At 37.2% G+C, this 57,671-nt stretch carries 57 protein-coding genes (2 of these 57 running past the window's edge); 36 read left to right on the top strand and 21 right to left on the bottom strand.

All coding sequences use genetic code 11. From position 1 onward, the window contains the following. A protein-coding gene (locus EPR_RS05020) for an NAD(P)H-dependent glycerol-3-phosphate dehydrogenase (RefSeq protein ID WP_200762168.1) crosses the window boundary here: on the top strand, positions 1-258 show its final stretch. It extends 630 nt beyond the left edge of the window; the window shows 258 of its 888 coding nt (coding positions 631-888); its start codon lies beyond the left edge, outside the window; it ends in the stop codon at positions 256-258. An 11-nt stretch (positions 259-269) separates the two neighbouring features. Then, positions 270-1,079, top strand: coding sequence for an HDOD domain-containing protein (locus EPR_RS05015; protein ID WP_200762167.1), 810 nt, complete (start codon positions 270-272; stop codon positions 1,077-1,079). Here EPR_RS05015 and EPR_RS05010 read toward each other — a convergent pair. Further along, the gene (locus tag EPR_RS05010) at positions 1,063-2,016 is read right to left on the bottom strand and encodes an NAD(P)-binding domain-containing protein (protein ID WP_200762166.1); all 954 of its coding nucleotides are present in this window, start codon (positions 2,014-2,016) and stop codon (positions 1,063-1,065) included. The genes EPR_RS05015 and EPR_RS05010 overlap by 17 nt on opposite strands. 116 nt (positions 2,017-2,132) lie before the next feature. Here EPR_RS05010 and EPR_RS05005 point away from each other — a divergent pair, with 116 nt between their 5' ends. Genes EPR_RS05005 through EPR_RS04990 form a run of 4 tightly spaced genes read left to right on the top strand, consistent with a single transcriptional unit; the run spans position 2,133 to position 4,953 of the window. Further along, the gene (locus EPR_RS05005) at positions 2,133-3,395 is read left to right on the top strand and encodes a glutamate-5-semialdehyde dehydrogenase (RefSeq protein ID WP_234697079.1); all 1,263 of its coding nucleotides are present in this window, start codon (positions 2,133-2,135) and stop codon (positions 3,393-3,395) included. A gap of 10 nt (positions 3,396-3,405) precedes the next feature. Next, the gene (locus EPR_RS05000) at positions 3,406-3,603 is read left to right on the top strand and encodes a tautomerase family protein (RefSeq protein ID WP_200762164.1); all 198 of its coding nucleotides are present in this window, start codon (positions 3,406-3,408) and stop codon (positions 3,601-3,603) included. Further along, the gene (locus EPR_RS04995; protein WP_200762163.1) at positions 3,596-4,198 is read left to right on the top strand and encodes an ATP-binding cassette domain-containing protein; all 603 of its coding nucleotides are present in this window, start codon (positions 3,596-3,598) and stop codon (positions 4,196-4,198) included. The genes EPR_RS05000 and EPR_RS04995 overlap by 8 nt, the downstream gene beginning before the upstream one ends. Then, positions 4,195-4,953: a TIGR01458 family HAD-type hydrolase gene (locus EPR_RS04990; RefSeq protein WP_200762162.1), complete on the top strand. Its 759-nt coding sequence runs from the start codon at positions 4,195-4,197 to the stop codon at positions 4,951-4,953. The genes EPR_RS04995 and EPR_RS04990 overlap by 4 nt, the downstream gene beginning before the upstream one ends. A 12-nt stretch (positions 4,954-4,965) precedes the next feature. Here EPR_RS04990 and EPR_RS04985 read toward each other — a convergent pair whose 3' ends face one another. After that, positions 4,966-6,108: a multiheme c-type cytochrome gene (locus tag EPR_RS04985; RefSeq protein WP_200762161.1), complete on the bottom strand. Its 1,143-nt coding sequence runs from the start codon at positions 6,106-6,108 to the stop codon at positions 4,966-4,968. Between the two features lie 88 nt (positions 6,109-6,196). Between EPR_RS04985 and EPR_RS04980 the strand changes: the two genes are divergently transcribed. After that, positions 6,197-6,391, top strand: a complete 195-nt coding sequence (locus tag EPR_RS04980) for a YwbE family protein (protein WP_200762160.1) — start codon at positions 6,197-6,199, stop codon at positions 6,389-6,391. A gap of 122 nt (positions 6,392-6,513) precedes the next feature. Next, positions 6,514-6,978, top strand: a complete 465-nt coding sequence (locus EPR_RS04975) for a phosphate-starvation-inducible PsiE family protein (protein WP_200762159.1) — start codon at positions 6,514-6,516, stop codon at positions 6,976-6,978. Between the two features lie 26 nt (positions 6,979-7,004). Here EPR_RS04975 and EPR_RS04970 read toward each other — a convergent pair whose 3' ends face one another. The 6 genes from EPR_RS04970 to EPR_RS04945 are packed head-to-tail and all read right to left on the bottom strand — an operon-like array spanning position 7,005 to position 11,818. Further along, the gene (locus EPR_RS04970; RefSeq protein WP_200762158.1) at positions 7,005-7,703 is read right to left on the bottom strand and encodes a lysophospholipid acyltransferase family protein; all 699 of its coding nucleotides are present in this window, start codon (positions 7,701-7,703) and stop codon (positions 7,005-7,007) included. After that, entirely contained in the window at positions 7,681-8,781 is a 1,101-nt protein-coding gene (locus tag EPR_RS04965; RefSeq protein ID WP_200762157.1) for a hypothetical protein, read from the bottom strand. Before EPR_RS04965 ends, EPR_RS04970 begins: the two co-directional genes overlap by 23 nt. Then, positions 8,771-9,442, bottom strand: a complete 672-nt coding sequence (gene purQ / locus EPR_RS04960; RefSeq protein WP_200762156.1) for a phosphoribosylformylglycinamidine synthase subunit PurQ — start codon at positions 9,440-9,442, stop codon at positions 8,771-8,773. The genes EPR_RS04965 and purQ overlap by 11 nt, the downstream gene beginning before the upstream one ends. Beyond that, positions 9,439-9,681, bottom strand: coding sequence for a phosphoribosylformylglycinamidine synthase subunit PurS (purS, locus tag EPR_RS04955; RefSeq protein ID WP_200762155.1), 243 nt, complete (start codon positions 9,679-9,681; stop codon positions 9,439-9,441). Before purS ends, purQ begins: the two co-directional genes overlap by 4 nt. A 49-nt stretch (positions 9,682-9,730) precedes the next feature. Beyond that, a complete protein-coding gene (gene purC, locus EPR_RS04950) occupies positions 9,731-10,441 on the bottom strand; it encodes a phosphoribosylaminoimidazolesuccinocarboxamide synthase (protein ID WP_200762154.1) in 711 nt (236 codons plus the stop codon). A gap of 9 nt (positions 10,442-10,450) precedes the next feature. Beyond that, positions 10,451-11,818 carry a S41 family peptidase gene (locus EPR_RS04945; protein WP_234697078.1) on the bottom strand — a complete coding sequence of 456 codons (1,368 nt, stop codon included), beginning with the start codon at positions 11,816-11,818 and terminating at the stop codon, positions 10,451-10,453. A gap of 189 nt (positions 11,819-12,007) precedes the next feature. On the opposite strand from EPR_RS04945, the gene EPR_RS09300 reads away from it, so the two are divergent. From EPR_RS09300 to EPR_RS04880, 13 genes are all read left to right on the top strand, one after another. Further along, positions 12,008-14,593, top strand: a complete 2,586-nt coding sequence (locus EPR_RS09300) for an ATP-dependent Clp protease ATP-binding subunit (protein ID WP_200762153.1) — start codon at positions 12,008-12,010, stop codon at positions 14,591-14,593. Between the two features lie 159 nt (positions 14,594-14,752). Continuing rightward, a complete protein-coding gene (locus tag EPR_RS04935) occupies positions 14,753-16,168 on the top strand; it encodes an acetyl-CoA carboxylase subunit A (protein WP_200762152.1) in 1,416 nt (471 codons plus the stop codon). 66 nt (positions 16,169-16,234) lie between these two features. Beyond that, positions 16,235-16,369, top strand: a complete 135-nt coding sequence (rpmH, locus tag EPR_RS04930) for a 50S ribosomal protein L34 (protein WP_200762151.1) — start codon at positions 16,235-16,237, stop codon at positions 16,367-16,369. Further along, positions 16,357-16,698, top strand: coding sequence for a ribonuclease P protein component (rnpA, locus tag EPR_RS04925; protein ID WP_200764167.1), 342 nt, complete (start codon positions 16,357-16,359; stop codon positions 16,696-16,698). The genes rpmH and rnpA overlap by 13 nt, the downstream gene beginning before the upstream one ends. Then, positions 16,695-17,054, top strand: coding sequence for a membrane protein insertion efficiency factor YidD (gene yidD, locus EPR_RS04920; protein WP_200762150.1), 360 nt, complete (start codon positions 16,695-16,697; stop codon positions 17,052-17,054). Before rnpA ends, yidD begins: the two co-directional genes overlap by 4 nt. A 4-nt stretch (positions 17,055-17,058) precedes the next feature. Then, complete coding sequence (gene yidC, locus EPR_RS04915; RefSeq protein ID WP_200764166.1) at positions 17,059-18,645, top strand: membrane protein insertase YidC; 1,587 nt, start codon at positions 17,059-17,061, stop codon at positions 18,643-18,645. Then, positions 18,638-19,555 carry a Jag N-terminal domain-containing protein gene (locus EPR_RS04910; RefSeq protein ID WP_200762149.1) on the top strand — a complete coding sequence of 306 codons (918 nt, stop codon included), beginning with the start codon at positions 18,638-18,640 and terminating at the stop codon, positions 19,553-19,555. Before yidC ends, EPR_RS04910 begins: the two co-directional genes overlap by 8 nt. Next, the gene (gene mnmE, locus EPR_RS04905) at positions 19,542-20,891 is read left to right on the top strand and encodes a tRNA uridine-5-carboxymethylaminomethyl(34) synthesis GTPase MnmE (RefSeq protein ID WP_200762148.1); all 1,350 of its coding nucleotides are present in this window, start codon (positions 19,542-19,544) and stop codon (positions 20,889-20,891) included. The genes EPR_RS04910 and mnmE overlap by 14 nt, the downstream gene beginning before the upstream one ends. Before the next feature lie 42 nt (positions 20,892-20,933). Beyond that, the gene (gene ruvX / locus EPR_RS04900; protein WP_234697076.1) at positions 20,934-21,329 is read left to right on the top strand and encodes a Holliday junction resolvase RuvX; all 396 of its coding nucleotides are present in this window, start codon (positions 20,934-20,936) and stop codon (positions 21,327-21,329) included. Then, positions 21,326-21,685, top strand: a complete 360-nt coding sequence (locus tag EPR_RS04895; RefSeq protein ID WP_200762147.1) for a hypothetical protein — start codon at positions 21,326-21,328, stop codon at positions 21,683-21,685. The genes ruvX and EPR_RS04895 overlap by 4 nt, the downstream gene beginning before the upstream one ends. A gap of 16 nt (positions 21,686-21,701) precedes the next feature. After that, the gene (metE, locus tag EPR_RS04890) at positions 21,702-23,972 is read left to right on the top strand and encodes a 5-methyltetrahydropteroyltriglutamate--homocysteine S-methyltransferase (protein WP_200762146.1); all 2,271 of its coding nucleotides are present in this window, start codon (positions 21,702-21,704) and stop codon (positions 23,970-23,972) included. Positions 23,973-24,070: 98 nt separating this feature from the next. After that, on the top strand, positions 24,071-24,277 hold the full coding sequence (locus tag EPR_RS04885; RefSeq protein WP_200762145.1) for a dodecin family protein: 207 nt from the start codon (positions 24,071-24,073) through the stop codon (positions 24,275-24,277). 138 nt (positions 24,278-24,415) lie between these two features. Continuing rightward, the gene (locus EPR_RS04880) at positions 24,416-24,691 is read left to right on the top strand and encodes a hypothetical protein (RefSeq protein WP_200762144.1); all 276 of its coding nucleotides are present in this window, start codon (positions 24,416-24,418) and stop codon (positions 24,689-24,691) included. 15 nt (positions 24,692-24,706) lie between these two features. On the opposite strand, the gene EPR_RS04875 is transcribed toward EPR_RS04880, so the two are convergent. Both EPR_RS04875 and ppsA read right to left on the bottom strand, forming a co-directional pair. Further along, entirely contained in the window at positions 24,707-25,234 is a 528-nt protein-coding gene (locus tag EPR_RS04875) for a peptidylprolyl isomerase (RefSeq protein WP_275944504.1), read from the bottom strand. A gap of 37 nt (positions 25,235-25,271) precedes the next feature. Next, positions 25,272-27,695 carry a pyruvate, water dikinase gene (gene ppsA, locus EPR_RS04870; protein ID WP_200762143.1) on the bottom strand — a complete coding sequence of 808 codons (2,424 nt, stop codon included), beginning with the start codon at positions 27,693-27,695 and terminating at the stop codon, positions 25,272-25,274. 115 nt (positions 27,696-27,810) lie between these two features. Here ppsA and purL point away from each other — a divergent pair, with 115 nt between their 5' ends. Continuing rightward, positions 27,811-30,018: a phosphoribosylformylglycinamidine synthase subunit PurL gene (gene purL / locus EPR_RS04865; RefSeq protein ID WP_200762142.1), complete on the top strand. Its 2,208-nt coding sequence runs from the start codon at positions 27,811-27,813 to the stop codon at positions 30,016-30,018. A 34-nt stretch (positions 30,019-30,052) separates the two neighbouring features. On the opposite strand, the gene acs is transcribed toward purL, so the two are convergent. Both acs and EPR_RS04855 read right to left on the bottom strand, forming a co-directional pair. Further along, a complete protein-coding gene (gene acs / locus EPR_RS04860; protein ID WP_200762141.1) occupies positions 30,053-32,002 on the bottom strand; it encodes an acetate--CoA ligase in 1,950 nt (649 codons plus the stop codon). A gap of 21 nt (positions 32,003-32,023) precedes the next feature. Further along, on the bottom strand, positions 32,024-32,983 hold the full coding sequence (locus EPR_RS04855) for a 6-phosphofructokinase (protein ID WP_200762140.1): 960 nt from the start codon (positions 32,981-32,983) through the stop codon (positions 32,024-32,026). Positions 32,984-33,088: 105 nt separating this feature from the next. Here EPR_RS04855 and purH point away from each other — a divergent pair, with 105 nt between their 5' ends. Continuing rightward, entirely contained in the window at positions 33,089-34,621 is a 1,533-nt protein-coding gene (gene purH / locus EPR_RS04850; RefSeq protein WP_200764163.1) for a bifunctional phosphoribosylaminoimidazolecarboxamide formyltransferase/IMP cyclohydrolase, read from the top strand. A gap of 63 nt (positions 34,622-34,684) precedes the next feature. Here the strand turns inward: purH and EPR_RS04845 are convergent, their stop codons facing one another. Beyond that, entirely contained in the window at positions 34,685-35,635 is a 951-nt protein-coding gene (locus tag EPR_RS04845; protein ID WP_200762139.1) for a GGDEF domain-containing protein, read from the bottom strand. A gap of 451 nt (positions 35,636-36,086) precedes the next feature. On the opposite strand from EPR_RS04845, the gene EPR_RS04840 reads away from it, so the two are divergent. The 6 genes from EPR_RS04840 to EPR_RS04815 all read left to right on the top strand — a co-directional run bounded on the left by EPR_RS04840 (position 36,087) and on the right by EPR_RS04815 (position 43,258). Beyond that, positions 36,087-37,721 carry a nitrite/sulfite reductase gene (locus EPR_RS04840; protein WP_200762138.1) on the top strand — a complete coding sequence of 545 codons (1,635 nt, stop codon included), beginning with the start codon at positions 36,087-36,089 and terminating at the stop codon, positions 37,719-37,721. 83 nt (positions 37,722-37,804) lie between these two features. Then, entirely contained in the window at positions 37,805-39,622 is a 1,818-nt protein-coding gene (gene htpG / locus EPR_RS04835; RefSeq protein ID WP_200762137.1) for a molecular chaperone HtpG, read from the top strand. Between the two features lie 91 nt (positions 39,623-39,713). Beyond that, positions 39,714-41,468 (top strand): oxygen-binding di-iron domain-containing protein, encoded by a 1,755-nt coding sequence (locus EPR_RS04830; RefSeq protein WP_200762136.1) that lies wholly within the window; start codon positions 39,714-39,716, stop codon positions 41,466-41,468. A gap of 39 nt (positions 41,469-41,507) precedes the next feature. Continuing rightward, positions 41,508-41,867, top strand: a complete 360-nt coding sequence (locus EPR_RS04825; protein ID WP_200762135.1) for a gamma-glutamylcyclotransferase family protein — start codon at positions 41,508-41,510, stop codon at positions 41,865-41,867. 129 nt (positions 41,868-41,996) lie between these two features. Continuing rightward, positions 41,997-42,881 carry a DnaJ C-terminal domain-containing protein gene (locus tag EPR_RS04820; RefSeq protein WP_200762134.1) on the top strand — a complete coding sequence of 295 codons (885 nt, stop codon included), beginning with the start codon at positions 41,997-41,999 and terminating at the stop codon, positions 42,879-42,881. After that, positions 42,881-43,258 carry a heat shock protein transcriptional repressor HspR gene (locus tag EPR_RS04815; protein ID WP_200762133.1) on the top strand — a complete coding sequence of 126 codons (378 nt, stop codon included), beginning with the start codon at positions 42,881-42,883 and terminating at the stop codon, positions 43,256-43,258. Before EPR_RS04820 ends, EPR_RS04815 begins: the two co-directional genes overlap by 1 nt. A gap of 8 nt (positions 43,259-43,266) precedes the next feature. On the opposite strand, the gene murA is transcribed toward EPR_RS04815, so the two are convergent. Further along, entirely contained in the window at positions 43,267-44,529 is a 1,263-nt protein-coding gene (murA, locus tag EPR_RS04810) for a UDP-N-acetylglucosamine 1-carboxyvinyltransferase (protein WP_200762132.1), read from the bottom strand. 93 nt (positions 44,530-44,622) lie between these two features. On the opposite strand from murA, the gene EPR_RS04805 reads away from it, so the two are divergent. From EPR_RS04805 to EPR_RS04795, 3 genes are read left to right on the top strand one after another with little or no spacing between them, the layout of a single operon-like run. Then, on the top strand, positions 44,623-45,063 hold the full coding sequence (locus EPR_RS04805) for a hypothetical protein (RefSeq protein ID WP_200762131.1): 441 nt from the start codon (positions 44,623-44,625) through the stop codon (positions 45,061-45,063). Beyond that, entirely contained in the window at positions 45,053-45,610 is a 558-nt protein-coding gene (locus EPR_RS04800; RefSeq protein ID WP_200762130.1) for a class I SAM-dependent methyltransferase, read from the top strand. Before EPR_RS04805 ends, EPR_RS04800 begins: the two co-directional genes overlap by 11 nt. Next, positions 45,601-46,584, top strand: coding sequence for a ribonuclease Z (locus EPR_RS04795; RefSeq protein ID WP_200762129.1), 984 nt, complete (start codon positions 45,601-45,603; stop codon positions 46,582-46,584). The genes EPR_RS04800 and EPR_RS04795 overlap by 10 nt, the downstream gene beginning before the upstream one ends. Here the strand turns inward: EPR_RS04795 and EPR_RS04790 are convergent. Continuing rightward, a complete protein-coding gene (locus EPR_RS04790; protein WP_234697074.1) occupies positions 46,574-47,209 on the bottom strand; it encodes a TetR/AcrR family transcriptional regulator in 636 nt (211 codons plus the stop codon). The two genes, EPR_RS04795 and EPR_RS04790, sit on opposite strands and share 11 nt — an antisense overlap. 267 nt (positions 47,210-47,476) lie before the next feature. Between EPR_RS04790 and EPR_RS04785 the strand changes: the two genes are divergently transcribed. Together EPR_RS04785 and EPR_RS04780 are read left to right on the top strand one after the other, a co-directional pair. After that, positions 47,477-48,541: a tyrosine-type recombinase/integrase gene (locus EPR_RS04785; RefSeq protein ID WP_200762128.1), complete on the top strand. Its 1,065-nt coding sequence runs from the start codon at positions 47,477-47,479 to the stop codon at positions 48,539-48,541. A 21-nt stretch (positions 48,542-48,562) separates the two neighbouring features. Beyond that, on the top strand, positions 48,563-48,859 hold the full coding sequence (locus EPR_RS04780; protein ID WP_200762127.1) for a chorismate mutase: 297 nt from the start codon (positions 48,563-48,565) through the stop codon (positions 48,857-48,859). 7 nt (positions 48,860-48,866) lie between these two features. Here the strand turns inward: EPR_RS04780 and EPR_RS04775 are convergent, their stop codons facing one another. Beyond that, entirely contained in the window at positions 48,867-50,120 is a 1,254-nt protein-coding gene (locus EPR_RS04775; RefSeq protein WP_200762126.1) for an arsenic transporter, read from the bottom strand. 133 nt (positions 50,121-50,253) lie between these two features. Here EPR_RS04775 and EPR_RS04770 point away from each other — a divergent pair, with 133 nt between their 5' ends. Both EPR_RS04770 and EPR_RS04765 read left to right on the top strand, forming a co-directional pair. Then, complete coding sequence (locus tag EPR_RS04770) at positions 50,254-50,574, top strand: ArsR/SmtB family transcription factor (protein WP_200762125.1); 321 nt, start codon at positions 50,254-50,256, stop codon at positions 50,572-50,574. Then, on the top strand, positions 50,571-50,975 hold the full coding sequence (locus EPR_RS04765; protein WP_200762124.1) for an arsenate reductase ArsC: 405 nt from the start codon (positions 50,571-50,573) through the stop codon (positions 50,973-50,975). The genes EPR_RS04770 and EPR_RS04765 overlap by 4 nt, the downstream gene beginning before the upstream one ends. 43 nt (positions 50,976-51,018) lie before the next feature. On the opposite strand, the gene EPR_RS04760 is transcribed toward EPR_RS04765, so the two are convergent. From EPR_RS04760 to EPR_RS04740, 5 genes are all read right to left on the bottom strand, one after another. After that, positions 51,019-54,081 carry an efflux RND transporter permease subunit gene (locus tag EPR_RS04760; RefSeq protein WP_200762123.1) on the bottom strand — a complete coding sequence of 1,021 codons (3,063 nt, stop codon included), beginning with the start codon at positions 54,079-54,081 and terminating at the stop codon, positions 51,019-51,021. Continuing rightward, positions 54,074-55,093, bottom strand: a complete 1,020-nt coding sequence (locus EPR_RS04755; RefSeq protein WP_200762122.1) for an efflux RND transporter periplasmic adaptor subunit — start codon at positions 55,091-55,093, stop codon at positions 54,074-54,076. The genes EPR_RS04760 and EPR_RS04755 overlap by 8 nt, the downstream gene beginning before the upstream one ends. Next, entirely contained in the window at positions 55,090-56,283 is a 1,194-nt protein-coding gene (locus EPR_RS04750; protein ID WP_200762121.1) for a TolC family protein, read from the bottom strand. The genes EPR_RS04755 and EPR_RS04750 overlap by 4 nt, the downstream gene beginning before the upstream one ends. Before the next feature lie 96 nt (positions 56,284-56,379). Beyond that, positions 56,380-56,766, bottom strand: a complete 387-nt coding sequence (locus tag EPR_RS04745) for a FixH family protein (protein ID WP_200762120.1) — start codon at positions 56,764-56,766, stop codon at positions 56,380-56,382. 63 nt (positions 56,767-56,829) lie between these two features. Then, a protein-coding gene (locus tag EPR_RS04740) for a sensor histidine kinase (RefSeq protein ID WP_200762119.1) crosses the window boundary here: on the bottom strand, positions 56,830-57,671 show its 3' portion. It continues 310 nt past the right edge of the window; 842 of the gene's 1,152 nt are visible here — the last part of the coding sequence; its start codon lies beyond the right edge, outside the window — the gene reads right to left on this strand; it ends in the stop codon at positions 56,830-56,832.

Genomic DNA, 57,671 nt, shown 5'->3' with positions numbered 1-57,671 from the left:
GGTGCGGGAGATCTTTTTTTGACGGCAAGCAGTACTCTTTCAAGAAATTATCGTGTGGGACTTGGTCTGGCACTTGGAAAAAAGATTGATGAAATTTTGGAAGAGCTGGGAGAAGTAGCAGAAGGAGTTTACACTGCTGCGGCTATAGAAAAAATTGCACGGCAAAAAGATATTTACATACCGATAGCATCGGAAGTAAAAAAAGTACTGGACGGAAAAGATCCCAGAAAGAGTCTCGAAGACCTTTTAAAAAGTTAAGAGGGCTATGTATGAGAAAATTTATTTTTGAAGAGATAGAGAATCTTCCTCCAATGCCCGAAACTGCTATAAAAATAAAAGAGCTATACAATAAAGATGAGCTCTCTTTCAAAGAGATGATAGAGGTTATCGAAGAGGATCCTCTTCTTGTTGCCGATATTTTGAAAATTGCAAATTCTCCATATTACGGCTTTGTGCATGAAGTGAAAGATATAGAAAAAGCTGTTGTTTTGCTTGGTATGGATATGGTAACGGGTTTTGCCCTTTATTGCACTCTAAACAGAGATTTTGATGTTGATTTTTCTGCATATGCAATTACATCGGATGATTTTTTAAAAAAATCTGTCATACAGAGCAAAATTGCTTATATATGGACTCATAAAGAGTCTGTTTTGCCGACAGCGGCCTTTTTAAGCGAGATAGGAAAGGTTCTTATTGCAAAGTGTGCCAAAAAAAGAGGAAAAAACATCTATGAATATATGGTAGAAAAAAATATCGAATGTGACGATGCCGAAGAGGAGATATGCAGCATAACTACTCCGGAAGTAACCGCTGCTATATTTGAGAGATGGAATTTTTCTTCCAAACTTGTAAAGATTATCAGATATTCGAAAAATCCCGAAGATGCGCCAAATGAGTATCAAAAAGATGCTGCCTCTTTAAAAGTCATAAGAGCTGTTGTTGACCTCAAAGGTGAAATAGAGCCAGACGCAAAGGAAAAAGCTCTTCCTATTCTTGAAAGATTTTCCCTTGACGTTGACTCATTTGCAAAAGCCCTAAACTGCAATATCTGTTCAGAGGGTTCTATCGATTCTCTTTGATATATTTGGCTATTCTGTATCCATGGTTTAAAGCTATTGCTATAGAACCTCCCGTATCAGTCACGATATCACCTGCAGCGAAGAGTCCAGGTATTTCGGTTTCAAAATTATCATCTACTTCGACTTTTTTACCCACGATATTAAGACCGCATTTTCTTAAGAATTCTGTGGGAGTTGTCCCTCCTATCGCATATATTACTCTATCAAAAATCTCGCTTTTATTATTGCTGAAATTGACTTTCACTTTCCCATGTTCGCTTTCCAAAGATTCTATATCTATGCCAAGTTTCAATCTAAGTTTTCCTTCATCGGCATATCTTTCCACTATTTTATCGTTTTCCGGGTTTAGTCTTGTAAATCTTGCTCTTCTGTAATTAAGCGTAACATCATTGGAATCTGCTAAAAAATAGGCATATTCCGCTGCAGAATTTCCTCCACCAACAACAAGTATTTTTTCGCCCTGAGAACAGCTGTCGAGATTGAAGTTGACTTTTTGTTTTATTGAGGGTGGGATTTTATATGTAGGTTTATTTGGTTTACCCATTTTACCTATCGAAATTACTACATTTTTTGCTTTAAACTGCCTGTTGTCCGTAGTCTCTATATCAAAAATATCGCCTTTTTTTTCAATTTTTTCTATTTCAGTATTGAATTCGGTATCAATTTTATGTTTATCAAGAAGTCTGTCAAAAAGATCAAGTGTAGTCTCTTTAGTTCCATCCATAAAGATGATATTTCCTTCACATTCAACTTTCTGTCCCATCCAGTCTTTGTCAACCCGTTTGTTATCTTTATAAAATTTCCTTATGGTCGAAGAGTGGTTATCTGCTTTTTCAATCAATAGTATATCTTTGATGCCAAATATGAAGGCTTCAATAGCTGTGCCTATTCCTGCGGGTCCTGCACCAATAATGGCAATATCATAAACTTTTTCCATAACAAACCTCTTTTATAAAAAAATATTATATATTAAATTATTATTTGGCTTAAAGTCGAATAAAAATAAAATTTTATTGGCTAAAAAGCATAATATGTGTAAAATCATGTAAAAATATGATAACTGAAGGTGGAGATATAGATATGGAAGAGTTTCTAAAAAGAGCAAAAGAGTCTGCAAGTATACTTTCAACACTCAACGGCGATATCAAAAAAAGAGTGCTTAACCAGATGGCCGATGCAATAGAGGCAAATACAAACAGAATAAAAGAGCACAATGAGATAGATATGGCAAATGCACGGGAGATGAATCTGAGCCCTGCAATGATGGACAGGCTTTTGTTGGATGACAAAAGAATTTTCTCGATGGCAAAGGCGGTAAGAGAGATTGCTGCACTCAAAGATCCCGTTGGAAGAGTTCTTGATGGCTGGGTTTTGGATAACGGACTCAAAATAGAAAAAGTATCGATTCCCATAGGCGTAATCGGTATAATATACGAATCAAGGCCCAATGTTACAAGTGATACTGCTGCTTTATGCTTTAAAAGCTCCAATGTATGCATACTCAAAGGTGGAAAAGAAGCCGCATATAGCAATAAAATAATTGCACAGATACTTCAGGAGGTTTTAGAAAAAAATTCGCTTCCAAAAGAGCTAATATCCCTGCTTCCCGACAGCAGCAGAGAGGGTGTTGCGAAACTGATAAAAATGGACAAGTATGTGGATCTTATCATCCCGAGAGGCGGGGAGGCACTTATAAGATATGTCAGTGAAAATGCAACAGTTCCTGTAGTCAAGCACGACAAGGGACTTTGCCATACATATATAGACAGTTTTGCAGATTTTGACAAGGCGATCGCTATAGCAGTCAATGCAAAAGTCCAAAGACCCGGTGTCTGCAATGCAATGGAGACTCTGCTCGTTCATAAAGATATTGCAAACGAGATACTGCCCAAACTTTTTGAGGAGTTTAAACTATACTCAACCGAGCTCAAAGGCTGCGCTCTTACAAGAGAGATTATAAATGTTGCGGAAGCTGATGAGAAGGATTTTGAAACTGAATATCTTGCAAATATTTTATCTTTGAAAGTTGTCGAAAATATAGACGAAGCCATATCTCATATACAAAAATACGGTTCGGGACACAGCGAAGCGATTGTTACGGAAAACTATTCAAATGCGGAAAAATTTATGAACTCTATTGATGCAGCCTGCGTTTATGTGAATGCTTCCACAAGATTTACCGACGGAGGAGAGTTTGGTTTCGGTGCTGAAGTGGGTATAAGCACAAACAAGCTGCATGCAAGAGGGCCTATGGGTATAAACGATCTTACAACATATAAATACAAGATATACGGACAGGGGCAGATTAGAGAATAAAGGAGAGCAGATGCCTTATATAAACATAAAAGTAGCCGGAAAGATAAGTGTCGAACAGAAAAAAGAGATAGCAAAAGATATAAGTGACTCTATCCAAAGAGTTCTGGGCAAATCAAAAAAAAGCTGTTATATAGTTTTTGACGAGGTTGAGAGAGAAAACTGGGCTGTAGGCGATATGCTGTTGAGCGAGAAAAAGAAAGATGGCTGAAACTGTTCTTGAGATAAAAGATCTTACTTTCGGTTATACACGAGATAATCTGCTATTTAAAGATTTTTCTCTTGAAGTGAAAAAAGGGGAAGTTGTAACTATTGTCGGTCCCAGCGGAGTTGGCAAAAGCACTCTTTTTGAACTTATAACAGGCTTTTTGAAGCCAATGAAAGGAAGCGTAAAAGTTGCCAGGTTTTCCCAAATATTCCAGGATCCTTATACCTCATTTCATCCTACATACTCGATCATTGAACAGATAAGAGATGTTGCCTCTTTAGACGGGCTTGAAGAGCTGGCAAAGAAAATGAATATCGATCTTGCTCTGCTTGAAAAGAGACCTCATCAGTTATCCGGCGGACAGCTTCAGAGATGTTCTATTCTTCGAGCACTTCTTATGAAGCCAGAACTTCTTCTTGCTGACGAACCCACGTCTGCTCTTGACAATATAATTCAGCTTGAAGTTATGAAATTATTAATGGGATTTCTGGATAGGGTAGGGCTGCTTATAATAACTCACGATATGGACCTTGCAAAGTGGTGTAGTGACAAAATTATCAAGATCAGCCCCAATATGCTCAAGGAGATGCCAGTATGAAAGTAAAAGGTGTTTTGCTGGATATCGCCGGTGTTTTATATGAGGGAGACAGAGAGATAAAGGGAGCGGCAGGGATACTTGAAAAACTGAAAAAGAGTTATCAGGTAAGATTGGTAACCAATACAAGCAGAAACACACCTGAGAGTGTCTACAAAAAACTTGTAAATATGGGTTTTGGAGTAAAAAGAGACGAGATATTCACAGCCCTTGATGCGGCAAGAAGAGTCGTAGCAGAAAGCGGTAAGGGTGCTTATATGGTGATGACTGACGAAGCCGAGGAGTTTTTTAAAGATATTATCAAAGAAGATATAAAATATGTAATCGTTGCGGATGCATACAATAACTTTACATATGAGCGTTTAAACAAGGCCTTCAGAAAACTACTGGAAGGTGCCGAACTCTTGGCTGTCGCGAAAAACAGATATTTTAAAGACAAAGACGGCAAACTTTCCATGGATGCCGGAGGTTTTGTCAAAGCTTTGGAATATGCAGCCGAAACAAAAGCCACAATAGTTGGCAAACCGAGCCCTCTGTTTTTCGAAAATGCTATAAAATCAATGGGATTGGGAAAGGATGAAGTAATAATGGTGGGAGACGATATAGAATCAGATATAAAGGGCGCTCAGGATATAGGTATCAAAGCTGTTTTGGTAAAAACAGGCAAATATAAACCTGAGGTTTTGGATAAAGGTATAAAGCCCGATTTTATTATAGAGGATATAACCTGTTTGCCGTCGGTTTTATATAAACTATAAAGCAGGCACATTTTAGTCGGAATTTGTATAAATTTTATTCTCAATCGTTTTTAAAACTTTAAATTTTGAAAACTCTTCCAGATTTAACTTTTTTGCTATGCCGGGATTTACTATGTAATACCCAAATTCTATTTTTATATTGTCTCCTTTTTTAGGCATATAGTTTAATGATATTTTTGTACTTTCTTTTGCATTTAAAATGGTATCTTGTAGTACTTCAGTAGCTTCCCATACTGGTGCGGGAGTTCCATTTTTGCCAAAAATTTTAGAAAACATCTTTTCATCTTCTAACACTTTTCTACCCGCATTGGTCACACTTATCTTTATGGCAGCCGCTCTTAGCGGATGAAGAAAGAGTTTATGAGGTGCCAGGTTTGTAATCTCAATTTCTATATTTTTATCTGTTTTCAAAGTCAACTCTATATATTTTTCAAGAAATTCGGGTTTGTTAAAAACACCTGCAAACCCGTGATATCTATGTGTTTTGGAATCAATATGGTTTGCAAAACTTCCACTGACTTTTGGCATATGGCATGTGATACAATTTTGTTTAGCATCTTTTGAAAATTCTGTTTTGCATACGGTAAATCCATTTTTATTCTGCTTATGAGAGTGACATCCCATACAAACCTTTGCGTTTTTATACAGGGGATTTGTGGCATCGATAGTATGATAGGGTGAGCCGCTCTGTTTTGCAAACAGTCCTTTTTTCAAAGTATATTTTTTGACACCTTTTATGTTTTCATCTTCAGCAAAAAAGTATTTTTGGTTGCTATTGATAATGTTTTCGTTCATTTTGGCGTGTTTTTTTATATCTTTTATTCTGTGGCAGTAGGCGCATGATATCGCTTCTTTTTGGCCCTGGCTATCTATTTTGGGCAAAGCGGGATCGGTACTGTTTAGATCTTTTAGCAATTTTTCGTCTGTAGGAGTATGGCATTTTGCACACTGGTATTTCTCTTTTTTTGATAAAGGATGAATGGAAAAAATCTTTTTATGAATTTTGTCTCTGAAGATTGAAGAGTTGTAGTGCATTGATTCCACATATTCTTTGTATACCAGCGGATGGCACGCTTTGCATACTTTGCTAGGTGTAAAATTTTCTCCAAAAAGGCTCAAATTCAAAAACAGAATGAGTATTAAATATTTCTTCATTTTTTCCTCTTATAATTAAATTTTTTCTGATAATACCAAAAAAGAGGGTAGTATTATATGATAATTGTCAATAAAAGGAGATAGAATTATGGACTATAAGAAAAGATCGAATATCAGACGGGGCATTAAAGTCAGGATTGTATTGAAGCAAGACCAAAAAAGCGGAAAACTGACAGAAGGTGTGGTCAAAGATATTTTGACAAATTCTCCTTTACATCCTCACGGTATAAAAGTAAGACTGACCTGTGGAAGAGTGGGACGGGTCAAAGAGATATGCATATAAAATATCTAAAATAAAAATCGGTATTTCTTGATAATATCCTGTTAATGAGGTAGAATGTGTGGTAGAGGTGAGTTCTAACGGTTTTAAGTGAGTATCTGTTTTTAATAATAAGAGGAAACCAAATGGAAAATGGAAAAGAGCATCTGGTCGAGCCTGGTCATGATTTAACTAAAAAGCATGAGGATCCTTTTATTGATTTTTTGCATCGTATAATACGATTTGCTGTAAAAGTTTTAGCTATACTTATGGTGCTTGTAATTGTTTGGGGAATAGGGGATGTTGTTTATGTTTTATATCAAAGAATAAATTCTCCGCCGTTTTTACTCCTGAGTATCAATGATATTCTTGCGACATTTGGTGCTTTTCTTGCTGTATTGATAGCTATAGAAATTTTTATAAATATTACAATGTATCTGAAAACAGACGTTATTCCGGTAAGACTTGTAGTAGCAACGGCTCTTATGGCTATTTCTCGGAAAGTAATTATTTTTGATTTTGAGAAGATTACGCCGCCGTTGATAGTTGCAACAGGAGTGGTTGTATTTGCTCTGGGAATAACTTATTGGCTTATTTCAAAAAAAATATAACAAGTTAATATAAAGTGGACAGAAGTTTATTTATCACAGTTTTTTTCACTGTCAAGTATCTTTTGCATCTCATCTCTTAAGTTTTTTAGCCAGTCTGGGTTTTCCTTTGCCTTGAAAGATGGCAGGAACTTTATTTTTACTGTACCTGGATTTAGTTCCAATTTTTTTGAATCAAAAATTTCTCTGCTGTTTATAATAACAATCGGTTGCACTCTCATATCCAACTTGTCGGCTATTACAGAAGCACCGGGTTTGAAAGGGAGAAGTCTGTCTCCTTTAGCTCTTGTACCTTCGGGAAAAATTGCCAGTACCTTATGTGAGTTTTTTACTTTTTTCTTTGTCTCTTTGAGAAGGTGTAGAATTCCTTTTTTGTCCTGACGGTCTATAGCTATATTATCGGGAAGCTTGAGCATAAGACCAAATAGTGGCATGTCAAAAAGCTCTTTTTTTGCGATCCAGCATAAATCTTTTGGATAAAAAGCTTCCATAATAATGATATCAAGCATGCTTTTGTGATTCATTACCAACATATCTGCATTTTCATCAATTTTACCTTCAGTTTTTATATCTATTCCAAGCAGTTTTAGTATGCTCTTTGAAATGAACTGTTTTATTTTTTTGTAATATTTTTTATCAAAAAGTGTAAAAAGAAGAATATTAAGAAGAACGAAAAGAATTATTATGACAGCTGCATATATTCCTCTAATTTTTGCAAATATCTTCATCTTTGACCCATCCTATTTTATTATCGGGAAGAATAATTTTTGTATAGCCGTTTTTATGGTTTAATTTTTTAACTTCTAAAGTTTTCTCATTTTTATAAAAAATGGTGCTGTTTTGTGTTGGCAATAGATATATATTGCTCATTTTTTTTATGCAGACTTTTTTAACCGGAACTGTGATATACACTCCATATGAACCGAAAACAAGGGCCAATAAGAGATAAATAATCTTTTTTTTGTAAATAAATCCCAGTAAAAAAAGTGCTGAGAGAGAAAAAGCGGTGATCATTTTTATCATCTGATGACTTGTTTTGCCCGGATTTATGTCTGATTGTGTGCTTACTCTGTCATCTTTGACCTCTATAGGAAGCAACAGGGACTTGAAACGGTTCTCATCTGTATTGAAATATACTATTTTAAATCTGTCAATTTGGCTTGGAATAATTGCATAATAGACAATATTGCTGAGTGGGAAGTTGATTTGGCGAGATTCAAACCCTTGTTTTGCGGCTTTATTAACATGAAAGTTCTCTATATTTGAGAGGTTTGCCTCAACATTCATTACCAGAAGGTTGTTTTCATCATCGTATGGAGTTGCCTTATATTTGATGATTTGCATATTTTTTGCTAAAACACCGCAGAAATCTGTAGGGGGGTTTAATTCTATTGTTTTAAGCGTAATTCCGTTTAGTCTCTCGCTCTCTATTCTGCTGTAGCCTTCGAATATCAATGTTACAGTGATATCAGGAATTCGTATCTCAGTACTTTTAGCTTTAAAATAGAGTGTCTTATATAGATATATACCTTCGGATTTTATCGGTTCATCTATAAAAACTTCTTCAATATTTTTTCCGTTTTCAAAGTCATATTCGATACTTTCATATCCGTCGCCTGCAACGACTATTTTAAGAGTTACTGGGAAAACTTCATTTTTATAGATTGTTTTGGGTATCTTTTCAAAAGAGAGATAGAGATATTTTTGATATATCTCTTCTCCTTCTGTTTGGGCGTGAACGTGAGTAAAAGAGAAAAACAAAAAGATTGATAATATCCCCAATATTTTTGAAACTCTAATTGACAAATCCTTCTATCATTTTTATTCCGTCTTCGCTACCGAGTATTTTTTCACAAGCTCTTTCTGGATGTGGCATAAGTCCAAAAACATTTTTTTCTCTGTTGCAAATACCTGCTATTGCATTGACCGAACCGTTTGGATTCTCATAATTTCCATCTTTATCACAATACTGTAACAAAACCTGTTCATTGTCATAAAGTGATTTTAAGCCATCATCGTCTATGTAGTAATTACCCTCTGCATGGGCGATAGGGATATTCAGGATATCGCCTTTTTTTAACTTGGATAGAAATCTGTTGTTGCAGTTAATAACTTTAAGATGTTGATATTTGGATATAAAATGGAGATTTTCATTTCTTTTCATAGCTCCTGGAAGCAGGTGAGACTCCAAAAGTATCTGAAATCCGTTGCAGATACCCAAAACGTAACCCCCCTTTGCAGCAAACTCTTTTACAGCCTGCATAATGGGGCTAAATCTTGCAATTGCACCGCTTCTTAAATAATCGCCGTAACTAAAACCGCCTGGGATTACAACAAGATCTGTATTTTTTGGTAATGAGACTTTCTTATGCCATACTATGCTGTTTTTGCATCCCAAAAGATTAAATGCATAATCTGTATCAAATTCGCAGTTTGTTCCGGGAAATCTGATAATTGCTACATTCATTTTACAATCTCTATCTTATAGTCTTCTATTACGGTATTTGCAAGCAGTGTCTCACACATCTCTTTTACTCTTTGGGTAGCTTTCTCTTCATCGCTTTCGTCAAGCTGCAAAACTATCTGTTTGCCGACCCTCACATCAGTTACCTCATTAAATCCGAGAGAGTGTAATGCATGATGAACCGCTTTTCCCTGAGGATCGAGAACTCCTTGTTTTAAATATATATCGACTATAGCTTTCATTTAAATCCTTTTCGATTGTGCTTAATGAAAAAATGCGTAGATTTTGCTTTTATTTCAATATTCTTCTTAAAACCTCTTCATAGGCAACTTTTACATTACCAAGATCCTGTCTGAAAACATCTTTATCAAGTTTCTCGCCTGTTTTTTTATCCCAAAATTTGCAGCTGTCAGGGCTTATCTCATCTCCTAAAATTATATTTCCGTCTTTGTCACGACCAAATTCTACTTTGAAATCCACAAGATTTAGTTCTCTTTTGTCAAAAAAAGATTTTAAAATGACATTTATCTCTCGTCCAAGTCTTTTCAGTTCTTCAAGTTCACTTTCACTTCTTGCCAAATCAAGTATAAGGGCATGTTCGTCATTTATAATTGGATCATGAAGTTCATCGTTTTTATAATAGAACTCAACAAGTGAAAAAGGAAGAACTTTTCCGTCAGGAATTCCGAGTCTTCTTGTCAATGAGCCTGTTGCGATATTTCTTACGACAACTTCAATAGGTATCATTTCTGCTCTTTTGATAAGCATCTCATTTTCGTTCAATCTTTTGACATAGTGTGTAGGTATGCCGTTTTCTTCTAGCAGTTCAAAAAGCAGACTGCTGATTTGGCAATTTAGTGCGCCCTTTCCGGCTTCGCTTCCTTTTTTTTGTGCATCGAAAGCTGTGAGATCATCTTTGAATTCGGCTATATACAGATTTTCATCATCTGTAGCATATATTCTTTTTGCTTTTCCCTCATATAATAACTCTTTTTTTTCCATTCCCTTCCTTTAATTGTTTTTAGATACGTTTTTGACTATTATCAATGCTTTTAATATATCTACGGCAGATTTGAGTTGAGCGTCTTCATAAAGAGCTTTTTCATCAATAAGATCTTTTTCTTTCTCACTCTTCTCTTTTTCATCTTTTTTGTTTTTCTCTTCTTCATTTTGCAGTTTTTCGGATGTACCCTTTTCTTCTTCTATCTTTTCTAGTTCACTTTTGAGATGTTTTTTAAGTTCTGCTTCTTTGATTGCAAATCCGTTTTCTTCTATTGGAATTTTTCCCGGATGTACAATGATGTCAGGTGTTACGCCCAATGCCTGGATAGTTCTTCCGCTTGGCAGATAGTATCTTGCTATAGTCAGTTTTACGGCTTCTTCTTTATCGATAGGAAGTATTACCTGTACGCTTCCTTTACCAAAAGTCTTTTCTCCGACTATGATCGCTCTTTTATGATCCTGGAGTGAGCCGCTTACAATTTCACTTGCACTTGCACTTCCTTCGTTCACCAATACAACGATAGGGATATTTTTGTATGTTCCGGGTTTTGTTGCGAGATACTCTCTGTTTTCATCTTTTACACGTCCCTTTTGTGAGACAATAACCCCTTCATCTACAAAAAGATCTACCAACTCTACTGCCTGATCTAGAAGTCCGCCCGGATTGTTTCTTAGATCTAATATTATCCCTTTAGTTTTATCTTCGTTCTCTTTTATAAATTTTTCTACATCACTTTTTACTTTCTTGTCAAAAGATGTAACTCTTAAGTAAAGAATATCCTCATTAAGAATATGTTTTGCATATACAGACTGTATTTTTATAATATCTCTTGTAATTTCAACAATAATTGGTTTTGGTTCATTTTTTCTTACAATAGTCAGTTTTATTTTTGTTCCCGGTTTTCCTCTCATGAGATTTACCGCTTCGTCGAGCGTCATGTCCAGAGTTGATTTGTCATTTATTTTTAGGATAATGTCTCCTGATTTCAGTCCCGCTTTATCTGCAGGAGTGCCTTCTATCGGAGCTATTACGGTAAGTGCACCGTCTCTTATTCCGACAGTGATACCAAGGCCTCCGAACTCTCCTTCCGTTTGAATTTTTAGCTCTTTGAAGTGTTTTTTGTCAAGATAGGAGGAGTGGGCGTCAAGATTACTTAAAAGTCCAGCTATTGCTTTATTTATGATCTCTTCAATAGTAAGTTCATCTACGTAATATTTTTCAACGGTACCTACGACTTTAGTAAATTTGGCAATCGAATGCAACCTTGTAGTAAGATTTGATTCTTCGCTTTTAGCAAAAAGATCAGTTTGTATAAAACCGTATCCCATTACGGAGGCAGCAATGAAACTGAGAGTTAAAATTTTCATTTTTTTCATATTTTAGACCTTGTAAAATCAGATATAAAGATGGAGTAAATTATAATTAAAATATACTAAAAATTGGCTAAACTTTTTACAAAGCGGGTTTTATGCAGAAAAACAAAGAGTTTTATAGACTAAAATAACTTGACATCAATTGACTAAAGTTGTATAATACCATTAAACTAAATTAATTAAGGAGCTGTCATGAGTATTTTTGAAAAGCTGACGCATAAGATGACTGAAACAATCGAATCAGGAATCAGCCTTGCTCTGCACAATAAAAACCCGGAAGTTGATGTGGTTCATGTTATATGGGCATTGCTGACCGATAGCAGTTCCATTCTGAATCAGGCTTTGAATAAGATGGGCATAGACAAAGCTGCAATCGAGCTTGAAGCAAAAAGCGAAGCTGATAAACTTCCTAAAGTTTCCCAAATAACAAAAGAGAGTATAAAACTTTCCAGAAATCTTGCCGAAAGTCTGCAAAAAGCCGAAGGGCTTATGGTTAAAAGCGGAGATCAGTTTCTGGCGGTAGATACCTGGATAATCGCCAACCTTGATACGGAACCGTTTAAAAATATTTTGGGCAAATATGTTGATTTGATGGATTTGAAAAAAAATCTGGAAGCTATAAGAGGTGGAAAAAAGATAGACAAACCTACCGCAGACGAAACTTTAGAAGCTTTGGAAAAATACGGTATAGATCTTACAAAAAAAGCAATAGAAGGCGAGCTTGACCCGGTAATCGGAAGAGATGAGGAGATTCACAGGGTTATGCAGATTCTGATAAGGAAAACAAAGAACAATCCTATTCTTCTTGGTGAACCGGGAGTTGGTAAAACAGCTATTGTAGAAGGTCTTGCACAAAGAATCGTAAACAAAGAAGTGCCTTTGAGCCTTCAGAATAAAAGAGTTGTTTCTCTTGATATGAGTGCACTGATAGCCGGTGCAAAATATAGAGGAGAGTTTGAGGATAGGCTCAAAGCAGTTGTAGAAGAGGTTAAAAGCAGCGGAAATATTATACTTTTTATCGATGAGATACACACTATCGTAGGAGCAGGGGCAACCGAAGGGAGTATGGATGCCGCAAACATTCTCAAACCCGCATTGGCAAGGGGCGAATTGCACACAATAGGTGCCACTACTCTTAAAGAGTATAGAAAATATTTTGAAAAAGATGCCGCTCTTCAAAGAAGATTTCAGCCTGTAAAAGTTGAAGAGCCAAGTATAAATGAGGCGCTGCAGATTTTAAGAGGTCTTAAAGAAAGACTAGAAGCCCATCATAATGTGCAGATTTTGGACAGTGCACTTGTTGCAGCGGCAAAATTGAGTGCACGATATATAACAGACAGATACCTGCCCGATAAGGCAATCGATCTTATAGACGAAGCAGCGGCTGAACTCAAAATGCAGATAGAGAGTGAGCCTTTTGAACTTAGCAAGGTTAAAAGAGAGATTGAACAGCTGTTGGTTGAAAAAGAGGCTCTTTTGATGGAAAAGAGTAAAAAAAATGAAGAGCGTCTAAAAGAGATAGAAAAAGAGATAGCTAATCTTGAAGAGAAAAAGAGACAACTTGAAGCCCAGTTTGAGAATGAAAAGAAAGTATTCAAAGATATAGCTGAAATCAAAGAAAAAATCGATGCTTTAAAAAGAGAAGCCGAGTTGGCAAAAAGAGAGGGCAATTTCAATAAAGCTGCCGAAATTGAATATGGTCAGATTCCACAGCTTGAACAAAAGCTCAAAGATCTTAATGAACAGTGGGAAAGAATGCAAGAAGCCGGAACTCTTCTCAAAAACAGCGTTGATGAAGAGATGATTGCGGCAATTGTAAGCAAATGGACAGGTATTCCTGTAACAAAAATGCTTCAGAGTGAAAAAGAGAAGATACTTCATGTTGAAGATGAACTAAGACGTGAGGTTGTGGGACAGGATGAAGCTATAAAAGCAGTTGCAAGGGCTATAAAAAGAAATAAAGCAGGTCTGAGCGAACCAAACAGACCTATAGGAAGTTTTATGTTCCTTGGACCTACAGGAGTAGGTAAAACCCAAACCGCAAAAACATTGGCGAAATTTCTTTTTGATACCGAAAAAGCTCTTATCAGAATAGATATGAGCGAATATATGGAAAAACATGCAGTATCCAGACTTGTGGGTGCCCCTCCGGGATATGTTGGATATGAAGAGGGCGGACAACTTACAGAAGCTGTTAGAAGAAAGCCTTATAGTGTAATTTTGTTTGATGAGATAGAAAAAGCGCATCCTGATGTTTTCAATATCCTGTTGCAGGTTCTAGACGATGGAAGATTGACAGATAACAAAGGTGTTACAGTTGATTTCAGGAATACAATAATTATCATGACATCAAATATCGCCAGCGATAAAATTATGGAATTCAGAGATCCGGAAGACAGGGAAAAAGCGGTTAAAGACGAACTCAAAAGATATTTCAAGCCCGAATTCCTGAACAGACTTGATGACATAGTGATTTTCAATCCGCTTGACGAAAAAGCGATAGTTAAAATTGTAGATATTATGTTTAAAGGAATTCAGGAAAAACTTAAAGAAAGAGATATAAAAGTAGAATTGACTGATCTTGCCAAAAAAATCGTCGCAAAAGCCGGATTCGACCCAGTATACGGTGCAAGACCTCTTAAGCGCGCACTATACGAGCTTGTAGAGGACAGACTTGCAGAACTTATACTTGAAGATAAAGTAAAAGAAGGCGACAGTGTAGTTTTCGATGCTGAAAACGAAGAGGTATTTGTTCTTGTAAACGGACAGAGAGTATGATAAAAGAGGGCTGATGCCCTCTTTTTGTTCCGCACCTATTTGTCATACTAAATAATATTAATCTTTCTTCTCTCTTGCTTTTCTTTCCATAAAATTTATTAAGCCCCTCTATGATAAAATTGTCTCAAACTTATTTAAATATAATAAAAGGTCGCAGCTATGTTTCATAAATTATTGATAGCCAACAGAGGTGAAATAGCCGTAAGAATTATCAGAGCATGCAATGATCTTGGTATAAAATCTGTTGCTATTTATTCTAAAGCCGACAGGGACTCACTTCATGTAAAAATGGCTGATGAAGCTTATAAAGTCAGTGATGACCCGCTTCAGGGATATCTAAATCCGCAAAAAATCATTGATATCGCGCTTGCGAGCAGAGCAGAAGCTATACATCCCGGATACGGCTTTCTTGCAGAAAATGCGGATTTTGCCAAGATGGTCGAAGAGGCCGGACTTACGTGGATAGGTCCCAAAAGCGAAGTCATAGCTAAAATGGGCGACAAGAACGAAGCAAGAAAACTAATGATAAAAAACGGTATACCGGTAGTTCCGGGAACGGAAAATATAGCCGATGTTCAAGAAGCTATACAGTTTGCCCAGAAATATGGATACCCGGTAATTGTAAAAGCTACAAGCGGCGGCGGAGGAAGAGGGCTGAGAGTTGCATATAACGAAAAGGAGCTCGTTGAAGGGGTCGATGCCTGTAGACGAGAAGCTATGGCTTTTTTCAAAGATGACAGCGTTTTTGTCGAAAAATATGTGGAAAACCCAAAACATATAGAGTTTCAGATACTGGCCGACAATTACGGAAATATAATACATCTAGGGGAAAGAGACTGCTCAATTCAAAGAAGGCATCAAAAACTTTTGGAGATTGCGCCAAGTCCTTCTATGAGTGATGATCTAAGAAAAAGAATGGGCGCGGTAGCCGTTGCTGCCGCCAAAGCAGCAAAATATACAAATGCAGGGACTGTGGAGTTTCTGGTCGACGAAGAGAAAAATTTCTACTTTATGGAAATGAACACCAGAATACAGGTTGAACACTGTATAACAGAAGAGGTTACAGGTGTTGACCTTGTTGTTCGCCAGATAAGGATTGCTGCCGGCGAAATTCTGGAACTGGATCAGACAGATATCAACTTCAGAGGTTTTTCTATAGAAGCGAGGATAAATGCCGAAGATGTTTTTAACGACTTTAAACCCAATCCCGGAAAAATAACAGCATATTATCCCGCTTTGGGGCCGAATGTAAGAGTAGACAGCGCGGTTTTCAAAGACTATACGATACCTCCACATTATGACTCGATGATAGCAAAACTTATCGTAAGGGGAGCAAGCTATGACCTTGCCGTAAGAAAACTCAGACGCGCACTGAACGAGTTTACGATAAGGGGAGTGAAAACAACTATAGAGTTTTTGAAAAATATTACCAATGATAAAGATTTTAAAAAGGGTGATTTCGATACTTCCTATCTTGAAAACAAGATAGAGTCTTTGTTGCCTGAAATCGAAAAAGACCCCAAAGATCTTGCTGCTGCCATTGCAGCGGCGATTGCTGCGAAATATGGTTTTTAGTGCCATTTAAGCAAGATTTTAGTAAACTTAGCCCTCAAATTAAAATATTAAGAAAGGATTGTTTAGATGAAAAGAACATATCAGCCTCATAATACAAGAAGAAAAAGAACACACGGTTTCAGAGCCCGAATGAAGACAAAAAACGGCAGAAAGATCATCAATGCCAGAAGAAGAAAAGGCAGAAAAAGATTGGCGGTATAAAAGAGTACGAACCGCTTAAAACAAGCGGTGAATTTAACTTTATCTATAAAAAAGGTAAAAGCTGCCATACTCGCTATTTCGTTCTCTTTTATAAAGAGAACGGAAAGAAAAAAGTCGGTTTTGTAGCGAGTAAAAAGGTTGGAAGCGCAGTAAAAAGGAATCGGGCAAAAAGAAGACTAAGAGCCCTTTTTGCCCAATATAGTGACAATCTCAAAAACGGTATGTATATACTTGTCGCCAAAAGCGCACTTTTGGAAGCAGATTTTTCAAAGCTCAGACAAAGCTTTGAAAATATCTTAAAACGAGAAAAACTTTTGGAAAAGATATGAGAAGAGTTTTCATATCTTTGATAAAAATTTATCAGAGATTTTTTTCTCTTATCTCTCCCGGAAGCTGCAGATATTATCCGACATGTTCGGAGTATGCCAAATGGGAGATAGAAACCAATAATCCTGTTTTTGCAGTTGTTGCAATTGTACTCAGGATACTTAGATGCAACCAGCTGTTTCCCGGAGGAATAGACTATCCGGTTGTATACAGAAAAATTGATAAGATTTCAAAATATAACAAAGAGATGAAAATTCTTTACTGGCTGGTTCCCAAAAAGAGGAGTAAAAACCTTTTTTTTGTGATAAAAAATTTTAAAGAATTTGAAACTAAAGATCAAAGGCAGCAACGTGTTTGAAAAAATGAGTGCTAATCAAAGAGTTGTTTTGGCTACAGTTTTATCTTTGGGGGTATTTTTGGCATATGACTATTTTTTCATGCCAAAAGAAAATCTTTCCAGTTCCAAAAACGAAACGAAAACCGAACAGACAAAACAGATAGAAGCTCCAAATCAAAATATCAGCAAAACAGTGTCTAAAAGTACGGAAAATACAAATATTTCCAATAAATCCTCTTCATCCTCAGCCAAAAAGCTTGTAGAAATTGATTCAAAACATTTTAAGATGGAAATCGATTCGTTGGGAAGAGTTTCTCAGGTTATTTTGAAAGATAAAAAATTCAAAACAGAAAACGGCGAATTTATAAAACTTTTTGATCAGAAAAAACTTCCTAAACCGTTAGAGATAAGATTTGTAGATGAGAATCTAAACAGCGAAGCTTTTAAAGTACATTACTCTGCCGATAAAAAGAGTGTTACCATAAAAGACGAGCCTGTGGAAGTTACTCTTGTTCAAAAACTCTCCGGCGAAGAGGTAAGAAAGAGGATAAAAATATATCCTGACGGTCACTATGATCTATATGTAGAACTTCAAAATAACAGCAAATACTTTATATCTCCGGGCTTTAGACCAAATGTAAGAGTTGACGGATATACTTTTCACGGCGCTCTTATAAAAGAAGCTGATGACACCATCACAATGATAGATGACGGAGATGCAAAAGGAACTGAGAGTTTTAGAAAAGCCAAAATCGCTGCTGCAGTTGATAGATATTATACGACTTTTTTCTATGATTTGAAAAACGGACTCAATGTGATTATTTCAAAAGATGAAGAAGAAAATCCCATTATTTTTGTGGAAGGTGGTAAAGATTTTAAAGCCGGTGGTTTTATAGGTCCCAAAGAGTACAATCTTCTAAAGAGTATAAATCCAGAACTTACCTCTGTTATAGAGTACGGATTTTTCACTTTCATAGCAAAACCGATTTTCAAAATACTACTTTATATCTATAATGCGGTTGGGAACTGGGGATGGGCAATTGTTGTTATTACTATTCTTATTAGAATAGTTCTTTTCCCTTTAACGTTCAAGGGAATGATCTCTATGCAAAAGCTTAAAGAACTTTCACCGAAGATAAAAGAGATTCAGCAAAAATATAAAGGCGATCCGCAGAAAATGAATGCCCATATGATGCAGCTATACAAAAAGCACGGCGCAAATCCTATGGGCGGATGTCTGCCTCTTTTGCTTCAGATCCCAGTTTTCTTTGCGATATATAGAGTTTTATTAAACGCTATAGAGCTCAAAGGTGCACCTTGGATACTCTGGATACATGATTTGTCGGTAATGGATCCATATTTCATCCTGCCGATACTGATGGGTGCAAGTATGTATATACACCAAAGAATAACACCGACCAACTTTACAGACCCGATGCAGGAGAAAATATTTAAATATCTTCCGTTGATATTTACATTCTTCTTTGTAACATTCCCTGCTGGTTTGACGCTGTATTGGTTTGTTAATAATGTACTTTCAATTATACAGCAGATCATTGTCAACAAGATGTTTGAAGCGAGGAAGAAGGTTTCAAAGGAAAGCCATGACTAAAAAAATAGAGGCACCAACTTTAAAAGAAGCGTATTCAAAAGCAGCTCAGGAATTAGGTTGCTCCATTATGGAACTTGAAGTAGAGATAATACAGAATCCTTCAAAAGGTTTTTTGGGCTTTGGCAAAAAGAATGCAATAATTCTTGCAAAATGTAAAACCGAAAAGAAAGAAGAGCAAAAGAGCGAAGAATCTCCTGTTTTGAAAAAAGAAGAGATAAAAGCCAAAACAGCAGAGGAGATTCGTAAAAGTGAACAAAAACCAAAGACTGAAAAAAGAGTGGCAGAAGTAAAAAGAGCTGCCGAGAAAATCCAAAAGCCTGCTAAAAGTCTTAAAGCCGAAGGTGAAAAACCTCTTATTGAGAAAAAAGAGATAAAGAGACAACCACCCGTGATAAAAAATGATATGTTTGAAGATTTTTACAAAGAGACAAAAACTATAAATGATATTGCGCAAGAGATAGAAGATGATATAAATTCACTATTTAAACAAGCCTGTTTTGAGATAGATAAAATCACCGTAACTCCATATGATGAAAAAACGGTTTTAATAGAATTTAACGGAAAAGATGCCGCATTGCTTATAGGAAAAGAGGGGTACAGATACAAAGCACTCTCTTATATTCTTTTTAATTGGATAAATTCAAAATATGACCTTCAAATAAGACTTGAAATCGCAGAGTTTCTAAAAACGCAGGAAGAGATGATAAGAAACTATCTCAAACCTCTTATAGAAAATATCAAAAAAGAGGGTAAAGGTCAGACAAAGCCTCTTGACGGTGTACTTGTACAGATAGCATTAAGAGAGCTTAGAAGTGAATTTCCGGAAAAATATGTGGCTATAAGAACAAACAGAAACGGAGATAAATTCATTCTTGTAAGTGAATTTAACAAAAAGAATGGACAGCAATGATACAATAGCCGCTATTGCGACTGCACACGGTATCGGATCTATAGCTATTGTAAGAGTCAGCGGCAGTAACGCACTTCCGATTGCAGAAAAATTATCGAAAAAGAGAGATTTCAAGCCTAGATTTGCTACGCTAGCCACTCTTTATGACAGTCATGATGAAATAATAGACGAAGCCATCATTATCTACTTCAAAGCCCCGCACTCTTTTACAACCGAAGATGTTGTTGAGTTTCAGTGTCACGGAGGAGTTGTCGTTGCAAATAGGATTTTAAACGAAGTGCTGAATCTCGGAGCGAGACTTGCAAATCCAGGAGAATTTTCTAAAAGAGCGTTTTTAGGCGGCAGAATAGATCTGACCGAAGCGGAAGCTATTGCAAAGATTATAGAGGCCAGAAGCGAAGATGCCGCAAAAATTCTTGCAAGGCAGCTTAAAGGTGAGCTTAAAGATTTTGTAGAAAATATAAGAGAAGATCTTATCAGAATATTGGCATATACGGAAGTAAATATCGACTATGCTGAAGAGGATCTTCCTGAAGATATGATTGAGCGTATAGAGAGTCAGTTGAAAGATATAGGCGAAAAATTAGAAAAAACAGTTGAAGCAAGCAGAAGAAGAGCAGGGCTGCTTGAAGGTTTCAAAGTCTCCATAATAGGAAAGCCCAATGCCGGCAAAAGCTCGCTTCTAAATGCATTGCTCAGTTACGAGAGAGCAATTGTAAGCGAAATTGCAGGAACTACCAGAGATACAATAGAAGAAAGTATAAAAATAGGCACGCATCTTGCACGAATAGTTGATACTGCCGGCATCAGAGAAGCCAAAGACGAAATAGAAAAAATCGGAATAGAACGAAGCATCAGAGCAATTGAAGAGTCAGATATCGTTATAGCCATGTTTGATGGCAGCAGTAAGGCTTCTAGCGAAGATATGAAAATAATTGAGCTTTTGGAAAAATACGAAGATAAAAAAGATATAATCGCAGTTATAAACAAATGTGATCTTAAGCAGAAATTTGATGAGAGATTGATAGAAAAATTTGAACCTCTAAAAATTAGTGCGAAAAAAGATATAAAACCTCTTGTTGAAAAAATGGAAAAGATACTTAGCACCTATTCTTCGACAGAAGAGATACTTTTGGTATCGAGCAGACAGATAAAAGCGGTCGAAGAGGCTTCAAAAGCGGTTTTGGATGCAATAGAACCTCTTTCGCGTCAGGAGCTGGAGATATTTGCATATCATATAAACGATGCTATAAAAGCTATTGCATCCATAACCAGACCCATGGCTTCAAGTGAGCTTCTGGACAAAATGTTCGGTGAATTTTGTCTTGGCAAATAGATCAAACCGTGTTTATACGGCCTTTTCGAGGAGATTTTAAAAGTGAAGGCAGCGGCAATCGATATAGGTCTTAAAAGGATAGGCATAGCTATATCACCTGACGGAAAGATTGTACTACCTCTAAAAGCGGTATTAAGAAAGAACAGAAAGCAGGCTGCAGCCGATGTGAGCCGAATTTTAAAAGAGTACGAAATTGATATACTGATTGTAGGAGTACCTGTTGGAGGGAGCAGCGAGGAGGAGATGAGAAAAAGAGCTCACCATTTTGCATCATTGCTTGATTTTGACGGAAAAGTCTATTATCAAGATGAGAGCTTTTCAAGCAAAGAGGCGCTGGAGCGTACACGCGGTATAATTAAACAAAAAAGAGACGGCAGGATCGATTCTCTTGCTGCACAGATTATACTTGAGAGATGGCTGGAAGAAAACAGAAAATGATTGCACGCGGATTTAAAGGAAAATATTTTTCACTTGCTGCCATTCAGGCTACGGTAAGCGAAAAGAAAATTGCTGCACTTTTTTCAAAAGCAAGAAGATATATTTATATATTGCAAAACTACTGCAAAAGCGGCGAAGAAGATATTGAAGAGCTTCTAAACGATCCGCCCGGGCTTTTTTCATTTGTCTCAAGAAAACCTTGTTATTGCAATCTTTTTTTTACCTGTAAAGCCCACCGTGCTTTAAAACTCTCTAAAATCAAAAAACCCCCTATCTGTCCCTGCAGAAAAACAAAAACAGGACTTGCACCTCCATTAAAATTTTTTCTTTTCACTTTTTCACTTGTTAAAAATTAAAATAATGGAGGAGAATATGAGATATATTCACGGTTTTCCAAGAATAGGAGAACAAAGAGAACTTAAAAAAGCGCTTGAAAACTACTGGAATAAAAATATAAACAGAGATGAGCTTCAAAAAACGGCAAAAGAGCTTAGAATAAGACACTGGAACTATCAAAAAGATGCCGGTATCGACTATATATCGAGCAATGATTTCAGTTTTTACGATCTGATGATAGATACTATTGTTATGATGGGAGCCGAACCTGCAAGATACAGAGATATCGAAGATTCCTTTGAGAGGTATTTTGCAATGGCAAGAGGAGACAGTAAGCATAAAGCTCTGGCAATGACAAAATGGCTCAATACCAACTATCACTATTTTGTGCCTGAAATTGAGCCTGGACAAAAATTCAGCCCTAATACGGAAAAAATAGTTTCTGAATATACGGAAGCAAAAGAGAACGGTATAAAGACAAAAATAAACCTGATAGGACCTGTAACTTTTTTAGATTTTGCAAGAGGTACAAAAGGGAATGATCCTTTGGACGAGCTTGAGAGTGCGGTAGAAATCTATGCAGAAATTTTAAGAACGATTTCCAGACTCGATAAAAATATAACTGTTCAGTTTGATGAACCCGCTCTTGTCAAAGACCCTTCGAAAAAGATGTTGAAAGCTTTGGAATCAGCATACTCAAAGCTATCAAATATTGCCGGAAATATCGATATATTCGTTTCTACCTATTTCGAACATGCAAACGAAGCGGTCGATGTTCTGGTAAATACTGATATAAAAGGAATAGGACTCGACTTTGTATACGGTCCTAAAAATCTTGACAGTGTGGAAAAAATCGCAAAAAGCGGGAAATTGTTGATTGCCGGAGTTGTTGACGGAAGAAATATATGGGTAAGCGATATCGACGGCAAAGTGGAGTTTTTAAATAAGTTGCCTATTGAAAAAGAGCAGGTGATAGTTTCAAGCAGTTGTTCTTTGCTTCATGTCCCCTATACTCTCAGATATGAAGAGAAGATGGATAAGAATGTAAAATCTTGGCTGAGTTTCGCTCTGGAAAAACTGGATGAGCTTCGTATTATAGACAAGCTCTACAGAGGCGAAACACTAGGTATCGACGAAGAACCGTACTTAAAAAACAGAAAAGTGAACAAAACCAGAAAAAGCTCCGTTCAAATTCACTCTTTGAGTGTCAAAGAGAGATTGGAGAGTCTTACATATACTCAAAAAGAGCGTCAAATGCCGGCGCCCCAGCGTTTGAAAATTCAGCACGAAGTTTTGAAATATCCGATTCTCCCTACAACTACTATCGGAAGTTTTCCGCAGACTGCAGAAGTTAGGAAACTCCGAAAAGATTTCAAAGAGGGCGCAATCGGTGAAAAGGAATATAAATCGAAAATCAAAGAGTTTATAGACTACTGTGTAAAAGTCCAGGAAGAGGCGGGACTTGATGTTCTTGTTCACGGAGAATTCGAACGTAACGATATGGTTGAGTATTTCGGCGAGATGCTTGAAGGTGTAACGTTTAGCCAGAACGGATGGGTTCAAAGCTATGGCAGCAGATGCGTAAAACCTCCCATCATATTCGGCGACATTAGCCGTCCCAAGCCGATGACAGTGGAGTGGATAACATATGCACAAAGCAGGACCGAAAAAATTATGAAAGGGATGCTCACAGGCCCTGTCACTATGCTCAACTGGTCATTTGTAAGGGATGATTTACCAAAAGAGACAGTTTATAAACAGATGGCTTTAGCTATTGCGGATGAAGTTGCTGACCTACAGGATGCCGGTATAAAAATTATTCAGGTGGACGAGGCCGCTTTCAAAGAGGGCTATCCGTTAAGAAGCGAAAACAGAGCTCAATATGAAAGAGTTGCAGTCGAAGCATTTAAAATCTCTACTGCTGTGGCAAAACCCGAGACCCAGATTCATACGCATATGTGTTACAGTGATTTCAATGATATTATGCCTACTATTGATGCTATGGATGCCGATGTGATAACAATAGAGACTGCCAGAAACGGCAACAGACTTCTTGAAGCTTTTAAAAACTACAACTACCAAAAAGAGGTAGGGGCGGGAGTTTATGATATTCACTCGCCTAGGATCCCTAGTGTAGAAGAGTTGGAAAAAGAGATAGCGGATAGACTATCCGTCTTTCCTGCTTCCAAACTCTGGGTAAATCCTGATTGTGGCCTTAAGACCAGAAAATGGGAAGAGGTTATCCCTTCACTTGAAAATATGGTAAAAGCAACGAGAAACATAAGAGCCAAAATCGTGACTCTTTAGATTTGACGGAGTAGCTATGCTACTCCGTCCATTATCACTTAAAGAGTTCTATTATATGATATAATGTATTTGTTACAAAAAATTAAAAGGAGGAAAAGATGTCTAATGTAGTAAAGGTGATTGAAGTCATCTCCCAGTCTGAAAAAAGTTGGGAAGATGCGGCTCAAAATGCGATAGATGAAGCATCGAAAAGTATCCATGACATTAAATCGATCTATATAAAAGATATGAGTGCAAAAGTAGAGGACAACAAGATAACACAATATAGAGTAGTGGCAAAAATATCTTTTGTAGTCAAACACTAATAGTGCTGTTCGTTTTGCTTTTTTGACTGTTTTTCTCTGTAAGATCTTTTATAACGAAACTTTTCTATTTAAGAATTAAATTTACTTTTTTTCAATAAAATAATTAAACCTTATATTCTTAAATTATGAAGAAAGTTGATGACGAACAAAAATATTGACAGAAAATTTGAGGGAAAAGAGAGAAGAGAATGCAGATATATAGCACCTGTTGTTTTTCTTTTTCTTCAGACAATTTTTCTTTATGAGATATCTTCTATTTTGAGTCTCTCATGGTACTGGAGTGAATGGAATATAATCGGCAAAACAGTTTTTATAATGGGTATGATTTACTTTTTCTATCGCTTTATAGTTGTTATTGAAAGCAGATGTTTTGAAAAGAAAGATGAGAGAGTCAAAACCATCAGAAACAGATGATTTTGACTGTATATATTATTTTATGTATGCTTTTAAAATTTTCTGATCTTCAATAGGCCTGTCCCATCTGTCAGTTTCGGCAAATTCTATTTTTCTTACCACATCCATTCCATTTTTTACATAGCCAAATATTGTATATCCGCCATTAAGCCATGGAGTCGGTTTTGTTGTTATAAAAAACTGGCTTCCATTTGTATTTGGTCCTCTGTTTGCCATTGCTACTATTCCAGGTTTGTCAAATATAACATTGGGTGCAAACTCATCTTCAAAGGGTTTGCCCCATATAGATTCTCCACCTCTACCGGTTCCTGTAGGGTCACCGCCCTGTATCATAAAGTTTTTTATAACTCTGTGAAAAATGATACCGTTATAGTAGCCGTTCTTTATATGAGTTGAGAAATTTTCAACAGCTTTCGGAGCAATATCAGGTCTTAGTTCGATTTCAATCGTACCCTGGTTTGTTTCGAGTACAGCTATAGGAAAATTTTCGGATGCATAAATCATAGAGAGGGTCATAATCAATATAGCAAAAAACTTTTTCATATAAATCCTTTTACAGCGGCCGCAAAGAAGCGACCGGTTATCTGCCCAACTTTTCTTCGATTTTCAAAATTGTAGGCCATGTTGAAAGTACGGAGTCAGGGTTCAAAGATATTGATGTTATGCCGTTTTCTACCAAAAACTCTGCAATTTCCGGATAATCAGAAGGTGCCTGCCCGCATATTCCTACATATTTACCCGCTTTTTTACATGAACTTATAGCCATCTCTAACATTCTTTTTACTGCTTCATTTCTTTCGTCAAATATATGGCTTACGAGCTCGCCGTCTCTGTCTACACCGAGAGTCAGCTGTGTAAGGTCGTTTGAACCTATGCTAAATCCGTCAAAATCTTTAAGGAATTCGTCTGCAAGTATAACATTGCTCGGAAGTTCACACATGACATAGATTTCAAGTCCGTTTTCTCCCTGAATGAGTCCTTTTTCTCTCATTATTTCAAGGACTTTTCTTCCTTCTTCAGGAGTCCTTACAAACGGTAGCATAAGTTTCATATTTGTAAGGCCCATCTCGTCTCTGACAATTTTGAGCGCTTCGCATTCCCATTCAAAAGCGGGTCTGTAAGTCTCGCTGTAGTATCTGCTTGCGCCCCTGTATCCAATCATGGGGTTTTCTTCATGTGGTTCATACTCTGCGCCGCCGACCATTCTTTTATATTCATTTGATTTAAAATCGCTGGTCCTGACGATGACTGGATCTGGATAGAAAGCTGCCGCTATCATACCGACACCTTCTGTTATCTTTTTTATAAAGAAATCTTTAGGATTTTCATATCCGCTCATAATATTTTCGATGGCCTCTTTGTCCAACACATCTTCTTTGCCGTTATACATATCCACAAGAGCAAGAGGATGGGCTTTGATATAATTGTTTATGATAAATTCCATTCTTGCAAGACCCACACCGTCACTTGGAATCTGGGCAAAAGCGAAAGCGCGCTCTGGATTACCCACATTCATATATATTTTTGTTTTAGGTTTTTCAAGAGAACTCAGGTCGATAGTTTCTACTTCAAACGGGAGTCTGCCTTCATATACATAACCTTCTTCTCCTTCGGCACAACTGACAGTTACTTCCATACCGTCTTTTAAAACTTCAGTCGCTCCGACTGCACCCACAATCGCCGGAACGCCTATTTCTCTGGCGACGATTGCAGCATGGCAGGTTCTTCCCCCTCTGTTGGTAACAACCGCTGCGGCTTTTTTCATAGCAGGTTCCCAGTCAGGATCGGTATTGTCAGTCACAAGGATTTCACCTTCCTGGAATTCGTTTATTCTTTCGAGCGATTCTATTACTCTTACTTTTCCGGCTCCTATCTTACCGCCGACCGCTTTTCCAGATACAAGCACTTTTTTATCTTTCGGATCGGCTTTTAAAATATATTTTTCAAGTACCTGGGCTTCATGTTTCATCTTTTGGCTCTGAACTGTTTCGGGTCTTGCCTGAACTATAAAAAGGTCCCCGCTTACGCCGTCTTTTGCCCACTCCATATCCATAGGTCTGTATTCACCGGCTTCTGCGGAGTAGTGTTTTTCTATAATAACTGCGTATTTTGCAAGTTCCAAAACCTCCTCATCGGTAAGAGAGAAACTTTTAAATTCCTCTTCGCTTGTAGGTACGTTATGTGTAGGATGTTCGCTTCCGGGAGCAGAGTAGACCATTTTTATATGTTTGTGTCCCAGCTGTCTTTTTAGTATCGGTTTCTTGCCTTCTTCCAAAGTGGGTTTGAATACGTAAAATTCATCAGGATTTACTGTACCTCCGACAACATTCTCGCCAAGCCCCCAGCTAGAAGTGATAAATACTGCATTTTTAAATCCGGTTTCTGTGTCGATACTGAACATTACACCGCTTGAAGCTTTGTCACTTCTTACCATTTTCTGTACACCCACAGAGAGCGCAACCTGAAAATGGTCAAATCCTCTTGAGGCTCTGTAGCTAATAGCTCTGTCGGTAAAAAGTGATGCAAAACAAGATTTGACATAGTGTATAAGCTGTGATTTTCCCTGAACATTCAGATAAGTGTCCTGCTGTCCTGCAAAAGAGGCATCAGGAAGGTCTTCTGCTGTTGCAGAACTCCTGACTGCCACATCCGCCTCTTCCATTCCATATTCCTGGCTCAGTTTTCTGTATGCTTCGAGTATCTCATCCATCAGGTCTTTTGGAAGAGGTGTTCCGAATATCATCTCTCTTATCTCTTTTGCTCTGATTCGTAAAACACCAATGTCTGTTGTATCAACATCTTGCAAAAGCTCTTTGATTTTTTCTCTAAGACCCGCACTGTCAAGCAGATACCAGTATGCATCGCTTGTAATTGCAAAACCGTTCGGTACTTTTATGCCCATAGGAACAAGTTCCTGATACATCTCACCAAGGCTGGCATTTTTTCCGCCCACAAGCGGTACATCTTTATTGCTAAGCTCTTTGAAGAATTTGATATACTTCATTGCTGAAAACTCCCATCGATTTTAGTTGGCTAATTATACTCAAACAAAAATAATTTATATCTTATTTAGCACTTTTTTTGTAAAATTCTTCAAAGATTTTTGCGAAGGGATTTTTATGGAGGATTTACAGGATATTCTGAAAGCTCATAAACTCTCACTTGAAGATTATGAACATATAAAAAAAATACTTGGAAGAGAACCCAATCTTGTAGAAATTGGAATTTTCAGTGCGATGTGGAGCGAGCACTGCAGCTATAAATCTAGTAAAAAATATCTTAGAGGCTTTCCCACTAAAGCGCCTTGGGTTATACAAGGTCCCGGTGAAAATGCAGGTGTTATAGATATCGGTGACGGAATTGCCGCGGTTTTCAAAATGGAGAGCCATAACCATCCAAGTTTTATAGAACCGTATCAGGGAGCCGCAACCGGGGTTGGAGGAATACTTAGAGACATCTTTACCATGGGAGCAAGGCCTGTTGCAAACCTGAACGCTTTGAGATTCGGAGAAGTCAAAAGAGATGATGAAATCGGAGCACATCAAAGATATCTTGTCAGAGGTGTCGTAGCCGGAATAGGTGGATATGGAAACTGTATGGGAGTTCCGACAGTAGGAGGAGAGACAACCTTTGACAAGTGCTATAACGGAAATATTCTCGTAAATGCTTTTACACTCGGTATCTGTAAAAAAGATGAAATTTTTTACGGGCGTGCCGAAGGTATAGGAAACCCTGTCATATACGTGGGGAGCAAAACAGGTCGCGACGGGCTTGGCGGAGCCGTAATGAGCTCTGACAGTTTTACCGAAGAGAGTAAATCATTAAGACCTACCGTTCAAGTGGGAGACCCTTTTACTGAAAAACTTCTTCTGGAAGCATGTCTTGAACTTTTTAAAACCGATTATGTTGTAGGTATTCAGGATATGGGTGCTGCAGGACTTACATCAAGTTCATTTGAGATGGCCGGTAGATCCGGGAGTGGTATGAAGATGTACCTGGACAAGGTGCCTATGAGAGAAGAGGGGATGACACCATATGAGCTTATGCTTTCCGAGTCACAGGAGAGAATGCTGATATGTGCCAAAAAAGGTACCGAAGATAAAGTTATAGAGATTTTCAAAAAATGGGAGCTCGATGCAGAGGTGATAGGAGAAGTTACCGATACAGGGGTAATGGAACTTTACTGGCATGGGGAAAAAGTTGCCGAAATTCCTGTTGATCCTGTCAGCGAAGAGGCGCCGGTTCTTGACAGACCGGTCAAAAGACCTGCTTATCTTGACGAAATAAAAGAGGTAAGTATCGATACTGTAAGGAGAGTTGAAAATCAGGAAGCCTTCGAAAAACTTATCCACTCTTTAGAGGTTGTTGACAAATCATGGATATATGAGCAGTATGACTCCATGGTACAGACTAACACCGTCAAAAATGCCGGTTCCAACGACGCATCTGTAATAAGAGTAAAAGAGAACAAAAAAGCTATAGCTCTCAGCAGTGACTGCAATCCGAGATATTGCTACATAGACCCGAAAGGTGGAGCTGCGGCGGCAGTGATGGAGAGCGGAAGAAACGTGGCAATGAGCGGTGCCCAGCCTTTGGCGATAACGGACTGTCTGAATTACGGAAACCCTGAAAATCCTGAGGTGATGTGGCAGTTTGCACAGGGATGCGAAGGTATAAAAGAGGCCTGCAGCGCTCTTAACACTCCTGTCGTGAGCGGGAACGTATCTTTGTATAACGAAACAAACGGAGTAAGCGTATACCCTACACCTACAATCGCAATGGTAGGAGTGAACGAATCTCAGGAAAAGGTTTTGCCTTCATCTTTTCAGGATGAGAATGATGTGGTATATCTTATAGGCGATACCGAAAAAGAGTTTGGCGGAAGTCTCTATTTCAAAGAGCTTTTTGATATTGTTGCCGGTGAACTTCCGAAAATCGATTACGAAAAAGAGCTGAAACTCTGGAAATTTGTAATCGAAGGAAACAAAAGAGGGCTTTTGAAAGCTGCAAAAGATGTGGGAGTCGGCGGTATAGCGATCAGTCTTGCAAAGATGGCGGCTGTTGGAGATAAGGGGTTTTTGGGTAACTTCTGTTTTGAAGATAGTAGATTGATATTCAGTGAAACATTTAGCCGGGCTCTCGTTGAAATTGATCCGAAAAATATGCACGCTTTAGAAGAGTTGGCAGCAGAAATAGGAATTCATGCCGTTCCACTCGGTACGATAGGCGGAAACAGATTCACTCTTTGCGATATAGAAATGGATATGGAAAAACTGAAAGATATCTATTTCAATACATTCAAAAAAGAGATAGAAAGGGATCTGTAAAAGAGGGGGTTCCCCTCTTTAGAGATATCCTTTCTCAAATCGGTTTGGAAGACTGGAGTTTTTTTACAATTTCAGGATTTTCTAGTGTGGAAATATCCTGAGTTATCTCTTTGCCTGCAGCTATGGCTTTGAGTATCCTTCTCATTATCTTCCCGCTTCTTGTTTTAGGCAACCCTTCGGTAATAACGATATAGTCCGGTTTGGCTATTGGTCCTATCTCCTTAGTTACGACTTCTTGTGTCTCTTTTTTGAATTTTTCCGGATCGGTTATTTTTTCTTTGGGAACGATAAATGCAAATATAGCTTCTCCTTTTATTTCATCAGGTTTTCCAACAACAGCAACTTCCGCTATTTTTTCATATTTTGCTATGGCTGATTCTATCTCCATAGTTCCAAGCCTGTGTCCGGAAACATTTATGACATCGTCCGCTCTTCCCATTATCCAAATGTATCCGTCTTCGTCGATTCTGGCATCGTCGCCTGTGAGATAAATATTGTCCTTGAAACTGAAATAGGTTTTTTTGTATCTCTCAGGATCCCTCCAGATGTTTCTGATCATACTGGGCCACGGTTTTGTTATGCACAAGAATCCCCCTTCGTTGACTTTTGCTTTTGTGCCGTCTTCCAGGAAAACTTCCGCAAAGATTCCGGGAAGAGGTTTTGTAGCAGACCCCGGTTTCATAGGAGTCGCTCCCGGAAGAGGACTTATCATATGCCCTCCGGTTTCAGTCTGCCACCAGGTATCTACTATAGAGCATCTGCCGCCTCCTACTGTTTCGTAGTACCATATCCATGCATCCGGATTTATCGGTTCTCCCACAGTTCCAAGTATTTCAAAAGATGAGAGGTCATATTTTTTTGGTTCGTCAGGAGCCAGTTTTTTCAAAATTCTGATAGCGGTAGGTGCTGTATAAAATTTTGTAACTCTGTGTTTTTCTGCCATTTGCCACCATCTTCCGGCGTCGGGATATGTAGGCACTCCTTCGTACATCACTGTTGTTGCACCGCAAGCAAGAGGTCCGTAAACGATATATGTATGTCCGGTTATCCAGCCTATATCGGCTGTACACCAGTATATATCTTCCTCATTTATATCGAATACCCACTCCATAGTCATTTGTGCCCATAGTATAAATCCTCCTATAGCATGCTGTACACCTTTAGGTTTTCCTGTACTGCCGGATGTATAAAGAATAAATGCTATATCTTCGCTGTCCATGATTTCGGCTTCGCAGATATCCGGCATATTAGGAACAAGCTCATGGTAAAAATAGTCTCTGCCCTTTGCCATATTTATGGATTCGTTGTTTCTTTTTACAACAAGAACGGATTCTATAGTCTTACAGCCGTTTGCCAAAGCTTTATCAACAAGGGGTTTGAGCATATAAGGTTTTCCTCTTCTATATCCACCGTCTGCAGTTATGACCATTTTGGCACCTGCATCTTCTATCCTGTCTTTTAAAGCTTCAGCTGAAAAACCTCCGAAAACAACGGAATGTATTGCACCGATTCTGGCACAAGCCAACATAGCTATGGCAGCTTCGGGTATCATAGGCATATAGATGACGATACGGTCGCCTTTTTTTATACCGAATTTATGTTTCAGGAGATTGGCGACTCTGTTAACTTCGCCGTATAGTTCTTTGTATGTTATTTTTCTTATATCTCCCGGCTCACCTTCAAAAAGAATAGCCGTTTTCTCTCCTCTTTTTTCAAGATGTCTATCTAGACACTGCTCTGTAATATTGAGTTTTCCGTTTATAAACCATTTGTAATGGGGTGCTTCGGAATCATCGAGAACTTTTTCATAAGGTTTAAGCCAATTTATTTTCTCTTTTGCAAAATAATCCCAAAAGCCTTCGAAATCCTTTTCTGCCCAGGCGACCAGTTTTTCATACTCTTCCATACTTTTTATATTGGATTTGGCCGTTATTTCCGGATTTGGATAAAATATCCTCTCTTCACGCAGGACTGATTCGATCATGATATCTCCTTTAGGGCATCTTTATTTCATCATATTTTTCGCAAGCAAAATCATATTTTTATCCAACTGGTATCTGTTTTCACTCACCTCTTTTGAATTGATATAGCCGAATTTTCTGTTTTTATAAACTACTATTGTATCTTCGTTTTTATTGAGAATACCGTCTAGTGCAAAAGACATAAATTCATATGCCATAAGTCTGTCGAAAATTGTAGGGCTTCCACCTCTTTGTATATGTCCCAGAATTGTGAGCCTGCTTTCAAAACCGATTTTTTCTTCAAACCAATTTTTTATATCTTCCGATATTTTCAAAGCTTCGGAAACTATGGCAATAAAATAGTTTCTACCTTTTTTGATCTCTTTTTTGAATTTTTTTTCCAAAGAATTCAGATCATATGACGCTTCCGGTATCAGACACATTTCGGCACCGCTTGTAAGAGCACTTATAAGGGCAAGATATCCGCATTCTCTTCCCATTGTCTCTATAACAAACGCTCTGCTGAAAGATGCCGCAGTATCCCTGATATTGTCAATAGAATGCCTTATAACATTCAGCGCCGTATCAGTACCAAGACAATAGTCTGTACCATATACATCATTATCGATCGTTGCCGGAATTCCTGCAAAATTGATTTCAAATTCTTCTTTTAGAATCTGACAGGCTTTAAACGATCCGTCTCCGCCAAGTACAACAACAGCTTCTATCTCTTTTTTTTTGAGATTTTCAAATGCCTGTTTTCTATATTTTTTTTCATAAAATCTTTTTGATCTTGAAGATCTGATAATTGTTCCGCCTCTGTGAATGATACCGGAAACATCCGTATACTCTGCTTCTTTTATATGACCGTCTATCATTCCTTCAAGGCCATCGTAGATAAAAAAGGGTTTTATATTTTTTTCAAAAGAGTATTCTACAAATCTTTTAATAGCCGGATTCATTCCGGAACAGTCTCCGCCAGAACACATAACAGCTATATTCATGTGGGCTCCTTTTTAGCACCGCTAAAACAAATTTTAGCTAAAATTCCAAAAATATATTTTAAAGCCCATACATAAGGGTAGATGAAAAACAGAAAAAGGATAGTTATGAGAGCGCTGCTTAGTGTTAGCGATAAGAGCGGAATTGTCAAATTTGCAAAAGAGCTGATAGATCTTGGCTATGAGATAATAAGTACCGGCGGTACATGGAGAACTTTAAAAGATGCGGGTCTGGAAGTTACCGAAATCAGTGAAATTACGGATTTTCCGGAATGTTTCGAAGGGAGAGTAAAAACGCTCAATCCATACGTTCACGGAGGTATTTTATATAGAAGAGATAAGATTGACCATTTACAGGAGGCTAAAAGACTGGGAATAGAGCCTATAGATATTGTCTGTGTAAACCTCTATCCATTTAAAGAGACCATCAATAAAACCGATGATTTTGAAGAGATTATAGAAAATATAGACATCGGCGGACCTACAATGGTCAGAAGCGCCGCAAAAAACTTTGAAAGTGTGATTATTGTAACCGATCCAAAGGATTATGATAAAGTTGTGGATGCCCTGAAAAACAGAAAAAACAGTCTAGAGTTCAGAAGAGATCTTATGATAAAAGCTTTCGAACACACGGCCGCTTACGATTCGATGATAGCAAACTACATGAATGAAAGATTCAATAAAGGATTCGGAAACAGACAATTTATCGTTGGAGAGAAGGTTTTTGATACAAGGTATGGAGAAAATCCTCATCAAAAAGGGGCTCTTTATCAGTTTGAAGATTTTTTTTCAAAATATTTCAAACCTCTCAAAGGCGAAGCGAGTTTCAATAACCTTACAGATATAAACGGGGCGGCAAAAATAGCTGCGGCATTCGGGAAAGAGCCGGCTGTTTGTATTGTAAAACACGGAAATCCTTGCGGATTTGCCATAAAAGAGACACTCAAAGAGAGCTATACGGAAGCTCTCAAATGCGATCCGGTATCTGCTTTCGGTGGTGTGGTTGCTATAAACGGAACGCTTGATAAAGAGCTGGCTGAAGAGATAAACAAAATTTTTATTGAAGTTGTTATCGCTGCACGTGTAGAGCCTGATGCACTGAAAGTTTTTGAAAACAAAAAAAGAATCAAGATTTTCGAGCAGGGAACGGATTATCTGACACTTGCAAACGACAAGTACGATTTCAAGCATATAGAAGGCGGTTTTGTTTATCAAAATGCCGACAAAGTTACAGATGAAGAGATAAAAAATGCGAAACAGGTCAGCAAAAGAGCCGCAACAGAGCAGGAGATGAAAGACCTGGAAATCGCATATAAAGTTGCGGCTCTCACAAAATCAAACTGTGTGGTATATGTTAAAAATTCTGCTATGGTAGCAGTCGGAATGGGAATGACAAGCAGGGTAGATGCAGCAAAATGTGCTCTTAAAAAAGCCGAGGAAGTGGGACTTGATGTGAGTGGTTCGGCGATGGCAAGCGAGGCGTTTTTCCCTTTCAGAGATTCGATAGATGCAGCGGCAAAAGCAGGCGTAAAAGCGGTGATAGAGCCGGGAGGCAGCATCAGAGACGAGGAGGTTATAGAAGCAGCTGACGAACATGGCATAGCTCTCTATTTTACCGGTGTGAGACACTTTTTGCATTAATTGTCGCAAAGAGTGGGCCATAAACAAAAATTTGGTCCACTCTGTAAAAATCAAATACCCTTTTCAAGCTGTCTGGAGTGCCAAACTGTTTTGTTTGTCATAAAAAGCGAATCCCAATTTGTTTATTTTGGCAATATACATAGCTTCATCTGCATTTTTCAAAGTATCTGAAATTTTGATTTTTTCATTATTCTTTTTACAATAGATTCCGATACTTGCTGATAAAAAAGAGATTTTATGTGTAAGGTTGTATGGTTTTTCCAGCTCTTTGATTATTTCAGTTGCTACTTTTTCTAAAAAACTTTTATTACAGCTATTTATAATTATCGCAAATTCATCACCGCCGAGTCGTGCCAGAAAAAATCCCTGTTTTTCGAATATTTTCAATCTTTTCCCGACTTCTTTCAGTATCTGATCGCCAAAATCGTGTCCATATTTGTCGTTGGCCTGTTTGAAATTATCCAGATCAATAAAAAGAAATGCAAATGTTTTGTTATTGTTTATCATTTTATCGATTTTTGTAAGCAGAAACGCTCTGTTCGGCAGCATTGTCAAAGAGTCATGGAGCGCAAAAAATTCTGTTTTTTTAAGATCTTCTATCAATTTGTTGTTTTGTTTATGCAGCCTGCGAACAAGAATAAAATAAAAAAGAGGCAGAACAAACAGGGAAAACAGAAAGCCTGAACTTAAAAATGGTTGGCTACGCCAATAATCGCTAAAATAAAAAACTGTGCAAAATCCCAATATGCCTGTAATTGTGGCTATATAAAGATGTTTTTCTCCAAATCTTAAGCCGTTGCCTAAAATGATCCATAAATATAAAAAATAGAAAAAACTTCCAACCTCGCCGGCTGCAATCATTCCTATTGAAACTGCGGCTATATCAGAAATTATAACTGCAAGTTGTCTATAAAAACTGCTTTGAGGTTTTTTGTATATCCAAATTGCATGAATAATAGAGTATATGAAATAGAGAGTTGCAAGAGAGAAGACAAATATGTATTTTTCTTTCAATAATTCCAAATAGCTAAGAATTGATAAATATATAATTACCAATAATGAATATAGGATTCTTGCAATTGCCTGGGAAAACTCTTCGTTTTTAGTTTTGTAAAGATTTCTGTATATATTTACAAATTTGTTATAAATATTTTATCCTTTATAACATATTGATATATAAAATTAATAGACAATATTAACATAAAACTTTTAGCCTTTATATAAAAACCCAACTTTTTTTATATTTTTTCTTCTACGGTGAATCATTTTAACGTATAGTCGGTTTCTTCTGGTAACATGAAGTAAATTGTTGCTTTATATAAAAGGTGCGGTTTTAAACCGGACTTGACAAAAAAACAGTTTCATGATGAAATGTCGTTTGATGATTGTGGCGGACTTGAATTGAAATAGCAAGAAAGAGAGTCTAAAGCATCGAATCAGCTGAATTTAGAAGTATTGGTAAAAAATGAAACTTAACAAGATAGAAAAATTAAAATTAGAATTAAAACCCTGTGACTATTATAGTAAGTTAGATACTCTAAATCACAACGGTCTGACAGAAGCAGACAGATTTTATCTGAAAAATTTCGGCATATATAATACGAAACTAAGCCCAGAAACATTTATGCTGCGTCTTCGCATACCTGCCGGAAGGATAGAAATCTCGAAGCTGAAGATGGTTTTGAGTCTGGCAAAAAAACACGATGCCAGAATTATCCTCACTTCAAGGGCGCAGATGGAGCTGCATGGTTTAAGTTTTTGTTCCGTTTTGGAAATCCATAAAAATTTGGAGAAAAACGGTATCACATCCTGGCAGACGCTTACGGACAACTTTAGAAATATAGTCACAGACCCCCTGGATGGAGTAGAGCAGAGCTGTCGCTTTGAAGTCTATCCGATTATTTTAAAGATGCAGGAAATTTTTTTAAAAAATCCCGAATTTGTAGGAATGATTCCCAGAAAATTCAATACCGCAATCAGTGCAAATTCTAAAAACATCACCTCCTTTTTCGGAAACGACTGCTATTTTGCCCTGGCCCAAAAGGATGGAGTGACAGGGTTTAATCTATATCTTGGGGGTAAAAATCTCGAAATTGCAAAAAGTGCAGATATTTTCGTAAAAAAAGATGAAGTTCTGCCACTTTTCGAGGCTATCGTAAAGGCGTATAAAAAGTACGGCCTTAGAGAGAACAGGACAAAGGCGAGGCTTTATCATCTTTTGCAGCTTATAGGTATCGAGGAATTTAAAGAGAGAATAGGGGAGTTTTATAAAAAGGAGTTTATAAAAGCAGGTACTCTGTTATCTGAAAAATATAAAGAAAATGAAGACTGGTTTGTTCTAAATAACGGCTCTTTTGCATATAGATTCAAAAGCAGATACGGGGAGATAGATATCGAAACTTTTGAAAAAATAGTTCAGTTTGCAGAACAAAATGAGTGTGAAGTTAGAATAGGAACAGATCAGAATCTATATATTATCGGACTGGGAGAGAGATATTTTCCTTTGGAATCTTTGTCTCAAAATGAAAACATCCTTGCATGCGCCGGAAGCAGATACTGTATATTTTCTCTTTTCGATACTAAAAAAGAGGCAGATAGATTAATATTAGATGATATTAACAGACTTGGCATCAAGATAGGCTATAGCGGCTGTCTTAAGGGTTGTGCGAGACATATACTATCAGATATCGGTTTTGTTGGGATACGAACGAACCTGTTCGGGAAAGTGGAAAGGGGAGTGAGACTCTATCTTGGTGGACTCTATACCAAGGCAGAGGCCGCTGCGAGGATGATATACTGGGCTGTGCCGCTTAGAAAACTAAACTCCGTTTTGAGTGTGATACTTGATGAATTTGAAAATAGCGGCTTTTTAGATTTCGAAGAATTTTCAAAAAATATTTTGAATAGTTACTCTTCAGAATTTCTGGCTTTTTGGTTTCTGGCCAGACTCTATACAGATAAAAAAGTCTATCTGAAAAGCAATGAAAAAAATCTTTTGCTTAATTTCAAAGAGTTCGATTTCTATACCCTGATAGAAGAGGACTTTTATGAAGCCATAAAATATCTTGAAAAAAGCCTATATATTGAAAGCAACCTTTAAATTTTATATATCTTCACTAAACTTTCTTGAATAGAACTATTCAATTTGGTAAAATTTCAATAAAAAAAACGAGGAGGTCAAAAGTGGCAAAACACCATTTCGAAGCTGAAGTCAGCAAACTTTTGCAACTTATGATCCATTCGCTCTATTCGCACAAAGAGATTTTTTTAAGAGAACTCATATCCAATGCTAGTGATGCACTGGATAAACTTCACCTGCTCACACTCACTGATGAAAAATTCAAAAACATCTCTTTTGATCCAAAAATCACTATTACTATTGATGAAGTTGAAAAGCGGCTAATTATCAGTGACAACGGTATCGGTATGGATGATGTTGATTTGGTAGAAAATCTGGGAACTATTGCAAAAAGCGGAACAAAAGAGTTTCTGGAGAGTTTGAGCGGTGATGCGAACAAAGATGCTCAGCTTATAGGACAGTTTGGAGTAGGATTTTACAGTGCATTTATGGTAGCTGACAGGATAGAGGTGATTAGCAAAAAAGCCGGTGACAAAAAAGCCTGGATTTGGAGAAGCGAAGCCGGAAATGAATATGAGATAGATGAAGCCACCAGAGATACACAGGGAACCGATGTGATTCTTTATATCAGAAAAGAGGATGAAGAGTATTTGAGTGACTGGAAGATAAAAGAGGTTGTAAAAAAATACTCAGACCATATTCCTTATAAAATATTTTTGAAACTTGCACAGAAGGAGCCAGAACAGATAAATAAAGCAAGCGCTCTTTGGAAGCTATCGAAAAATGAGATAACCGAAGATGAATATAAAGAATTTTACAAAACTATTGCCCACGACGATAATGACCCTCTTTACTGGATTCATACAAAAGCTGAAGGTACGATAGAGTATACAACCCTGTTTTATATTCCTTCGAGCAGGCCATTTGATCTGTTCAGGGCAGATTATCAGTCTGGTGTAAAACTTTATGTAAAAAACGTATTTATTATGGATGACGATAAAGAGCTGTTGCCTGTTTATCTGAGGTTTGTCAGAGGTATCATCGATGCAGAAGACCTGCCGCTTAATGTAAGCAGAGAGATATTACAGCAAAATATTGTTTTGTCAAAAATCAAAAAGGCTTCTACCAAAAAGATTTTGAACGAACTTAAAAAACTTAAAGAAAAAGATAAAGACAAGTATCTCAAATTTTGGGAACTTTTTGGCAGGGTTATCAAAGAGGGGCTTATTGCAGATTTTGAAAACAGAAAACTTCTATTGGAACTGTTACTGTTTAAGACCTCAAAGAGCGATGAATATATAGATCTCAAAACATATGTCGAAAGAATGAAGCAGGACCAAAAAGGTATCTATTATCTAGTAGGTGAAGAAAATCTGAAAGATTCTCCTTTATTGGAACGCTTTAGAAAAGAAGATATTGAGGTGCTTCTTTGCGAAGATGAGATAGATAGTTTTGTAATGCCTGCTTTGGTTCAATACAAAGAGAAAACATTCAAGTCCATCTCCAGTACTGAAGTAGACGAAGATTTTGAAAAATCAGAGATAGATGAGAGCAGATATAAAGATCTTTTGGAAAAAATAAAAGAGATTTTAAAAGAGGATGTAAAAGAGGTCAAGATCACCTCCAGACTCACCGAGTCTCCTGCAGTGCTTGTTTTTGACAAAGACGACCCTGAATTTCAGATGTACCAGATGATGAGGCAGATGGGACAGTTTGACGCAAAAGAGCCAAAACCTGTTTTAGAAATAAATCCTGAACATGAAATTTTTGGCAAAATGGTACTTTCTAACGATTTTAGTTTAGTTAGTGAAGTAGCTACTGTGATCTACAATGAGGCAAGGCTGTTAGAAGGAATGAAAATAAAAAATGTAGGCGATTTTGCAAAAGCTATCAATACTCTTGCGGCAAAAGCTGTTTCATAGGCTTTTGCCTTTTGTAAAAGAATACTTTATAATTCATTAGTTTTATGTTATTATAATTTTACCCAAAAATAAATCCCATCAGGAAACTACAATGGACAAAAATGCTTACAATTATGAGCATGCTATCGAAATTGCGCCCAAAATATGGTGGGTAGGGTATGTTATTCCTGATGATCCATTTCAGTGTCATGTTTATCTTATTGAAAACGGAAAAGACTCTATTCTTATTGATCCAGGCTCAAAGCTTACATGGGAAGCTACAAGAAAAAAAATTCTTGAAGTTATACCGCTGGAAAATCTTAGATATATTATATGTCAACATCAAGATCCGGATATTGCCTCCTGTATTGAAGATATACTAAAAGAGATTGGAACAGAAAACCGTTTTGTTGTAACGCACTGGCGAACAGCTGCACTGCTTAAACATTATAACTGGGGTATTGATTTTTACGAAGTTGACGAAAATAACTGGAAGCTTAAAACCAAAGATAGAGAGCTTGAGTTTGTTTTTACTCCCTACATGCATTTTGCAGGCAATATATGTACGTACGATATTGAGACTAAAACTCTATTCTCAAGCGATATTTTTGGTGCTTTTAGAGATACTTTCAAACTTTTTGCCGACGACCCGAAAGTCTATTATGAACAGATGAAACTTTTCCATACTCACTATATGCCCAGTAGAGATATTGTCAATCATGGGCTTGATATGATTGAAGCTAAAGATATTGAGATGATAGCTCCGCAACACGGTTCAGTGATACCAAAAAAAATGATCCCGTATCTTATCTCTAGATTAAGAAAACTTGAAGTAGGCATATATTTACATTTTACAGGTTACAAAAATGTTCAGCGCCTTACGAAAGCAAATGAAATTCTTTCGAAAATTTTTGAACAGATAACCTTTACAACAACAACTCTTTATGAAAAAATCGGTACCATCTTGATGCTTATGAATGAGCTTTTTGCTCTGGAAAGAGTAGTGTGTCTTAGCAGTATAGACGGTAAAGTGGTTATGTTTGATTCATCTATAAATCATCCTATAGAGATTCATTTAAGCGAAAAAGAACTTTTTGCACAGATAGAGAAAATTTTATCAAATGAAGAAAAAACATACTTTGTGGACAAGATAGCACAAAACGATCTACACGGTAAATATTTTGCTTTTCCATTTGTCACCTATAACGAACACCATTCAGCAAACGGTATCTGTTATTTTCTTTTTGCCGAAGATGAGATTATAGATACTGAAGACATTGAAATCCTCAAGAACTTTAGAAAACTTTTTTCTATAATGCTAATGAAAGAGATTGGATATTACCGTATGCAAAAAGAGCGCAACGAACTTTTGCATAAAACAATTACAGACGGACTGACCGGACTTTATAATCGTTATTATCTTGATGAAATTGCACAAAAAGAGTTTAATAAAGCTAAAAGGCACGGATATCCGTTGAGTGCTGTTATGCTTGATCTTGATCATTTCAAAGACATAAACGATATATATGGACATGATGTAGGGGATATTATATTAAAAGATTTTGCCCGTCTTTTACACTCTAATCTTAGAGAGAGTGATTTTCTTTTTCGTTACGGCGGAGAAGAGTTTTTAATTCTCATGCCTTTTACCTCAAAAAAAGATGCCTATCTCGTAGTTGAAAGAATCCGTAATACTTTAAAACAAAAAAATGGAGTTGAAGTTACAAACCAAAATATTGTTTACTCCTTCAGTGCCGGTATAGCTCAATATGAAAAAGAAAAAAATGTTAAAGAACTTATAAGAAAGTCTGATGAATTAATGTATATTGCCAAAAAAACAGGTAGAGATAGAAGTAGTCTACAGTGAAAATAGTTATATTCTTTATGATAAAACTATAAAATAGAAATGCAAAAGAGTGAATATATCTTCGTTTATGGAACACTTAAAAGTGAATATAAAAACTATTACGCAAAAAAACTTCGTTCTTTTGCAAAATTTGTAACAAAAGGGAGCATAAAGGGTAAAATAGTTCAGATATCCTGGTATCCCGGTCTTCTACCTTCTGTTTATCAGAAAGATAAAGTAGTTGGAGAGATATATAAGATAGAAAAAGCTAAAAAACTTCTAAAACTTCTGGATAAGTATGAAGAGGCTTCAAAGTACAATATTCGAAAGTACGAATATAGAAGAGTCAAAGCAAGAGTTTTAGGTTTTAATGGAAAAGTATATAGTTCCTGGGTCTATTTTTACAACAAACCTTTATAGTATTAACTCCTCTTACTTCTAAACTCTACAATATAATAGTATATAAATTGATTGATTTTGACTAAACTTTTATGCTATAATAGCTATAAACATTATCCCGGTAAGACAATATAAATTAGGAGGCACAAATTGAGCAAAAGTTTGTATGAGACATTGGGTATCAGTCCTGATGCAAGTGCCGATGAGATAAAAAAAGCGTATAGAAAATTAGCAAGGAAGTATCATCCCGATATCAACAAAGATCCCGATGCAGAAGAGAAATTTAAAGAGATAAATGCTGCATATGAGATTTTAAGTGATCCAGAAAAGAGAAAACAGTATGACCAGTATGGTGATGCGATGTTCGGTGGACAGAATTTTCATGATTTTGCACAGCAGCAGTTTCATCAAAATGTGGATCTTGATGAGATACTCAGAAATATTTTCGGCGGCGGTTTCAGATTTGAGAGTGGAAGAGGCGGCGGATTTGGAGGATTTGGCGGCTTCGGGTTTGAAGAGTATGCAATGCCAGATCTCGATATCCACGCAAAAATAACCATACCATTCAATACTGCGGTATTGGGTGGAACACACAGCATAACAATCAACGGAGAAACTTTTGATATAAGAATACCACCCGGTGTAAAGACAGGTGAAACTTTAAGAATCAGGGGAAAAGGAAAAAGCTATAACGGAAAAAGAGGAGATCTTCTTTTAAAAGTGGAGGTTGCTCCGAGTCCCGAATACGAAAGGGTAGGTTATAATCTTTACAAAGATATAGATATTCCTCTTAAAACCGCTATGTTCGGTGGAAAAGTAAAGGTTCAGACTTTGGAAAAAGAGATAACTTTGAAAGTACCTCAAAATACAAAGTGCGGACAGAAATTCAGAGTAAAAGGACTGGGAGTTTTAAATCGTAAAACCGGTATAAAAGGAGATCTTTACCTAAGAGCAAATATAATTTTACCTAAAGTAGAAGAACTTGATCCCGAACTTAGGAAAATGATGGAAGAGAGGCTTCCAGGAGGTGAATAATGCATGGATATGATGAACCGGTATTTCTGATAAGCGTAGTTGCAAAAGTTTTGAAAATACATCCGCAGACACTCAGACAGTATGAAAGAGAAGGACTTGTAAAACCTTCAAGAACAGAAGGTAAGATGAGGCTTTATTCTCAAAGAGATATAGACAGAATTAAAATGATTCTTCGTTTGACAAGAGAATTGGGCGTAAATCTTGCAGGTGTAGATATTATTCTAAGGCTCAAGGAACAGATGGAAGAGATGGAAAGAGAGATAGAAGAGCTTAAAGATGAACTTGCAAATTATCAGGCTGCAAACGGTCAGATACCGAAAAATCGTTCTATGGTTAAAAAAAGAGATAGTTACGAAATTATTATTTTTGAAGAGTAGGGTATTGCCTACTCTTTGAGACGTTTTATAGAAGCTCCAAGAGCGTTTAATTTTTCTTCAAGTTTTGAATATCCTCTGTCAAGATGATAAATTCTATGAACTTTAGTTTTTCCTTTTGCAGTCAGACCGGCTAAAACAAGTGCACTGCTTGCTCTAAGGTCAGTTGCCATAACGTCTGCGCCGTAGAGTTTCGCCGGACCGTTTACAGTTGCAATATTTCCTTTCAGGTGAATTACGGCACCGAACCTCATAAGCTCGCTCACATGCATAAATCTGTTTTCAAAAAGTCTCTCCTCTATAATCGATGTACCTTCCGCTTTAAGCGCAAGAGCCAAAAACTGAGCCTGCATATCGGTTGGAAAACCTGGGTACTCTGATGTTACAATCTCAACAGGATATATTTTTGCAGCCGGTTTTATAGTTATGGATCTGTTTTTTGTCTCCGTTTCAAAACCCATCTGATTAAGTTTTGTGATAACAGCATCAAGATGGCTCTCTATCACGTTCTCAACTGTTATCTCAGAGTTTGTTATGGCTCCGGCACAAAGATATGTTCCGGCTTCTATCCTGTCAGGAATAACATCAACAGGTTTAAACTCAAGAAGTTCACGTTCGCTCCCCACAACAGCAATCTCATCACTGCCTATTCCTTCTATTTCAACTCCGGCGGACTTTAACACTTCGCAAAGCTGGACAACCTCAGGCTCTTTTGCGGCATTGACTATTGTCGTTTTGCCTTTTGCCAGAGCAGCAGCCATTATTACGTTTTCTGTTCCTGTTACAGTTATTTTGTCAAATATAATATGAGCGCCTCTTAAGCCGTTTTTTGCTTTTGCAATAACATATCCGTTTTTTATCTCAATGTTTGCACCCATCTGTTCAAGTGCTTTTAAATGTAGATCAATAGGTCTTTGTCCTATTGCACATCCTCCCGGAAGGCTTACCTCGCAGTGACCGAAGCGAGAGAGCAGGGGACCCAGTACAAGAATGGATGCTCTCATAGTTCTGACTATATCGTAAATTGCAGTTGTACTTGAAACTCCTGATGTATCTATATTAAGATCACTATTATTCAGTTCAAACTGTGCGCCTAAAATTTTAAGAAGTTGAAGCAGTGTTCTGATATCGGCAACATTAGGGATGTTAGTCATAGAGACTCTGTTTTTTGCCAATATAGTTGATGCTATAAGGGGTAGAGCAGCATTTTTTGCTCCGGATATCTTAACACTTCCTTTGAGTTTTCTTCCGCCTTCGATTTCAAGATAATCCATTTGATACCTTTATCAATAAGTGATGTAATTATACTAAATTCTGTTTAAAGATAGTTATTATATTATCTAATATAAATAGTCCGGGAGAGAATTATGGAAGACAGACTGGAGAGATTAAAAAAACTAACGGAAAAAATAGCGAGTTTCGAGCTTCTTAGAAGAGAAAATTTGAAAACTTTGAAAAAACTCTATAAAAAGCTCTGCATAGATGAAAAGATTGATGATTTTGATTCGATTTTTGAATTTAAAGCGATGAATCTTGGAGGCATCTCTTTGAATAATGAGAGTCTGGGAGAGGTAAAAGAGGGCAAGTATGCCCAAATAATAGGAATAATGAGTGTTGATGAAGATAACAGAAAAAAGATGAAAAATATAAATATAAAATATTTCGGCAGAGCGGAAAAACTAGGGCTTTCAGCGATAAAAGATATATGCGAGTTTGTTCTGAGATGGAGGCTTGAAAAGAGTTTCAGAGGAGTTGAGAACTATAAAGAACTTCTTGAAATGCTTGAAAGGGTCTCTGATGATAAATGACAAAACAAGATGGAATGAAAAGTATTTAAAAAATCCTCCCGTAAGCGAAGAGGCGATTGAGACATTAAAAAAGTTTTATCATCTATCATCCGGTAATAAAGCTCTTGATATAGCTTGTGGATTCGGAAGAAATGCAAAATTCCTGGCTAAAGTAGGTTTTTTGGTAGATGCGGTTGATATCTCGGATGTTGCTTTAGAAAAGCTTTCTAAAACAGAAAATATAAATACAATAGTTGCGGATTTGGACGAATATGAAATACCAAAAAAAAGCTACGACCTGATAGTATGCTCATACTATCTTAACAGAAGGCTTTTTCCGTTTATAAAAGAGGGGCTTAAACCTGGTGGAGTGGTGATATATGAAACATTTTTGCTTTCAGAAAACATAAAACCTTTTAAAGAAGAGTATCTTTTAAGAGTCAACGAGCTTCTGGGGCTTTTTTATGATTTTCATATTATATACTATGAAGAAAAGGAGATTGTTAGAGAAGATGGAAAACATGTACCGGTAGCATCTATTGCTGCAAGGAGCAGAACATGCAGCTGATATTTTTGGGAACGAGTGCGGGAAAGCCTACACTGAACAGAAATGTATCAGCTCTTGCAATAAAACCTTTTCAGACAAGAGAATGGATCCTTTTTGACTGTGGAGAAGCTACACAGCACCAGATTTTAAGAATGCCTCTGCTTTCAATTGCCAAACTCAAAACCGTATTCATAACGCATCTGCACGGAGACCATTTATACGGACTTCCCGGCTTGCTTGCCACCAGATCCATGCAGAGCGGCGCAGGTCATCTTGCTATTTACGGTCCAAAGGGAGTAAAAAAATTTCTTGAAACGATATTTGACGTATCGCAGCTTAATCTATCATTTGACATAAATATCAAAGAGGTCGAAGAAAATGAGCATATACAAATAGAAAATTTTGATGTATATACCATAAAGCTCTCACACACTATAACAAGCTATGCTTATCTTTTAAAAGAGTTTGACAAACCGGGGCGTTTCAATATCCAAAAGGCGAAAGAGCTTGGAATTCCGGAAGGGCATCTGTATGCAAAACTGAAAAGAGGAGAAAAAGTAGTTCTAGAAGATGGCAGAGAGTTTTTTGGAAGAGATTTTGTAGAAGAGAGAATAAAGGGAAGGGTACTTTTGATAGCCGGCGACAACGATAGACCGGATATTGTCGTTCCGTATCTGGAAAAAACCGGTTGCGATGTTTTTGTACATGAAGCTACATACACCGAAGAGGTTTACAAAAAAATCAAAATAAAAGTAATGCATTCAACTGCAAAATCAGTTGCAATTGCAGCTAACAAGTCTAAAACAAAGAATCTTATTCTGACACATTTTAGTTCACGTTTTACAGAGTCGCATGATAAAAACTCCCATACGATTAAAGAGATATATAATGAAGCAAGAATGTTTTACAGAGGCAATCTTTTTCTTGCAAATGATTTTGACGTTTATGAATTTGACAAAGATAATAGATTGATATTAAAAAATATTAGTCTATAGAAACGGACTCCCAGAAAAAATCAACGTGCTTTTCGAACATGGTAGAAAGTGTTGTAGTTGGCTTTTCGTCGAGCCTCAAAAGGGTTATATGTATTCTGTAGTAAAAAATAGGTGCAAAAAACTCCTGTGCCATAAGCATAGGATCTGATGAGCGAATGAGCGAGTTTTGCATCATTACAAAAAATGCTTCGGCCAATTTTTTGATATTGTCTTCATAAAAATACTTTAAAAATGATTCTCTTACATCTCTGTTTTGCATCAGTTCTATCAAAATGATTCTAAACATCTTTTCATTTGTTTTGTCAAAGGATACAAGCTTTATTGATGCTGCATATTCATACAGGAATTTCTTGCCTTTAAGGGCGTGTTCCGAGACAGGTTTTCTTTCAAAAAAGTTTGAAAAAGGGGTAGAGAAGAGCTCCTTCATAATAGTTTGAAATATCTCTTCTTTGTTTTTAAAATGGTTATAAATAGCACTTTCTCTTATTCCTACGGCCTTTGCTATCTTTCTGATTGACGCACCCTTATAGCCATGCTCCGCAATAAGTTCCTGTGCTGCTTTGAGTATCTTTTCTTTTGTATTTTTCCCTCGCTCACTCTTTACAGTTCCCATGTTTTCGGACATATAGACTCCTTTTGTGTTATTTTACCTAACAGTTGTTCATATGTCAAATAGATATAAATTAACGGCTGTTCATATGTATTTAGGAATATGTTAACACATGTTCATATGATAGATTATCAGGGTGAACACATGTTAATGTTTGCGGTTTTTTCTTTCATTTTGATTTTTTTTCTAACGGATAAAGCATATAAGAGTGCATTAATGATATTGCGATAAAATATAGTTTGAAAATTATAGTTTTCAATACTAAAAGAGAAAAGGCTTACGATGCATTATCCGATAGATTTCAAAGATAGATTTGAAGATACTTTGCTGTTTTGGATGGAGAGATTTATAAGGCATAAACTAAATTCGCTTTCCAACAGACAGGTAAAAGACAAAGATCGCCTGGCATATGTTATAAAAAAATTGACACTTGGAACCGACTCCATTGAAGAACTGGCCGATTTGGTAAAAGAGGCAAGAAATGCAGGGCTTATCGGTATAAATACCTATTTCAAGCCACTTGAAAAACTTTACAGATATCTTATTATGATGGGTCCGGCATCTATGAAAGAGATAGACGAAGAGATGATTGTAGATTTTCTTACAAGCGAAACGGGAGGCCTTTCTGATGCCACAAAGAAAAATCATCGTATAGCTATGATAAATTTTTTTGCGTATATAGACAAACAAAATCTTGATGACAGCGGAAATGCCCATGTATACAGAATAGAGCTGAAAAACTGGGGTGGTCTGAAGGGAAAATCGGGGCAAAAACTCCCGGAATACCTGACAGAAGATGAGATTTCAAAGTTTCTGGAAGCAATTGAAACCTACCCGTTCAGAAGCGATGTTGCTGCAAGAAACAGACTTATTATAAAAATTATACTCTATACAGGTATTCGTGTAGGAGAAGCCATAGGACTGAGAATAAAAGATATAATCCCTGAAAAAGATATATATCTTATTAAGATTTTGGGAAAAGGAAACAAACACAGAGTTGTTATGATAAAATCAAAACATATAAAAAGTGATCTGCAGGAGTGGCTGAGTCTTAGAAATTGCGAAAATGAACTGCTATTTTGCAATAAAAAGGGCACTACCCTTACCCAGGCATATATCAGCCGAATTGTTGAAAAAATTTTGATGAGTGCAGGTATCAGAAAAGAGAAAAACGGAGCTCATATGCTACGCCACAGCTTTGCTACCCTGCTCTATCGCAAAAGCAAGGATCTGGTTTTGGTACAGGAGGCTCTAGGGCATGCTAGTCTTGATACGTCAAGGATATATACACATTTTGACAGGGACAAACTCTATAAAGCAGCCAGTATAATGGATGATATAGAGTAATATTATTTAATATAGGAGAAGATGATGAGGAAATTCAGTTCGCTTGAAGAGGTAAGAAAAGCCGTTGATGATGTAGACGAAGAGATAGTAAAGCTTCTTGCAAAAAGAAGCGGATATATAAAAGAGGCAGCAAAATTCAAAAAATCGGTTGATGAGATAAAAAGTGATGAACGGGTCGAAGAGGTTTTGGATCATGTCAGTCATCTTGCGGCAACTCTCGGAATTTCACCCAATATGGTTACAGAGCTTTATAAAATACTTATAGACAAAATGGTTGAGATGGAAATAGAGGAGTTTAAAGGGGGTGGAGCATACTAGGTGTGCTCTACAGCAACCCCAGCAGTGCAAAAAAGAGAACAGGCGGCGTTATAAGTACCCCTACTTTCATATACTCTCCCCACCCTATTTTAACCCCCTTTCTCTCCAGAACATGTAGCCACAGTAATGTGGCAAGAGAGCCTATAGGTGTCATTTTGGGTCCGAGGTTTGAGCCAAGAATATTTGCGTAAGCCAACTCTTCATGGCCAGCCTGGTCTATTGCAATATCCATTATCATGATAGTAGGCATATTGTTCATTACGGAACTGAGAACAGCAGACAAAAAGCCGGTTCCTATAACTGCAGCCTCTTTGCCCTCTCTTGCGAGACTCTCTATAATTGTTGCAAGATGTGATGTAAACCCTGCGTTTTTTAATCCATATACAACTACATAAAGGCCTATGCTGAACCATACAACCTGCCAGGGAGCGGCTTTTACCGTCATTATCGGTTTTGCAGCTTTGAAATGGGACGCTATCCACAAGAAGACCAATGCTCCTCCAAGAGCAAACAAAGATATTGGAAGGTCGTATATATCGCCTATAAAATATCCCGTAAGCAGAAGTGCCAGAAAAACCCAGCTTAGATAAAACATAGTCATGTTTTTTATTGCAGATTTTGGTTCAGCCAGATTGTCAACTTCTACCCTTTTTGGAATAGATTTTCTGAAAAATAGCCACAAAATGGCAATCGAAGCTGTTATACTAAGCAGATTGGGCAAAAACATCTCTTTTGCATATTCCCAGAAGCCTATACCGAAATAGTTTGCAGTTACTATATTTGTAAGGTTTGAAATTATCAGTGGATTTGATGCGCTGTCTCCTATAAATCCTCCTGCCATCAAAAATGCGAAAATCGCTTTTGGATCCATTTTAAGATATTTCATTTTGGCAAGAAGTATCGGGGTCAGTATGAGAGCCGCTCCGTCATTTGCAAAAAATGCGGCAACAACGGCACCTAAAAGAAGAGTATATACAAACATGAGATTTCCGCTGCCACGGCTGAGCTTTGCCATCTTAAGAGCTGCCCACTCAAAAAAGCCTATTTCATCCAAAACCATAGACAAAAGGATAATTCCGATAAATGCCAGAGTTGCATCCCAAACTATGGATGTTACAGCCAATACATCCTGCCAGCTTACGACCCCAAGTAGTATTGCAGCAACTGCGCCTAAAACCGCAGTTGTTCCGATTTTAAGTCCTTTGGGTTGCCATATAATAAAAATAAGTGTTATTGCAAATATAGAAACGGCAAGTATCATAACTATCCTTTAGTTTTTGAAAAGCGAACTATAACATATCTATTTTTATATATCAAGATATCTTGATATATTACAACGATGTGAGTATAATAATAGAATCAATAACAAAGGTTTTTTACCCATAGGAGTAACTGTGGATATTTTTTTAAAAACGATTTCTGCGCTGAATGACGAAACTAGAGTAAAAATTTTAAGATTTCTGGACAAGCACGGCCCTCTTTGTGTCTGTGATCTGCAGGAGTCTTTTGCAATGCTTCAGTCAAGACTTTCCAGACATCTTAAAATTTTAAAAGAGGCAGGCTTTCTAAAAGTGGAAAGAAAAGGGACATGGGCATTTTATTCCATAAGATCGCCATTGGATAGATTTAGAAAAGAAGCTCTCGAAGAGATTCGCTGTTTGGATATCGAGCTTCCTTTATTGAAAAAAACAGAAAAGGGAAAATGTGAGCTATGAAAAATGTTTTGATTCTCTGTACAGGTAACAGTTGCCGATCCATTATGGCGGAAGCTCTGATAAACGCAAAACTAAAGGGGTGTGTCAAAGCTTACAGTTCCGGAGTAAATCCGAGCGGAAAAGTAAACCCAAATGCAAAAAAGCTCTTGCAAAAAAAGGGTATTTGGGAGGACGAATACCGCTCAAAACCGATAGAAGAGATAGAAGAGATACCATTTGATCTTGTTATTACCGTTTGTGACAATGCAAAGGAGACCTGTCCTGTTTTTTCCAGAAATGCAAAAACTATACATATAGGTTTCGAAGACCCGGACGGAAAAGAGATAGCGGCTTTCGAAGAGACTTTGAATGATATTGAAAAAAGACTGCTTCCGGTTATTGAAAAGGAACTCTGCAATTGAGCTCTTTAAATAAATATTGCCGTTCATAGAAGATAAGAGAGGTTTATATCCCTTCTTTTTTGTCTCTAAAAACCATATAATAAAATACAGGAACAATCAAAAGCGTCAAAACTGATGAGCTGACAAGTCCTCCTATCATGGGAGCTGCAATTCTTTGCATGACTTCTGATCCTACACCATGTGCAAACATTATGGGTATAAGACCGGCAATGAGAGCAAAAACAGTCATAAGTTTAGGTCTAAGTCTCAAAGCCGCCCCTTCTATGACAGCTTTTTTTATGTCTGCCGGATATTTTTTTCTTGCCTCTTCGAGGTATATGATCATAACTATTGCCGTCTCTGCAGCGACGCCCAAAAGAGCCAGAAAACCGACAATGACAGCGATACTCATATTGTAATCTAGAAAATCAACATACCAAAGACCGCCAAGCAGTGCAAACGGAAGAGTCATAAAGACAAGTATACTGTTTATGACAGAACCTAGAGCAAAATAGATAAGAATCAGTATAATTACAACCGTAGCCGGAATTATAAGCTTCAGTCTTTGCATTGCAGAAGCAAGATATTCGCTCTGCCCTGCCCACTCTATAAAAAATCCTGAAGGAAGTTCTATACTCTCAAGAGATTTTGATGCAATCTGTTTGTATTCGTCAGCACTGATGTTTTCCTTGGGCGTTATATAAACGTATGAGACTTTCATCCCCTTTTCGCTCTTTATTGCGGCGGGTCCTGTTTTATAACCTATTTTTGCAAAAGTTTTTAGCGGCTGATAGCCGTTAGGAGTAGGAACAAGTATATTTTCAAGCGCCTGGGCGCTGTTTCTGAAGCTCTCATCAAGCCTCATTTTTACAGGATATCTTTCAAGCCCTTCTATCATGGTTGTTATTTTTTTGCCTCCTACGGCGTATGAAATGATTTCAAGTATGGTGTCTTTGTCAACAGAATACTTTTGAAGCGCTTTTTCGTCAATATCAATGTCTATATAGTATCCGCTGCTGTTTCTTTCCGCAAAAACGGAGCTTGTTATATCCAAAGCCGAGAGTTTTTCTTCGAATTTTTTTGCCGTTTTTTGAAGAGTCTCAATGTCGTTTCCATATATTTTTATCCCGAGAGGTGTTCTGATACCTGTAAGAAGCATATCAATCCTTCCTCTTATAGGGTACGTCCATGAGTTTGTAAGTCCCGGTATCTGAAGAGTCTCTTCCATTTCGTTCATCAGTTTTTCATATGTCATACCCTCTCTCCATTCGGTCTGGGGTTTGAACTCTATAATGGTTTCTATCATCGAAAGAGGAGCAGGGTCTGTTGCAGTATCTGCCCTGCCCGCTTTACCAAAGACACTTTTTACTTCCGGAAAACTTGCAAGAATTTTATCCGTTTTTTGTGTCAGCTCTTTTGCCAGATCTATGGAAATTCCCGGAGGCGTAACAGGCATATACATAAAACTCTCTTCATTAAGAGGCGGCATAAATTCCCATTTTTGATGTTCATACAGATAATAAAGATAAAAGAACGATGCTATAAAAAGTATAATAACTATATATCTTCCGAGCAGAAAAAGTTTGAGTATCGGTGTATATATCCAAATAAAAAACCTGTTCAGCGGGTTTTTCTCTTCGCCTGGAATTTTGCCGCGTATAAGCCAAAGCATAAGCAGCGGCACTAGCAAAATAGACAAAAGCGCGCCTATTGTCATGGCAAAAGTTTTAGTGTAAGCCATCGGAATAAAGAGTTTTCCCTCCTGTCCTGACAGCGCAAATATAGGCAAAAAAGAGACAACTATCAAAATCAGGGCAAAAAAGACGGGCCGTCCGACCTGTTTTGCGGCATTGATAATAATACTTTTTTGATCGGCATCCGGATTTTTGGCCAGATGTTTGTGTACATTTTCCACCATGACAATAGATGCATCGACCATAGCTCCTACAGCTATGGCTATTCCTCCGAGTGACATGATATTTGATTCTATGCCAAGAAATGCCATTAGTCCCAGTGTCAGAAGAATCGTCAGCGGAAGAGTTATGATAATAACAAGAGCGCTTCTTAGATGAAGCAGAAAAGCTGATATGATTATCAAAACGATAATCGATTCTTCCGTTAAAGTCTTTTTAAGTGTATCTATCGCTTTTTCTATAAGGGAGCTTCTGTCATACACTTCCACTATCTCTACATCATCCATTTGAAGGCTGTTTAATTTTGCTTTTATTTTATCTATTACCTCATAAGCGTTTGCATGCTGTCTCATGACAACTATACCGCTGACCACCTCCCCTTTTCCGTTCAAATCCGCAACGCCCCGTCTTGGCATAGGTGCAATATTGACCGAAGCGATATCTTTTATCCTCAGAGCAAAACCGTTTTCGTTTTTTAAAACAATATTTTCGATAGATTCGGTGTTTTTGAGATAACCGTCAGCATCGATTATCTGCTCAAATCCGTTTTCCAGTACCGCACCGCCCCCTGTGGAGTTGTTGTTTTTCTTTACTGCATCTTTTATCTGTTTGTATGTCAGGCCGTACTCTCTTATTTTGTCATGGTCTATCGTTATCTCGTAACTTTTGACAAATCCGCCAAGACTTGCAACTTCGCTCACGCCCTCGACACCTAACAGTGCATATTTTATGTAATAATCCTGTAGTGACCTGAGTTCTTCCAAAGACTTGGTTTTTGAAACAAGTGCATATTCGTATACCCACCCTATTCCCGTAGCATCGGGACCCAGTTTTACTATAGCCTCTTTCGGCAAAGAAGTTGCCAGTTCGGAAAGTTTTTCCAAAACTCTGCTTCTTGCCCAGTAAAGATCCGTTCCGTCTTTGAAAATGATATATACAAGACCATTTTCAAAACCGCTTAACGCTCTTACTGTCTCTACATCTGGAAGTCCCATAAAAGTCGTTACTATAGGATATACGACCTGGTCTTCTATGATGGAGGGCGACTGTCCCGAATAGTTTACCTCTACGATAACCTGAGTCGGCGAGAGATCCGGCAGGGCATCAAGTTTTAGATTTTTAAGCAGAAACAGAGATACGAAACTAAGCAGCACAAATGTCAAAACGACAAAAAAGCGCCCCTTTATACCCAAGTCTATAATTTTTTCAATCATTTTCCGCTCCGTAGAGTCCGTTTATCTGAGCATCAGCATCAAGCAAAAAGAGTGCATTGTCCGCAACTTCCTCTCCCTCTTTCAAACCTGACAATATCTCATACAAAGATGTGGAAAATGGTTTTGCTGTAATAATTTTTGGCTCATATTCGCCTTCAAACTCACCTTTTACAAAAACTATATGCTTCTTTCCTTTTGTTATAACCGCACTTTTGGGAAGTACAAGTATGCTTTTTTTCGAAAACTTTATTTTCGCTTTTGCGTAGAGACCCGGAAAAAGTAAGTGATGAGTGTTTTTTACAGAGATTCTGAGTCTGGCCGATCTGTTTTTTTTGTCTGCGAAAGGATAGATCTCTTCTATCTTTCCTTTGTAGATTTTTTCTATACCGTCTATCTCGAGAATTGCCTCTTTTGCTTTTTTTATCATAGATATATCGCTTTGATATATCAAAGCTTCCATCCATATGCTGCCAAGATCGGCAATCTTATACAAAGCTGCACCTTTTTTTGCAAAAGATCCTTTGTTGATGTTTTTTTCAAATATAAATCCCTCATACGGCGATCTTATAACGACAGATTTGGGAGGATGTTTTGATTTTGCAAACTTTTCGATCTCTTTTTCTGAAAATCCCAAAAGTTCAAGCTTTCTTTTTGAGCTCTCAAGCATATATTTTGCATTTTGGCTTTTTGATTTGTCATAAAAAAGTTTTGTTTTTATCAGTTCACCAATGGCAGCGTATACAGAGGGGCTGTATATTTCAAAGAGAGGTTCTCCTTTTTTGACAAACTTAAAAGTTTTGTCAGCATGGATTTTCTCTACGAATCCTTCAAACTTAAGGGTGAAATCATAAAATCTGCTCTCATCAACCTTCAAAAAACCGTAATAGACCGACTCTTTTGTAAGATCGGCTTTTTTAACTTTAACCGTTTTGATATTGAAAAGCTGATCAACCTGCAGTATTTCTGCGTTTAGATAAATGATAAGAAAAATCGGCAAAATCAAAAGTCTCATAATTCATCTCCCGAATAGTATGATATTTCAGACATTGCACTGTTGAACTCATAAAGAATATCTACTTTTTCAAGTTCGAATTTCAACGTTTTTTCGATAACTTCTACGGCATTTTCCGCCATTGCGGTATTTGCTGCAAGATTTTGTATAACAATATCCATCTGGTGCGATAGATCTCTTTGAATGATTTCATCGACAATCTTGTACCTTTTCAAAGAATCCTCCGCTTTTATAAAAGCACTTCTTAGACCAAATCTTAGTTTTAGCTTCTCGTTTTCATAGATTTTTTCCAGTGATGAGAGCTCCTTCATACTTATGGAAGTTTTCAGGTCCTCTCTTCCGTATATTGGCAGCTTGAAAGAAAGAGACACGCTTATGTAGTCATCTCGATTTTCTCTGTTGAAGTATCCTGCACTGACTCCTATGTCGGGTGTTTTTTGTGCTTTATAGTAATTTATTCGTTCTTTTTTTGCTTGCATCAGTTTTTTTATAATTTTGAGACCCGGATGAGACAGGAGCTTTTTTTCATAAAAGTCCCGGTTTTTTATTTCGTATATCTTCATCTCTCTTTCTATGCTGCTGATTTTCGATGCCGTAATGGAAGAGAGTTTTTCAAGATATCTTTTTTTAAGATTTTGCAGTTTTATGGTTTGGGTATCAATATTTGATTTGAGGATTTCTGCTTTTATGATTGCGGTATGAGGGGTACCGAGGCTCTGTGAATACTGTTCCAAAAGTCTGCTTGTGTAGTCTATAAGCCTGTTATACTCTTTAAGTAGAAGCAGTTTTTTCTCTATTGCAGAGATTTTAAAAGTTACTATGTCGGCCTCGAGAAAGAGTCTTTTTAAAAGAAGTTCATACTCATACTCTTTTGCCTCTTTTAGCGAAATATCCGCATTTTTAAGATAATCCAGCTTTCCGGCCGTAGGAATTTTTTGGGTCAATATAATACCCTGCGATTGCATTGCTTCAATATCTCTTGAAAAAGGTTGCTGAAGATTTATATCGTTTGCAAAAATTTTCAAAGAGGGGTTTTCCAATTTGCCTGATAGTACGGCTTCTTCATTTTTTGCTTCGGCCAGATTTTTCAGGGAGCGAAGTTCGGGATTGTTTCTTATCATCTCTTTTATTTCGCTAAAAGAGGAACCATACAATGAAAGAGCGCATAAAAGTAAAAAAAAGGTTCTCATCTGTTATTCTCCTCTTGTTAAAAGCTTTTCGAATCTGCTCAAATAGATTTCAGCAGAGCCCAAAAGCCTGGGTTCCGGGCACAAAGCCCGGTTGAACTATATATTTACGCTTCCTTTGTATAGGTATTTTTTGCCATCTTTGGTTATTATGTAGATTCTTACCTGCCAGGTGCCTCTCATAGCAAAATTGATATTTGCGCTGTATTTTCCTTCGCTCAGAAATTTTGCCTTTTTCTTATCTTCCATATAAGGCATTCCCGGCATCTCTGGCATAAATACTTTTATAACTACTTTTGCGCCGTTTACAGGCTTATTTTTCTCTTTCAATACGACTGTCACTGCATTCGTGCCTTTTGTAAGAGGTTTATCCGATACCAAAGTAACATCAACTTTTCCTGCACGTCCATGCTTTTCGAAACCCGCCGCAAAAAGAGCTGTACCTGCCAAAAGCATAGCGAACAGAACTATAACTGTTTTTCTCATTTTTTCCTCCTTTATTGTTATAGGAGTATTTTAAAGAAGTAATATGTAGATAATGTGTAGAGATCAGATATTTTCAGGGAAAGTCAGTATAAAAGAGGTTCCTTCAGAAGTGGAGTGAACATCGATTTTTATATCATATTTTTCGCATATCTCTTTGACTATACTAAGACCTATACCAAATCCTCCCTGGGATTTGTCTATACGCACATATCTTTTGAAGATATCGTTGATTTTTGACTCAGGTATTCCTCTGCCCTCATCTTTTACGACCAGTCGGCATTTTTTCAGAATAATTTCTATTTTTTTCCCCGGAGGAGTATATTTGACAGCATTTGATATGATATTGCCCACCAGGCCGAAAGCCGATTTCTCATCCATAAAAACCCTGCAGTTTTCAAGGTCCGAGATTATTGTCACTCTTTTGGTATCGGCTATATCTTTTATGAAACCGATAGAGTCTGTAACGGTATCTTTGAGATTTATCTCTTTTTTTTCAGCGGGTTCATGCTCCGAAAGAAATAGGTATGAAAGACCATCATAAAGCTGTTTTATACGTTTTGTACTGGCTCTTATTCTTTTTAGAATTTTTTGATCAATATCGCTGTTTTCAAGTTGTTTTGCACTCATAAGCAGCGCTGTTACCGGAGTGTTGAGCTCATGTGCACTCTCTTTGGCAAACTTCTCTATGGATTCAACTTTCTCCTTGACAGGTTTTAGAAACATTCTGCCCAAAAAATATGCTATAACAGATATAAACAGAAAGACACCTAGAAAAATCAGAAGAATATTTTTTTGCAGTTTTTCAATCCTGCTGTCGTTTTTTTTCTCCAAAACCGCAATATATTTTACTCCGAGATGTCCATATGCGCTTTTGTCTATATAGATATATCTGCCGTTTTTTGTGT

Source organism: Nitrosophilus alvini, from assembly GCF_015100395.1.
GTDB lineage: Bacteria > Campylobacterota > Campylobacteria > Campylobacterales > Nitratiruptoraceae > Nitrosophilus > Nitrosophilus alvini.
Note: the sequence above shows the minus strand (reverse complement) of the source record. Positions and strands in the feature narration are given on the sequence as shown.

Bases quoted from the DNA above. Each gene is read 5' to 3' on its own strand.
- EPR_RS05015 (WP_200762167.1), top strand. From the start codon at position 270: ATGAGAAAATTTATTTTTGAAGAGATAGAGAATCTTCCTCCAATGCCC.
- EPR_RS05010 (WP_200762166.1), bottom strand. From the start codon at position 2,016: ATGGAAAAAGTTTATGATATTGCCATTATTGGTGCAGGACCCGCAGGA.
- EPR_RS05005 (WP_234697079.1), top strand. From the start codon at position 2,133: ATGATAACTGAAGGTGGAGATATAGATATGGAAGAGTTTCTAAAAAGA.
- EPR_RS05000 (WP_200762164.1), top strand. From the start codon at position 3,406: ATGCCTTATATAAACATAAAAGTAGCCGGAAAGATAAGTGTCGAACAG.
- EPR_RS04995 (WP_200762163.1), top strand. From the start codon at position 3,596: ATGGCTGAAACTGTTCTTGAGATAAAAGATCTTACTTTCGGTTATACA.
- EPR_RS04990 (WP_200762162.1), top strand. From the start codon at position 4,195: ATGAAAGTAAAAGGTGTTTTGCTGGATATCGCCGGTGTTTTATATGAG.
- EPR_RS04985 (WP_200762161.1), bottom strand. From the start codon at position 6,108: ATGAAGAAATATTTAATACTCATTCTGTTTTTGAATTTGAGCCTTTTT.
- EPR_RS04980 (WP_200762160.1), top strand. From the start codon at position 6,197: ATGGACTATAAGAAAAGATCGAATATCAGACGGGGCATTAAAGTCAGG.
- EPR_RS04975 (WP_200762159.1), top strand. From the start codon at position 6,514: ATGGAAAATGGAAAAGAGCATCTGGTCGAGCCTGGTCATGATTTAACT.
- EPR_RS04970 (WP_200762158.1), bottom strand. From the start codon at position 7,703: ATGAAGATATTTGCAAAAATTAGAGGAATATATGCAGCTGTCATAATA.
- purQ (WP_200762156.1), bottom strand. From the start codon at position 9,442: ATGAATGTAGCAATTATCAGATTTCCCGGAACAAACTGCGAATTTGAT.
- purS (WP_200762155.1), bottom strand. From the start codon at position 9,681: ATGAAAGCTATAGTCGATATATATTTAAAACAAGGAGTTCTCGATCCT.
- purC (WP_200762154.1), bottom strand. From the start codon at position 10,441: ATGGAAAAAAAAGAGTTATTATATGAGGGAAAAGCAAAAAGAATATAT.
- EPR_RS04945 (WP_234697078.1), bottom strand. From the start codon at position 11,818: ATGAAAAAAATGAAAATTTTAACTCTCAGTTTCATTGCTGCCTCCGTA.
- EPR_RS09300 (WP_200762153.1), top strand. From the start codon at position 12,008: ATGAGTATTTTTGAAAAGCTGACGCATAAGATGACTGAAACAATCGAA.
- EPR_RS04935 (WP_200762152.1), top strand. From the start codon at position 14,753: ATGTTTCATAAATTATTGATAGCCAACAGAGGTGAAATAGCCGTAAGA.
- rpmH (WP_200762151.1), top strand. From the start codon at position 16,235: ATGAAAAGAACATATCAGCCTCATAATACAAGAAGAAAAAGAACACAC.
- yidD (WP_200762150.1), top strand. From the start codon at position 16,695: ATGAGAAGAGTTTTCATATCTTTGATAAAAATTTATCAGAGATTTTTT.
- yidC (WP_200764166.1), top strand. From the start codon at position 17,059: ATGAGTGCTAATCAAAGAGTTGTTTTGGCTACAGTTTTATCTTTGGGG.
- EPR_RS04910 (WP_200762149.1), top strand. From the start codon at position 18,638: ATGACTAAAAAAATAGAGGCACCAACTTTAAAAGAAGCGTATTCAAAA.
- mnmE (WP_200762148.1), top strand. From the start codon at position 19,542: ATGGACAGCAATGATACAATAGCCGCTATTGCGACTGCACACGGTATC.
- EPR_RS04895 (WP_200762147.1), top strand. From the start codon at position 21,326: ATGATTGCACGCGGATTTAAAGGAAAATATTTTTCACTTGCTGCCATT.
- metE (WP_200762146.1), top strand. From the start codon at position 21,702: ATGAGATATATTCACGGTTTTCCAAGAATAGGAGAACAAAGAGAACTT.
- EPR_RS04885 (WP_200762145.1), top strand. From the start codon at position 24,071: ATGTCTAATGTAGTAAAGGTGATTGAAGTCATCTCCCAGTCTGAAAAA.
- EPR_RS04880 (WP_200762144.1), top strand. From the start codon at position 24,416: ATGACGAACAAAAATATTGACAGAAAATTTGAGGGAAAAGAGAGAAGA.
- EPR_RS04875 (WP_275944504.1), bottom strand. From the start codon at position 25,234: ATGAAAAAGTTTTTTGCTATATTGATTATGACCCTCTCTATGATTTAT.
- ppsA (WP_200762143.1), bottom strand. From the start codon at position 27,695: ATGAAGTATATCAAATTCTTCAAAGAGCTTAGCAATAAAGATGTACCG.
- purL (WP_200762142.1), top strand. From the start codon at position 27,811: ATGGAGGATTTACAGGATATTCTGAAAGCTCATAAACTCTCACTTGAA.
- acs (WP_200762141.1), bottom strand. From the start codon at position 32,002: ATGATCGAATCAGTCCTGCGTGAAGAGAGGATATTTTATCCAAATCCG.
- EPR_RS04855 (WP_200762140.1), bottom strand. From the start codon at position 32,983: ATGAATATAGCTGTTATGTGTTCTGGCGGAGACTGTTCCGGAATGAAT.
- purH (WP_200764163.1), top strand. From the start codon at position 33,089: ATGAGAGCGCTGCTTAGTGTTAGCGATAAGAGCGGAATTGTCAAATTT.
- EPR_RS04840 (WP_200762138.1), top strand. From the start codon at position 36,087: ATGAAACTTAACAAGATAGAAAAATTAAAATTAGAATTAAAACCCTGT.
- EPR_RS04830 (WP_200762136.1), top strand. From the start codon at position 39,714: ATGGACAAAAATGCTTACAATTATGAGCATGCTATCGAAATTGCGCCC.
- EPR_RS04825 (WP_200762135.1), top strand. From the start codon at position 41,508: ATGCAAAAGAGTGAATATATCTTCGTTTATGGAACACTTAAAAGTGAA.
- EPR_RS04815 (WP_200762133.1), top strand. From the start codon at position 42,881: ATGCATGGATATGATGAACCGGTATTTCTGATAAGCGTAGTTGCAAAA.
- murA (WP_200762132.1), bottom strand. From the start codon at position 44,529: ATGGATTATCTTGAAATCGAAGGCGGAAGAAAACTCAAAGGAAGTGTT.
- EPR_RS04805 (WP_200762131.1), top strand. From the start codon at position 44,623: ATGGAAGACAGACTGGAGAGATTAAAAAAACTAACGGAAAAAATAGCG.
- EPR_RS04800 (WP_200762130.1), top strand. From the start codon at position 45,053: ATGATAAATGACAAAACAAGATGGAATGAAAAGTATTTAAAAAATCCT.
- EPR_RS04795 (WP_200762129.1), top strand. From the start codon at position 45,601: ATGCAGCTGATATTTTTGGGAACGAGTGCGGGAAAGCCTACACTGAAC.
- EPR_RS04790 (WP_234697074.1), bottom strand. From the start codon at position 47,209: ATGTCCGAAAACATGGGAACTGTAAAGAGTGAGCGAGGGAAAAATACA.
- EPR_RS04785 (WP_200762128.1), top strand. From the start codon at position 47,477: ATGCATTATCCGATAGATTTCAAAGATAGATTTGAAGATACTTTGCTG.
- EPR_RS04780 (WP_200762127.1), top strand. From the start codon at position 48,563: ATGATGAGGAAATTCAGTTCGCTTGAAGAGGTAAGAAAAGCCGTTGAT.
- EPR_RS04775 (WP_200762126.1), bottom strand. From the start codon at position 50,120: ATGATACTTGCCGTTTCTATATTTGCAATAACACTTATTTTTATTATA.
- EPR_RS04765 (WP_200762124.1), top strand. From the start codon at position 50,571: ATGAAAAATGTTTTGATTCTCTGTACAGGTAACAGTTGCCGATCCATT.
- EPR_RS04760 (WP_200762123.1), bottom strand. From the start codon at position 54,081: ATGATTGAAAAAATTATAGACTTGGGTATAAAGGGGCGCTTTTTTGTC.
- EPR_RS04755 (WP_200762122.1), bottom strand. From the start codon at position 55,093: ATGAGACTTTTGATTTTGCCGATTTTTCTTATCATTTATCTAAACGCA.
- EPR_RS04750 (WP_200762121.1), bottom strand. From the start codon at position 56,283: ATGAGAACCTTTTTTTTACTTTTATGCGCTCTTTCATTGTATGGTTCC.
- EPR_RS04745 (WP_200762120.1), bottom strand. From the start codon at position 56,766: ATGAGAAAAACAGTTATAGTTCTGTTCGCTATGCTTTTGGCAGGTACA.